The 57,671-nt window shown below is 71.1% G+C and carries 38 protein-coding genes and 1 tRNA gene (2 of these 39 running past the window's edge); 28 read left to right on the top strand and 11 right to left on the bottom strand.

Features of this window, described 5'->3' with window-relative positions; all coding sequences use genetic code 11:
* The 3 genes from BM242_RS13780 to BM242_RS28910 all read left to right on the top strand — a co-directional run.
* A protein-coding gene (locus tag BM242_RS13780; protein ID WP_093839085.1) for a DsbA family protein crosses the window boundary here: on the top strand, positions 1-465 show its 3' portion. The gene continues 282 nt to the left of window position 1, outside the view; the window shows 465 of its 747 coding nt (coding positions 283-747); its start codon lies beyond the left edge, outside the window; its stop codon occupies positions 463-465.
* 289 nt (positions 466-754) lie between these two features.
* A complete protein-coding gene (locus tag BM242_RS30820; protein WP_093839084.1) occupies positions 755-11,308 on the top strand; it encodes a LamG-like jellyroll fold domain-containing protein in 10,554 nt (3,517 codons plus the stop codon).
* Between the two features lie 47 nt (positions 11,309-11,355).
* On the top strand, positions 11,356-11,835 hold the full coding sequence (locus BM242_RS28910; protein WP_139238331.1) for an SMI1/KNR4 family protein: 480 nt from the start codon (positions 11,356-11,358) through the stop codon (positions 11,833-11,835).
* Positions 11,836-11,971: 136 nt separating this feature from the next.
* On the opposite strand, the gene BM242_RS13770 is transcribed toward BM242_RS28910, so the two are convergent.
* Both BM242_RS13770 and BM242_RS13765 read right to left on the bottom strand, forming a co-directional pair.
* Entirely contained in the window at positions 11,972-13,285 is a 1,314-nt protein-coding gene (locus BM242_RS13770) for an ISL3 family transposase (RefSeq protein WP_093839083.1), read from the bottom strand.
* Between the two features lie 101 nt (positions 13,286-13,386).
* On the bottom strand, positions 13,387-14,070 hold the full coding sequence (locus tag BM242_RS13765) for an ATP-binding protein (RefSeq protein WP_093839082.1): 684 nt from the start codon (positions 14,068-14,070) through the stop codon (positions 13,387-13,389).
* A gap of 152 nt (positions 14,071-14,222) precedes the next feature.
* Here BM242_RS13765 and BM242_RS13760 point away from each other — a divergent pair, with 152 nt between their 5' ends.
* The 7 genes from BM242_RS13760 (at position 14,223) to BM242_RS13725 (ending at position 24,024) form a co-directional block, all read left to right on the top strand.
* Positions 14,223-15,113 (top strand): helix-turn-helix domain-containing protein, encoded by an 891-nt coding sequence (locus tag BM242_RS13760; RefSeq protein ID WP_093839081.1) that lies wholly within the window; start codon positions 14,223-14,225, stop codon positions 15,111-15,113.
* Positions 15,110-15,337 (top strand): DUF397 domain-containing protein, encoded by a 228-nt coding sequence (locus tag BM242_RS13755; RefSeq protein ID WP_342746962.1) that lies wholly within the window; start codon positions 15,110-15,112, stop codon positions 15,335-15,337. The genes BM242_RS13760 and BM242_RS13755 overlap by 4 nt, the downstream gene beginning before the upstream one ends.
* Positions 15,330-15,557 (top strand): hypothetical protein, encoded by a 228-nt coding sequence (locus BM242_RS13750; protein ID WP_093839080.1) that lies wholly within the window; start codon positions 15,330-15,332, stop codon positions 15,555-15,557. Before BM242_RS13755 ends, BM242_RS13750 begins: the two co-directional genes overlap by 8 nt.
* A gap of 225 nt (positions 15,558-15,782) precedes the next feature.
* A complete protein-coding gene (gene lgt / locus BM242_RS13740) occupies positions 15,783-16,841 on the top strand; it encodes a prolipoprotein diacylglyceryl transferase (RefSeq protein ID WP_093839079.1) in 1,059 nt (352 codons plus the stop codon).
* Positions 16,842-16,927: 86 nt separating this feature from the next.
* Positions 16,928-17,680 (top strand): VIT1/CCC1 transporter family protein, encoded by a 753-nt coding sequence (locus tag BM242_RS13735; RefSeq protein WP_093839139.1) that lies wholly within the window; start codon positions 16,928-16,930, stop codon positions 17,678-17,680.
* Between the two features lie 349 nt (positions 17,681-18,029).
* Complete coding sequence (gltB, locus tag BM242_RS13730; RefSeq protein ID WP_093839138.1) at positions 18,030-22,571, top strand: glutamate synthase large subunit; 4,542 nt, start codon at positions 18,030-18,032, stop codon at positions 22,569-22,571.
* Entirely contained in the window at positions 22,564-24,024 is a 1,461-nt protein-coding gene (locus BM242_RS13725; protein WP_093839078.1) for a glutamate synthase subunit beta, read from the top strand. Before gltB ends, BM242_RS13725 begins: the two co-directional genes overlap by 8 nt.
* Positions 24,025-24,168: 144 nt before the next feature.
* Here the strand turns inward: BM242_RS13725 and BM242_RS13720 are convergent, their stop codons facing one another.
* Positions 24,169-24,765 (bottom strand): hypothetical protein, encoded by a 597-nt coding sequence (locus BM242_RS13720; RefSeq protein WP_093839077.1) that lies wholly within the window; start codon positions 24,763-24,765, stop codon positions 24,169-24,171.
* Positions 24,766-24,882: 117 nt separating this feature from the next.
* Here BM242_RS13720 and BM242_RS13715 point away from each other — a divergent pair, with 117 nt between their 5' ends.
* The 5 genes from BM242_RS13715 (at position 24,883) to BM242_RS13695 (ending at position 31,884) form a co-directional block, all read left to right on the top strand.
* On the top strand, positions 24,883-25,239 hold the full coding sequence (locus BM242_RS13715; RefSeq protein WP_093839076.1) for a chorismate mutase: 357 nt from the start codon (positions 24,883-24,885) through the stop codon (positions 25,237-25,239).
* Positions 25,240-25,321: 82 nt separating this feature from the next.
* Positions 25,322-28,027, top strand: a complete 2,706-nt coding sequence (pepN, locus tag BM242_RS13710) for an aminopeptidase N (RefSeq protein WP_093839075.1) — start codon at positions 25,322-25,324, stop codon at positions 28,025-28,027.
* Positions 28,028-28,123: 96 nt separating this feature from the next.
* On the top strand, positions 28,124-29,545 hold the full coding sequence (gene pyk, locus BM242_RS13705; protein WP_093839074.1) for a pyruvate kinase: 1,422 nt from the start codon (positions 28,124-28,126) through the stop codon (positions 29,543-29,545).
* Between the two features lie 216 nt (positions 29,546-29,761).
* Positions 29,762-30,925, top strand: a complete 1,164-nt coding sequence (locus BM242_RS13700) for a Gfo/Idh/MocA family protein (protein ID WP_093839073.1) — start codon at positions 29,762-29,764, stop codon at positions 30,923-30,925.
* The gene (locus BM242_RS13695; RefSeq protein WP_093839072.1) at positions 30,922-31,884 is read left to right on the top strand and encodes a DUF6807 domain-containing protein; all 963 of its coding nucleotides are present in this window, start codon (positions 30,922-30,924) and stop codon (positions 31,882-31,884) included. The genes BM242_RS13700 and BM242_RS13695 overlap by 4 nt, the downstream gene beginning before the upstream one ends.
* A gap of 36 nt (positions 31,885-31,920) precedes the next feature.
* Here the strand turns inward: BM242_RS13695 and BM242_RS13690 are convergent, their stop codons facing one another.
* Both BM242_RS13690 and BM242_RS13685 read right to left on the bottom strand, forming a co-directional pair.
* Positions 31,921-32,694, bottom strand: a complete 774-nt coding sequence (locus tag BM242_RS13690; protein WP_093839137.1) for a transcriptional regulator — start codon at positions 32,692-32,694, stop codon at positions 31,921-31,923.
* Positions 32,695-32,814: 120 nt separating this feature from the next.
* Positions 32,815-32,887, bottom strand: a tRNA-Leu gene (locus tag BM242_RS13685).
* Between the two features lie 100 nt (positions 32,888-32,987).
* On the opposite strand from BM242_RS13685, the gene BM242_RS13680 reads away from it, so the two are divergent.
* From BM242_RS13680 to BM242_RS13655, 6 genes are all read left to right on the top strand, one after another.
* Complete coding sequence (locus BM242_RS13680) at positions 32,988-33,656, top strand: ANTAR domain-containing response regulator (protein WP_093839071.1); 669 nt, start codon at positions 32,988-32,990, stop codon at positions 33,654-33,656.
* A 367-nt stretch (positions 33,657-34,023) separates the two neighbouring features.
* Complete coding sequence (locus BM242_RS13675) at positions 34,024-35,184, top strand: branched-chain amino acid ABC transporter substrate-binding protein (RefSeq protein WP_093839070.1); 1,161 nt, start codon at positions 34,024-34,026, stop codon at positions 35,182-35,184.
* A 143-nt stretch (positions 35,185-35,327) separates the two neighbouring features.
* Positions 35,328-36,251 (top strand): branched-chain amino acid ABC transporter permease, encoded by a 924-nt coding sequence (locus tag BM242_RS13670; protein WP_093839069.1) that lies wholly within the window; start codon positions 35,328-35,330, stop codon positions 36,249-36,251.
* Positions 36,248-37,639 (top strand): branched-chain amino acid ABC transporter permease, encoded by a 1,392-nt coding sequence (locus tag BM242_RS13665; protein ID WP_245834048.1) that lies wholly within the window; start codon positions 36,248-36,250, stop codon positions 37,637-37,639. Before BM242_RS13670 ends, BM242_RS13665 begins: the two co-directional genes overlap by 4 nt.
* The gene (locus BM242_RS13660) at positions 37,636-38,535 is read left to right on the top strand and encodes an ABC transporter ATP-binding protein (protein ID WP_093839067.1); all 900 of its coding nucleotides are present in this window, start codon (positions 37,636-37,638) and stop codon (positions 38,533-38,535) included. The genes BM242_RS13665 and BM242_RS13660 overlap by 4 nt, the downstream gene beginning before the upstream one ends.
* Positions 38,532-39,356, top strand: coding sequence for an ABC transporter ATP-binding protein (locus BM242_RS13655; RefSeq protein WP_093839066.1), 825 nt, complete (start codon positions 38,532-38,534; stop codon positions 39,354-39,356). Before BM242_RS13660 ends, BM242_RS13655 begins: the two co-directional genes overlap by 4 nt.
* 61 nt (positions 39,357-39,417) lie before the next feature.
* Here BM242_RS13655 and BM242_RS13650 read toward each other — a convergent pair whose 3' ends face one another.
* Together BM242_RS13650 and BM242_RS13645 are read right to left on the bottom strand one after the other, a co-directional pair.
* Entirely contained in the window at positions 39,418-39,975 is a 558-nt protein-coding gene (locus tag BM242_RS13650; protein WP_093839065.1) for a PaaI family thioesterase, read from the bottom strand.
* A gap of 68 nt (positions 39,976-40,043) precedes the next feature.
* Positions 40,044-42,344 carry an FdhF/YdeP family oxidoreductase gene (locus BM242_RS13645; protein ID WP_093839064.1) on the bottom strand — a complete coding sequence of 767 codons (2,301 nt, stop codon included), beginning with the start codon at positions 42,342-42,344 and terminating at the stop codon, positions 40,044-40,046.
* 258 nt (positions 42,345-42,602) lie between these two features.
* Between BM242_RS13645 and polA the strand changes: the two genes are divergently transcribed.
* A complete protein-coding gene (gene polA / locus BM242_RS13640) occupies positions 42,603-45,278 on the top strand; it encodes a DNA polymerase I (RefSeq protein WP_245834063.1) in 2,676 nt (891 codons plus the stop codon).
* 288 nt (positions 45,279-45,566) lie between these two features.
* Complete coding sequence (locus tag BM242_RS13635) at positions 45,567-47,096, top strand: lytic transglycosylase domain-containing protein (RefSeq protein WP_342746961.1); 1,530 nt, start codon at positions 45,567-45,569, stop codon at positions 47,094-47,096.
* Positions 47,097-47,126: 30 nt separating this feature from the next.
* Here the strand turns inward: BM242_RS13635 and hrpB are convergent, their stop codons facing one another.
* Positions 47,127-49,763, bottom strand: coding sequence for an ATP-dependent helicase HrpB (hrpB, locus tag BM242_RS13630; protein ID WP_093839062.1), 2,637 nt, complete (start codon positions 49,761-49,763; stop codon positions 47,127-47,129).
* 389 nt (positions 49,764-50,152) lie between these two features.
* On the opposite strand from hrpB, the gene rpsA reads away from it, so the two are divergent.
* The 5 genes from rpsA (at position 50,153) to BM242_RS13605 (ending at position 55,763) form a co-directional block, all read left to right on the top strand.
* A complete protein-coding gene (gene rpsA / locus BM242_RS13625) occupies positions 50,153-51,649 on the top strand; it encodes a 30S ribosomal protein S1 (protein ID WP_093839061.1) in 1,497 nt (498 codons plus the stop codon).
* 235 nt (positions 51,650-51,884) lie between these two features.
* Positions 51,885-52,826, top strand: coding sequence for a proteasome assembly chaperone family protein (locus BM242_RS13620; RefSeq protein ID WP_093839060.1), 942 nt, complete (start codon positions 51,885-51,887; stop codon positions 52,824-52,826).
* A gap of 75 nt (positions 52,827-52,901) precedes the next feature.
* The gene (gene coaE / locus BM242_RS13615) at positions 52,902-53,504 is read left to right on the top strand and encodes a dephospho-CoA kinase (protein ID WP_093839059.1); all 603 of its coding nucleotides are present in this window, start codon (positions 52,902-52,904) and stop codon (positions 53,502-53,504) included.
* A 91-nt stretch (positions 53,505-53,595) separates the two neighbouring features.
* The gene (locus tag BM242_RS13610) at positions 53,596-54,843 is read left to right on the top strand and encodes a VWA domain-containing protein (RefSeq protein WP_093839058.1); all 1,248 of its coding nucleotides are present in this window, start codon (positions 53,596-53,598) and stop codon (positions 54,841-54,843) included.
* Positions 54,843-55,763 carry a hypothetical protein gene (locus BM242_RS13605; protein WP_245834047.1) on the top strand — a complete coding sequence of 307 codons (921 nt, stop codon included), beginning with the start codon at positions 54,843-54,845 and terminating at the stop codon, positions 55,761-55,763. Before BM242_RS13610 ends, BM242_RS13605 begins: the two co-directional genes overlap by 1 nt.
* A gap of 84 nt (positions 55,764-55,847) precedes the next feature.
* On the opposite strand, the gene BM242_RS13600 is transcribed toward BM242_RS13605, so the two are convergent.
* The 3 genes from BM242_RS13600 to BM242_RS13585 all read right to left on the bottom strand — a co-directional run.
* Positions 55,848-56,282, bottom strand: coding sequence for a VOC family protein (locus tag BM242_RS13600; protein ID WP_093839057.1), 435 nt, complete (start codon positions 56,280-56,282; stop codon positions 55,848-55,850).
* A gap of 365 nt (positions 56,283-56,647) precedes the next feature.
* Complete coding sequence (locus BM242_RS13590) at positions 56,648-57,193, bottom strand: IS1096 element passenger TnpR family protein (protein WP_175541403.1); 546 nt, start codon at positions 57,191-57,193, stop codon at positions 56,648-56,650.
* Positions 57,194-57,470: 277 nt separating this feature from the next.
* A protein-coding gene (locus BM242_RS13585; RefSeq protein WP_139238330.1) for a hypothetical protein crosses the window boundary here: on the bottom strand, positions 57,471-57,671 show its final stretch. The gene runs 5,682 nt beyond the window's last position; only the last 201 of its 5,883 coding nucleotides appear in the window; its start codon lies off the right edge, out of view; the stop codon is at positions 57,471-57,473.

The following is a 57,671-nucleotide window of genomic DNA, read 5'->3' as shown; positions in this document are numbered from 1 at the left end:
TTCGAGACCAACTTCAGCGACACCGTCCACGCGCTCCAGGAGGAGGGCAAGCTGCGCGCCGAGTACTACCTGGTCACCATCATCGACGACAATCTCGGCGGCGACGGCTCGCTGAACGCGGCCAACGCCGCGCTGTGCGCGGAGGACCAGGGCAAGTTCACCGAATACCACGATGTGCTCTTCGTCAACCAGCCGCCGGAGCAGGACGACGCCTTCGCCGACAAGGACTACCTGATCCAGCTCGCCGGGGAGGTCGAGGGCCTGGGCGGCGAGGCCTTCCAGCAGTGCGTCAGGGACGGCGCCCACGAGGCCGAGGTCGCCCGCATGAACGCCCACTTCGAGAACTCCGACTACAACGCCACGCCCACCCTGCTGCTCAACGGCGAGAACATCTACGGCGACCGCAGCGAACCCCTCACCCCCGACAGCCTCCGCCGCCGCGTCAACGACATCGCCGCCTCCTGACCCACCCCACCCCACCCCGCCCCCCACCGCCGACCGGCACCCGACGCCCCGAAGCACCCCCTTCGGGGCGTCCGCCGTCCCATCCCCGTTCACCCGACAACACACTTCCGCACCCGAGTTGCACCCAATGCCCGGGAAAATCCGGCGCCATTGCTGAGGGTGCCATGTAAAAGTGAAATAAGTCTTGTGTCACTAAGGGCTGTTGGGTAGCTTCATCGCGCATTTGTTGTGGACGCGGGGGGTTCTTGTGCCCATTCGGCGCTCGCTGGTTCTCGTTCTTGCCGTCCTGATGGCGGTCCTGACCGGTACTGAGACGGCCGCGGCGGCAGCCGCCCAGTGGCAGCGGGACCGCTCACCGGCAGCCGCCGACCCGGGCCGTCGTCCGGAGCAGTCCTGGGACGCCGCGGACGGCCGCGGACATCGCGCCCCGTCCGCCGACACCACCGCCACGACCGGGAAGGGCCGCGCACCGGGTACCGCTCCCGGCGAACTCCCGGCGGAGGAAGACCTCTCCGGCCCGCAGGATCTCGGCGACACCCGGCCTCCCCTCGACCCGGCATCGGCCGAATTCCTCGGCACCCGCGGAGTGGGGGAGCCCCCGGGGAACAGCTTCGACGAGCAGGCCAGTGTCGAGGTGGCGGACAAGCGCGACGAGCGTTCCCGCACCTACCTCAACCAGGACGGCACCTTCACCACCCGCTACTTCAACGAGCCGGTCAACTTCCGCAACTCGGACGGCGACTGGCAGGAGATCGACCCCACCCTGCGGCGTGAGATCCCCACCGGGCTCAGCACCCAGTCGGTGGACGGCTGGTCCACCACCTCCACCGAAGTCGGCATCTCCTTCGGCCCGCACGCCGCCGCCGACCCGCTGGCCACCCTGCGGCTGGACGCGCAGCACGCCGTCGGCTTCTCACTCACCGGCGCCCAGCCCTCCCCGGGCAGCGCCGAGGGCGCGCTGATCCGCTACCCCGATGTGCTGGGCACCGCCGACCTGGAATTCATCGCCGGCAGCGAAACGATCAAGGAGACCCTGGTCCTCGACGACCCCGCTGCCCCCACCGAGTGGCACTTCCCGCTCCACCTCGAAGGGCTGACCGCCGCACTGGACGACAGCGGCGGTATCGCCTTCACCGACGCGGCCGGCGTGCGGCGCGCCTGGATGCCGCCCGGCTGGATGCAGGACGCCGATCTCGGCGAACACTCCGGCGAAGGAGCGATCAGCGACGGCGTCGCGTACACACTGAGCGGCGAAAACGGCGGCCAGGTCCTCACGGTCACCCTCGACGCGGAATGGCTTGCCGACCCCGAGCGGGTCTACCCGGTCCGGGTCGACCCGACCATCACCAGCGTCACCGCGATCACCACCTCGTCGGCGACCTACGTGCAGAAGCCCTACAACACCAACTTCAACGACGACACCGTGCTCAAGGTGGGCACCCACGACGGCGGCACCAGCACCGCCGCGGCGTTCATGCGGTTCTCCGGGGTCAACAGCACCCTCAACAACGCCTGGGTCCTCGGAGCCCGGCTTTCCCTGTACAACAACTGGTCCTACTCCTGCAACAGCCGGCCCGTCACCGTCCACACCATCACCCAGAACTGGGACCCCACCACCCTCGCGAACTATCCCGGCCCCAGCACCGGGGCCGCGCTCACCAGCAAGAGCTTCGCCCACGGCTGGCGGCCCGCCGGCACCACGTCCTGGACCTGCGCCCCGGCCTGGGAGTCCATACCCCTGGGCGAGGCGGGGCGCAAACTCGTGGACGACTGGACGCACGGCCGAAGGAACAACTACGGCCTCGCCCTCAAGGCGTCCACCACCGACTCCCTCGGCTGGAAGCAGTTCGGCTCCGACCTCTACCCCAACGGCAAGCCCAGCCTCGACGTCACCTGGACCAAATACGGCGCCACTTACGCACCCGGACAGCTCGTCACGCCGGTGACCGCCACCCAGGACGGCACCATGAAGGTGACCGTCCGCAACCAGGGCACCGAGATGTGGCCCACCGGCGGCGACTACCAGCTCACCTACCACCTCTACAACTCCTCCGGCACCGAGCTGACCAGCTCAGCCCTGCGCCGCTTCACCCTGATGCCGGAGAACGTCTCCCCGGGCGAGGCCGTCACCGTCGATGCCGCCATCGCCGCGCTGCAGCCGGGCACCTACACCCTCGTCTGGACCATGACGGACTACGGGACGGCCCGCTTCACCAACGTCGGTATCCCCGGGGCGGCGGTGAAGATCTCCACGGTCAACATCCCGCCCGCGCTCATCGCGGCGGCACCCGGCAGCGGAGCCGCCTTCGAGACCCTCACCCCCACCCTGTGGGCCAAGGGCAGCGACCCCGACCACTACCCAAGCGCGACCCTCCAGTACACCTTCGAGGTCTGCGAGGCGGACGGCGCCAACACCCGCAAGAACTGCCGCCAGGGGACCCGCTCCACCAGCCCCAACTGGACCGTGCCCGACGGCTGGCTGGCCTGGAACAAGACCTACGCCTGGTACGCCTACGTCTGGGACGGCAGCGCGACCTCCCTGCGGCCCAACCCCTCCCTCTTCTCGGTCAAGGTGCCGCAGCCCGCCGTGACCGGCTACCTCGGCGGGGAGATGGGCCACGACTTCGGCGCCCGCATCGGCAACTACGCCACCTCGGCCACCGACGCCTCCATCGCCGCCGTCGGCCCGGAACTCGCCGTCATCCGCACCTACAACTCCCTGGACCCCCGCACCGACACCGCCTTCGGCCAGGGCTGGACGAGCCGGTGGGACATGCGGGCCGAGGCCGACGCCGCCGGCAACGTCGTCGTCACCCTGGCCAGCGGCCGGCGGGTCCGGTTCGGACTCAACGCCGACGGCAGCTACACCCCGCCGCCCGGCAGCGCGGACACCCTCACCGCCGTACCGGCCACCGGCGGCTGGGTGCTGCGCACCACCGACACCGCCACCCACACCTTCGACGCCGACGGACACCTCACCACCCTCACCGACGGCGCCGGGCGGGAGCAGCTCCTCACCTACACCGCCGGCAGACTCACCAGGGCCACGGACGCGGTCTCCGGCCGCCACCTCGACTTCACCTGGGACGGACCGCACGTCTCGTCGGTCACCACCAGCCCCGCCGAGACCGGCGGCACCGGGCTGACCTGGAGCTACCAGTACACCGACGGACGGCTGACCCAGGTGTGCCCGCCGGACGAACCCACCGCCTGCACCCGCTACCAGTACCAGGACGGCTCCCTCTACCGCTCCGCAGTCCTGGACGAGAGCCCCGTCTCCTACTGGCCGCTGGGCGAGACCGGCGGCGAACTCGCCCACAGCGTCGCCCCGTCCCGCACCGGGTTCAACCACGCCGAGTACTACAACGTCGAGTACGGCGCGCCCGGCGCGCTGGCCGGCAGCGACGACACCGCCGTCACCTTCAACGGCACCGACTCCTCCGTCCGGCTTCCCGACGACACCCTGCGCACCTCGACCTTCCTCACCATCGAGCTGTGGTTCAGGACCACCCAGCCCGGCGTGCTGATCGGCTTCCAGAACAGCCCACTGGAGGACGGCTACCCGAGCCAGAAGAACCCGCCGCTCACCGTCGACGCCGACGGCAGGCTCAGCGGCTTCTTCTACACCGGCCAGGTCGACGCCATCGACCCGATCAAGAGCACCGCGACCGTCACCGACGGCCAGTGGCACCATGCCGTCCTCACCGCCGCCGGCACCAGTCAGACCCTCTACCTCGACGGCCTGCCGCAGGGCAGCCGCACCGGCCCGCTGGGCCACCGGGACCAGTCCTACACCTATCTCGGTGCCGGCTGGTCCGACTCCCGCTGGGACGGCGGCCCCTCAGAAGTCCGCTACTTCACCGGTCAGATGGACGATGTCGCCGTCCATCACCGCCCGCTGGACGCGGCCACCGTCGCCGAACACTACGCCGCCCGCACCGCCCGCGGCCTGATGACCACGGTGACCCTGCCCTCCGGGCGGACCCACGCCACCAACACCTACGACACCACCACCGCCCGTATCACCACCCACACCGACGCAGGCGGCGGCACCTGGCAGATCTCCGCGCCCGGCTACTCGGGCGGCTCCGCCGCCTACACCGACTTCGTGCGGGCCGACAGCCCCACCGGCTACTGGCGGCTGGACGACCCGGCCGGGGCCGTCGCCGCCAGCCCGCTCGGCGACCACCTCAACGGCACCTACCTGGACACTCTCCGGCGCGGCGCCGGACCCTTCGCCGGCGGCGACACCACCGCCCCCCTCTTCGACGGTGACAGCGCGGTCCAGATCCCCGCCGAGGCATGGGGCACCACCGGGCGGCAGACCGTCGAACTGTGGTTCAGAACCGACTCCCACGGCGTGCTGATCGGCATGCAGGACGCGCCCTTCGGCGACGACGCCACCGCCTGGTGGCCCATGCTGCTGGTCGACTCCGACGGCATGCTGCGCGGACGCTTCCGCTTCCCCGGCGACGACACCACCCTGATGTCACAGACGGCCGTCGACGACGACGAGTGGCACCACGCCCTGCTCACCGGCGACTCCTCGGGCCAGGCCCTTTTCCTCGACGGACGGCTTCAGGCGAGCAACACCCACGGCACCGACACCCAGCGCCTGCCCTACGCCTATATCGGCGGCGGCGTCGCCTCACCGAGCTGGGGCGGCGAAACCGGCAACGGGCACTTCAACTTCACCGGCCAGATCGCCGATGTCGCCGTCTACGACGACACCGTGTGGGCCTCCGGCTTCGGCGGCGAGGTCGAATACGACCGGGACCGGATCTGGACCCGGCACCGGCTGCGCCGCTGGCTGATCGCCGGCACCGGCGAGAACTATGAGCACGCGGTGCGCGGCAGCGCCCCGGCCGCCTACTGGAAACTCGACGAACGCACCGGCACCCTGGTCGCCGACGAGATCGCCGGCCGCGACGCCACCCTGACCGGCACCTACCCGACCAGCCTCAACACCGAAGGAGTCTTCGGCCCCGGCAACGGCACCTCGCTGCGGCTGAGCAACCCGGGCGACCATGTGGACTTCCCCGGCACCATCGTCGCCGGCACCGACGAGCTCTCCGCCGAACTCTGGTTCCGCACCCGGGAGACCGGCGGGGTGCTGCTGGCCTGGCAGAACGCGCCGGCCGGCGAAACCCCCAGCCACTGGCACCCGGTACTGAGCGTGGACGGCGCGGGCAAGCTGCGCGGCGAATGGTGGGTCGCCGGACTGGGCGGCGCCGACCCGATCACCAGCCCGCAGGCCGTCAACGACTACGCCTGGCACCATGTGGTGCTCGCCGGCGCCGGGACCACCCAGACCCTCTATCTCGACGGCGAGCAGATCGGCACCTTCGACGGGCAGATATCCGAGCCCGGCCTCAGCCACGGCCTGATCGGCACCGGCTACGCCAGTCCCGACTGGATCGGCCTGCCGGGCGGCACCTACAGCTACGAGGGCGTCATCGACGAGGTGGCGCTCTACCGGCACACGCTCACCGAGGACCAGGTACGGGCCCACTATCTGGCCCAGACCCAGCCCGAGACCCACTCCCTGGGCGCCACCGTCACCGTCACCGACCCGGCCGGCAACACCACCAGCACCAGCTACGACGTGCTGCGCGGCTGGCGCACCACCGCCGCCACCGACGCCGAGGGCGGCGTCACCCGCTACGCCTACGACACCGGCGGCTTCCAGCACACCGTCACCGACCCCAACGGCAATTCGGTCATCACCGGACACGACAAGCACGGCAATGTCGTCTCCACCAGCACCTGCCGGGGGCCGGGCAACTGCCAGACCTCCTTCGCCACCCACTTCCACAACGAGTCCGACCCGCTCGACCCGCGCAACGGCGCCGTGCTGACGATGAGCGACGCCCGCTCCCAGGACCCGGCCGACGAGACATACCGCACCACGACGACCTACACTCCGCTCGGCCTGCCCGCCACCACCACCCTGGCCGACGGCCGCTCCTCGTCCCGCACCTACACCGACGGCACCGAGGCCGCGGCCGACGGGGGCACGGTGCCGGCCGGCCTGGTCAAGTCCATCACCACCACCGGCGGCGCCGTCACTTCCTACGACTACTACGCAGGCGGCGACATCGCCCGCATCACCGCGCCCTCCGGCGCGGTCACCGAGTACGACTATGACGGGCTCGGCCGCCAGACCTCGCAGACCGTCGTCTCCGACGCCCACCCGGACGGCCTCACCACCACCTACGTCTACGACTCCATGTCCCGGATCGTCCGGGAAACCGCGCCCGGCGCGGTCAACGAGATCACCGGCACCACCCACACCCCGGAGATCCGCCGCACCTACGACGACGACGGCAATCTGCTCACCGAGACCGTCGCCGACCTGACCGGCGGCGACCCCGAGCGCACCACCAGCTACCTCTACAACACCCTCGGCCAGAACGAGGCCGTCATCGACGCCGAGGGCAACACCACCACCTACGTCCACGACGACTTCGGCCGCGTCACCCGGGAGACCGACCCGCTGGGCACCGTCTACCGCTACAGCTACACCCCGCGCGGGCAGCTGGCCGAGACCGTCCTGGAGGACTGGACCGGCGACCCGGCCGGCGGCGTTCGCGACCTGGTGCTGGAATCACGCGCCTACGACCCGGCCGGCCGCCTCGCCTCCGTCACCGACGCCATGGGCGCCACCGTCTCCCACACCTATTTCGACGACGGCCTGCTCGCCACCACCACCGCCCACGACGTCACCCAGTCCGACGGCACCACCCGCGACATCGTCCTGGAAAGCAACACCTATGACCCCGCCGGCCACCTGATACGCCAGACCACCGGCAACGGCACCACCACCGTCACCCACGAGTACGACGCCACCGGGCGCACCGCCGCCTCGGTCCTCGATCCCGACGGCCTGGACCGCCGCACCACCTTCGCCTACGACAACGACGACCGCGTCCTGGAAACCCGCCAGACCGGTGGCGGGTCCACCACGCCGTACCTGGCCGCCTCCTACACCTACGACCCGGCCGGCAACGTCCTCACCGAGACCCTCTCCGACGCGGTTTCCTCCTCCACCACCCGCCACCACTACAACCAGCTCGGCCAGGTCACCGCCACCGTCAGCCCGCGCGGCACGGAGACCGGCGCCGACCCGGACGCCCACACCACCGACTTCCGTTACGACACCCACGGCCGCCTTGTCGCCGCGACCTCCCCGCCGGTCATGGTGGAACGCGACGGCGACCCCGCCGTCGCCCACCGCCCCGAAGTCCTCACCGGCTACAACACCTTCGGCGACACCACCGCCGTCCGGGACGCCGAGGGCAACACCACAAGCCACACCCTCGACCTCCTCGGCCGCCCCACCGAGACCCGGCTCCCCGACTACACCCGGCCGGACGGCACCACCCTCACCGCCCTGACCACCACCGTCTACGACCGCCTGGGCAACGTCCTCTCCACCACCGACCCGCTGGGCAACGTCACGGAGTTCGCCTACGACCAGCTCGGCCACCTCACCCAGCGGACCGATCCCCACCCCGACGGCCCCGGCCTGCCTTCCGGCACCTCGCCCACCCCGGACCCGTTCACCACCAACACCACCCCCGACGGCCGCGGCCTGCACACCTACACCTGGACCCCGACCGGCCTCCAGCTCTCCGCCACCGACCCCGCCGGCGCCCGCACCGAGGCCACCTACGATGAACTCGGCCGCCGCCTCACCAGCACCGTCGTCGAGCGGTACCCGACGCCCCAGAACCTGACCACCACCTACACCTGGGACGACGCCGGCCGCCAGACCAGGTCGGTCACCCCGCGCGGCACCTGGACCGAGGCCGCCTACAACGCGGCCGGCGAGCCCCTCACCGTGCGGGATGCCACCGGTCTGCTCACGGCCAACACCTACGACGCCTTCGGCCGCGTCACCGAGACCCGGAACGCCCTGGACCACCGGTCGGTCACCCACTACAACCATCTCGGCCTGCCCGTCCGCGTGGACGACTACGGCACGGCCGCCACCGTCCAGCGCTCCATCCGGGCCGAGTACGACGCCGAGGGGCACCAGACCGCCGACATCTCACCCACCGGCGCCCGCACCACCGCCGTCTTCGACGCCATGGGCCGCGTCACCGAACAGACCGAGCCCATCACCAGCGCCACCTCGCTCGTCACCACCTTCGGCTACGACGCCAACGGCAACCGCACCCGCCTCACCGACCCCCGGGGCAACACCACCCACTACACGTTCAACGCCTGGGGGCTGCCGGAATCCACCATCGAGCCCGCCACCGACGCCCACCCGGCCCTGGCCGACCGCACCTGGACCACCCTCTACGACGCCGCCGCCCGCCCGGTGCAGGACCGTCTCCCCGGCGGCGTCACCCGCACCCGCACCTATGACGCACTCGGCCGGATGATCCACGAAACCGGCACCGCCGCCGAAGCCGCCACCCGGGACCGGCACTTCACCTACGACCTCATCGGCCGCATGATCACCGAGGGCGCCACCAACGCCCTCCTCGCCCCCAACACCTACACCTACAACGACCGCGGCCAGCTCCTCACCGCCGAAGGCCCCGCCGGGAACGTCTCCTACACCTACGACGCGGGCGGCAACATGGCCTCCCGCACCGACGCCCAGGGAACCACCAGCTACACCCACACCGCCCGCGACCAGCTCGCCACCGCCACCCACTCCGTCAACGGCACCGGCGTCTCCTTCACCTATGACGCCGCCGGCCGCCTCACCACCGAAACCAGCGGCAGCGCCCGCCGCAGCTACACCTACGACGACCTGGGCCGTCTCGCCTCCGACACCATCACCGATCCGGCCACCGCAACCGAACTCTCCGCGATCGACTACACCTACGACATCGACAACCGCCTCACCGCCAAGACCACCCGGGGCACGGCCGGAGCGGGCAGCAACACCTACACCTACGACGACGCCGGCCGCCTGACCTCCTGGACCCGCGACGGCACCACCACCGACTACACCTGGGACGCCGCCGGCAACCGCACCAGTGCCGACGGTGTGACCTCCACCTACGACGAACGGAACCGCCTCCTCACCGAAGGCTCCACCCACTACACGCACACCCCGCGCGGCACCCTCTCCACCGTGACCGCCCCCGGCGAGGACCCGCGCACCCTCACCTTCGACGCCTTCGAACGCAAGATCACCGACGGGTCCACCACGTTCACCTACGACTCCCTGGACCGCGTCACCACCCACAACGGCACCCCGTTCCTTTACGACGGCGGCTCCAACAACCTCCTCTCGGACGGCACCACCCACTACACCCGCACCCCCGGCGGCGCCCTCCTCACCTCCACCGACGCCACCTCCGACGCCACCTCCTGGCTGATCACCGACCAGCACACCGATGTCGTCGCAGGCATCGCCACCGACGAGCCCACCCCCGCCCTCACCACCTCCCGGGCCTATGACCCCTTCGGTGAAACCCTCGCCGCCACCGGCCCCGCGCCCTCGCTCGGCTACCAGTCCGGCTGGACCGACCCCGACAGCGGCGACATCAACATGGCCTCCCGCTGGTACCAGCCCGGCACCGGCACCTTCTCCTCCCGCGACACCTGGCTCCTCCCCCCAACCCCCTCCATCGCCGCCAACCGCTACACCTACGCCAACGCCTCCCCCCTCCTCCACACCGACCCCACCGGACATTGGGCACTCGCGGCCGTCGCGGCGGCGGCTGTTGCCGGGGCAGTCGCAGTGGGCATGGCTTACTACGCGAGCCAGAACCCGGCCACCCTCACGCTGCCCAAGCTCGAGCCGATCGGCTACAACTGGCTGAAGAACAGGACGAAGACCAAGTCTGGCTTGGTCGCCGTCGGTACTGGCGCCGGGGCCGCCGCAGTCTCGCCGTGGTCGCCTTCACTCGGCGCGGCTCAGTCTGCTGCCAGAGCCGCTGCCCAGGCTGCGGCCGCTGCCGCAACAGCAGCGTGGGCCGCTGAGCAGGACTTCCTGTGGCGATCCCGATGGAACCGCCCGCCTGCCCGCAACAAGCCGGGCAGCGGTCCCGGCAGCAGCAGCGGCCCCGGCGGCAGCGCGATCCCGGCGGGCGGCGGCTTCGCCCGTGGCACCAGCGGGGGCAGGGGAGCGGGCCCCAGCGGCCGCGGCACTGCTCCGATCCCCTTCATCCCCCAGAACCCCCGCGAGCCCGCCCCCACCCGCCCCGCCCCCCAGCGCGACTGGAACCCTGACAGTGGCCGCTGGCAGCCCGGTATGCCCTGGAGCGACGAGATTACTGAAGAAGAGATTCTCAAATTCTTCTCCAGTGAGGCATTTACTCCCGAACGGGCGGGAAATCAATCCCAACCCTCCCCCGCCGAAGGAGAGCCGGGCGGGCCGGGAGTCAACAACCGCGAGGACCCTTGCTCTAAACCTCGAGAAAGCAGGTATCATTACCAGCCCACGGAAAGTGGAAGGCCGACCGGCGCAACGGCCCTTTATTGCCCCGGAGACGTCAAGCCGAAGGGGGCCGCACGTGACGACAATGGTGAACCTTATGTGGCTGGATTTCCTACTCAAGGGAACGTGGAGAATCGAGTCACGATATATCATCGCACTCATATAATTGCCGACAAATTCTATGGGGAGTGGCGGACCGAAAATCTCTTCACTGGTTATAGTCAGATGAATCAGAGTGGCATGGCGCGATGTGAGTGGAAGATTCGAAAGCAATTGGAGGCACGTAATCCCGTCGTCTATTCTGGTCAACTGATATATGAAGACCCTGGTGATCTCGTGCCGTCAGGGATAAGGATGCAGGCATACACTAAAGAAGGTGAGCTGTTCGATGTCGTTGTTCCCAATCTCCCTCAGAAGAGTAAGCAATGTGGCTAAGTGTTGATGGGCTCGAGCGGATCGTTCCCGAGTTGGTGGAGCATCGAGTGAGCGAATCGAGGGATATTGACTTTTCTGTCATCGAAGAACTGCTCGGGGTGATGCTTCCTAGGGATTATAAGGAGCTTGCGTCCTTTTATCCGGCTCTGGAGTTCGACGGTTTTCTTGTCGTTTCACTTCCGGATCCGGGTGCGGAAACTTCCTTTGTGGCCGGTGTTCAAAGTCGTCTCGACATTTTGGAAGACCTGGTGGAAGCGGGGATGACTGAAGGGTATGTAGGTCATCCTGCGGTGAATGGCCTGTTGCCATGGGCGGAATCTCTTTCCGGTGATGGATTCTACTGGCGGCGTTCCAGCGGTAAGGCAGAAGAATGGCCTGTTGTTGTCGGTACAAGAAACCAGGATTGGTGGGAGTTTCCCGGCGGCGCCTTGGCCTTCCTTGGCGGACTTATCGATGGAAGTATTGAGCGGCTAGGACTTCCGACAAGTGTGCCGAGTCGGCATCCTCGTATCCGTCCCTTCGTCTGAAATTGAGAACATCCGGAGTGAATTCGGGGTCTTGGTTTAGTTATTTTCCGCCTGCGCCACCTGGCTGACCAGGAGCCTTGATCGGTCGTGCGGTGAGTTCTTCGGTGCTGGCTCCGTGAATGTAGGGTCTTCGAATTTAGGCGGGGTGGAGGTGTCCGCGGGCTCGGCGGGTGGTGACGCAGCGTGTGCGTAGGCGTTGGTTGGCCGGGTTGCGGAAGCCGTGGGCGGCCCGTGCGGTGAGCTTGATCATGCGGTTGATGCCTTCGCTTTTGGCGTTGCTGTGGCCGGTGGCGATGAACGCGGCGATCTCGGGCCACCAGCGGTCGACGGTGCGGGCCAGGGTGCGGACTTCGGGGATGTCGGAGTCGGCGCACCAGGTCAGGAACTTGAAGCGCAGGTGGCCGACGCGGTGGCGGTCGGCGCCGGTGCGGGCGCAGGCGAGCAGGTCACGCAGCTTCTCCTTGGCGATCCAGGCGGTCAGCAGCGTCATCCCGATGGTCCCGGCGTCGATCAGCGCGTTCCACATCGTGCTGAACTGGGCGTCGGTGAGGTCCTCGCGGTTGCGCAGGAGCCGGCGCCGGGCCTTCCACTCCGGGTCGCAGGCCCGTCCGCGCCGGCCGCGCAGGGTGGCGGTGGTCCGGCGCCGGACGATGCTGAGCATCTTGTTGGCGAGTTGGACCACGTGGAAGTGGTCGACGACCACGGTGGCATGGGGCAGCCCGGTGCGGATCGCGGCCCGGTAGCCGGGGGACATGTCGATCGCGACGCAGCGGATCTGCCGACGCCACGGCAGCGGCGTCGTGGCGAGCCAGGCCAGGACGTCCGAGGGAGCGCGGCCCTCGACCTGCCCGAGCAGGCCCTGGACGCCGAAGGCGTCGACGAAGCCGGTGTGCCAGCGGTCTGCCACGGGTTCCCACCGGCCGGTTTCCGGGTTCTGGCGCCACTGCATGCGGCCCCGGCGGGTCTCGTCGATGCCGAGCACCTCGACGGGCTGAAGTGCCGCAGCAGTGACTTCGTCTCCGGCGGCGCGGAAGGCGTCCATCACCGTGGGCCAGGACAGGCCCAGGTCCCGGGCCGCCTGGACGACCGTGGAGGCGGCGTCGCGCACCCGTCGCCCGGCCGCGTTCCGCAGCCGGGTGGTGATCCGGGCTCTGGCCGGGACCTGGCGCACCTGCTCGGTGCAGGTCTGGCGCGGGCAGGCCGGCTCGGTGCAGTACCAGCGGCGCTTGCACCACACCAGCTCCAGCTTCCGCTCGCCGTAGGGCAGATCGCGTGGGCGGGTCTGCACGAAACCCTTGACGCGCACGGCGAATACCCCGCAGGAGGGGCAGGCCCGTGCGGCCTCGTCCGCGGTGGTCAGGTGCACCCGCCGGGTGCCGTCCGCGAGCCGCTCGACCTTCGAAACGGCCAGGCCGTCCAGGTCGAGCAGCAACGTCGTATTGTTGTCCAAGCCCGTGTGTCCAGGTGATCAAGCTGCGTAGAGAACAGTCATGATCACCCATGGCCACGGGCTTCCTGCATCCAGGGGGCCGGGCCCGACTCGCCTGACTCTCACCGCCCGTGACGACGCGGCAGGCCACCCACAGTCAGACCCCGCTCAACTTCGAAGACCCTGAATGTAGGTGCGTCTTTATCGGTGGGTTGAGCCAAAGTCTCGTCCAGGGAACAACAAGGGCTCCTCCGGTGCTGGGGGTGGCAGGCGGAAACCTCAGACAGCCGGGCCTGTCCCTCCGAAAGCGGCGTGTCGCGGATGGTTTCGCCGCAGACGTAGTGGCTTCTGTTCGGATGTGCGGCGGTCGACACGCGGGACGTCTCCGGCTGCGATGCAGTGGGGAGGCGGAGAGTGGCCCAGACGGTTTTGCCCGGTCCGTCAGGGTGAGGATGAGCACCCCAGTTGTCGGCGAGAGCGGCGACGAGGGCGAGACCTCGTCCCGATTCGGCGTCCGGTCCGGCCTCGCGTACGACTGGCTGCTGGTCACTGGCATCGTCCACGGCAAGGCGCAGCGCGCTCCCGGCGAGACTGACATGGACCTCGATCGCACTGTCGTAGGAGGCCGGCGCTTGGACGGCGTTCCCGGCGAGTTCGGACATCACGAGTTCCGCGGTGGCAGCGGTGTCGTCGTCGACACCGACTGCGGTGAGCTGCCTGCGGAGCGCCTGCCGGGCGAGCGGCACGCTGCGCGGTGAACGCTCCAGCCGTTGCGCATAGCTGAACGGTCGGGGGGTCGAAGGCATGTGGCGTCCTCCTGGGAGTACGGAGTTCCATAGCGGTGAGTCCTGGAGTCGTTACGGGGAGCTAGAATGCCTGCTGATCGAGTGAGTGGGCAACGTTGCATGATGATTATGTTGACTCGAACGTTCGTCGTCCGGATGACTGAGGAGGGCGTATGACGGCCGCCGACAGGAGCGCGGGGAAGCCGTCGACCGTGCTGGGCCGCCAGCTCGGGGACGAACTGCGCAGGCTCAGGGAGGCGGCCGGGATGACCACGGGGGATGTGGCTGGGGAGCTCGACTGCACCAAGGGCAAGGTCAGCCGGATCGAGAACGGCCGGGTGGCTGTGCGGGCCCCTGATGTGCTGGCGATGCTGCGCTCATACGGCGTCGACGCCGACAGCGACAAGGCCCGGCAGTTGGTCACCCTGGCCCGGCAGGCGAACCGGCGTCGCCGATCGGGCTGGTGGAACAAGTTCGGGCCGGTGCTGATCGACACCTACCGGGACTACATCGAACTGGAGGCGATGGCCGAGGGCGTGCGGACCTTCCAGGCCCAGTTGGTGCCCGGCCTGTTGCAGACGGCCGAGTACAGCCGAGCCGTCACGGTCGCGTCCAAGGCGTGGCAGACGCCCGACGAGATTGAGCGGTTTGTGCAGGTGAGGATGGCCCGGCAGAAGCGACTGCGCGCGGAGACCCCACTGAGCGTGTGGGCGGTGCTCGCCGAAGGTGTACTGCACCAGCGGGTGGGCGGCCCGGCAGTGATGCGCGGCCAACTGGAACACCTGCTGGATCTGGCTCAACTGCCGCACATCACCGTCCAGGTACTGCCGTTCACGAGGGGAGCGCACTCCGGTATGTTCGGCCCGTACGTGGTGCTGAGCTTTCCGCAGGCAGCGGCGATGGACGTCGTGCTGACCGAAACCCCCATCGGCCAGTTCTGGCAGGAGCGGGAACCCGAAGTGGCGCGGTATCAGGCGCTTTTCGACGACGCACGCACGAGCGCGCTGCCTCCCACGGAATCGCTCGCACTCATCAGTCGGGTGGCAAGGGAGAATGCCGAGTGAACGATCGCGGGCTGACATCCGTGGCACCGATAGCCGGGAGCGCTGCGGCGTGGCGCACCAGCAGCCACAGCGGCGGCCAAGGGGAGTGTGTCGAGGTACGCGGCGGTGTGGCGCCTGACGCGGTCGGAGTACGCGACAGCAAGGCCGCAGGCGGTCCCATACTCACCGTCGCGACGCAGGAGTGGAAAACCTTCGTGAACTGGTTGGGACGCCCAGGTGGGTGAACACCACCCGCCACCGGCCCCTGAGGACGGCGTCACGCTGTCCCGGCTCGTTGCCGGAGCGGTGGAGCGGGAGCTGCGGCTGCGGGCCGGCCGGGCGGTGATCCGGGAGTGGCAGGCCGAACACGGTGCTTTCACCCCGGAGGAGCTCGCCGTCGGGCGTGCCGACATGGCTGCCGCCGATGCCGAGTACCTCAGCGAACCTGGGGGAACCGTTGCGTGAATGTCCGGTACTCGTCATGGCGGCGAGTCCTGGCGCCATCATCTGGACCTCCGACCCGGACGACGTCTGGGCCTTGACCGACGCCTTGGACATCGAACCCGCACCGTCTGATCCCCGACTGCGTCGGAGGAAGCGAAGCGAAGGGCGGTTTCCGGCGGTGTGGGAGGGGCGTTTGGGAACCGGGTGGGACGGGTGGGCGGAGGAGGGGGTAGCCTCGGCGGCATCATGGACATCCTTGCGTCGATCCCCAGCCCGGGCACGAGCGAGATCAATCTCGGACCGTTCCCGCTCCGCGGCTACGCCGTGTGCATCATCATCGGTGTCTTTGTCGCCATCTGGTACGGCGGGCGGCGTTGGGTCGCCCGCGGCGGGCGGCCCGGGACCGTGGCCGACGTGGCCATCTGGGCGGTGCCCTTCGGCCTGATCGGCGCCCGGATCTACCACGTGGCCACCGACTACCAGCTCTACTTCGGCGAGGGCAAGGATCCCGTCGACGCCTTCAAGATCTGGGACGGCGGCATCGGCATCTGGGGCGCGATCGCGGGTGGCGCGTTCGGCGCCTGGATCGTGTGCAAGCGGCGCGGCATCCCGCTGCCCGCCTTCGCCGACGCCGTGGCGCCGGGCATCGCCCTGGCCCAGGCCATCGGCCGCTGGGGCAACTGGTTCAACCAGGAGCTGTACGGGCGGGCCACCGATGTGCCGTGGGCGCTGGAGATCGACAACGGCCGGGACGAGGGCACCTTCCACCCGACCTTTCTCTACGAGTCGCTGTGGAGCATCGGCGTCGCGCTGCTGGTGATCTTCGCCGACCGCCGCTGGAAGCTGGGCCACGGCCGGGCCTTCGCGCTGTATGTGGCCGCCTACACCGCCGGGCGTTTCTGGGTGGAGTATCTGCGGATCGACGAGGCGCACGAGGTCCTGGGCCTGCGGCTGAACAACTGGACCTCGCTGCTGGTCTTCGCCGCGGCGGTCGCCTACATCGTGATCTCGGCGCGCAGGCGCCCGGGCCGGGAGGACCCGGCCACGATCGAGCCGCTGCCGGCCGATGCCGGTGACGGGGCCGCGGCGGGCGGGGACGAGGACGACGGGGAGGCCGAGGTGGACGCCGGCACCGATGCAGGCGCCGACAGCGACGCCGAGGAGCCGGAGCAGGCGGAGAAGGCCGGGGGGAAGGCACCGGCGGCGGAGGGCGCCGCCGAGGGGGAGAGCGGCGAGGGTGACGAGGGTGACGAGGACGGCGGGGCCGAGCGGGCGGGCAAGCGGTCCGCGGCGGAGTCACGGTAGTCCGGTCAGGTCGGGCCGCGCCGCGGCAGACCCGGTAAGGGGCGCCTGACCTGCGGTTCGGCGGCTGGGCGGAGTAGGTTGTGGCCATGACTGCCGCAGGTGGAGAGTCCAGCAGGCCGGGCCGCCCCCGCCCCGTCGCCGTGGTCCCCGAGGCGCATCACACGCACCGGGATGTCAGCGGCGGCTGGCTGCGGCCGGCCGTGTTCGGGGCGATGGACGGGCTGGTGTCCAACCTCGGGCTGATCAGCGGGGTGGCCGGCAGCGACGCCCGGGCCGCCACGGTGGCGATCGCCGGGCTGGCGGGGCTGGCGGCCGGGGCGTTCTCCATGGCGGCGGGGGAGTACACCTCGGTGGCCTCGCAGCGCGAGATGGCGCTGGCCGAGATCGATGTGGAGCGCCGCGAGCTGCGCCGCCACCCGGAGGACGAGCTGGCCGAGCTGACCGCCGTCTACATCGGCCGCGGGGTGGAGCCGGAGCTGGCGCGGCGGGTGGCCGAGCAGCTCTCCGCCGATCCGGACCAGGCGCTGGAGATCCACACCCGCGAGGAGCTGGGGGTCACGGCCGACGGGCTGCCGTCACCCACCGTGGCCGCGGTGTCCTCGTTCCTGGCCTTCGGAATGGGCGCGCTCGTTCCGGTGTTGCCGTATCTGCTGGGAGCGACGGCGCTCTGGCCGGCCGCCGTGCTCGCCCTCACGGGACTTTTCCTCTGCGGGGCGGTTGTCTCCAAGGTGACAACTCGGTCATGGTGGTACACGGGACTGCGGCAACTGGCGCTCGGCGCCACCGCCGCGGCCCTCACCTACGGCCTGGGAGCGGCCCTGGGCGTGGCACTCGACTAGCCGACGGCGACGAGCGCCGCGCTGGTCCGCGGCGAAGCCCATGCCGTAAGGTGATTCGTGTTACCTGGTGGTTTCGTCCACGTCACCCGAGGGCATATGCTCCCTCACCCGCGGGCATAGACGCCCGCACCCCCACCCTTCCCGGGTCTCACGCCCACCGTCTTCCGGCGTGCGCGCGAACCCAAGTCCGTATGGCGGACATGGGTATCCACTTCTCGGGATGCGGGGCCATTGTGTAACCTGCACGAAAATTTTTCATGCCAGGGCCAGCGTCGTCCCTTGCTCAGCACATGCCTTTGAGACGACGGGAGAGCCGATGCGTTCTGCGTCCCACCCGGCCAAGCAGGGGATGTACGACCCGGCCAACGAGCACGACGCCTGCGGTGTCGGCTTTGTCGCCACCCTGACCGGTGAGGCGAGCCACGAACTCGTGGACCAGGCGCTCACCGTCCTGCGCAACCTCGAACACCGGGGCGCGACCGGCAGCGACCCGGACACCGGGGACGGCGCGGGCATCCTGTTCCAGATGCCGGACGCGTTCCTGCGGGAAACGGTCGCCTTCGACCTGCCCGAGGCCGGGGGATACGCCGCCGGCCTGGCCTTCCTGCCCGCCGACGGCGACGGAACCGGCGCCGCCGAGCAGGCCGCCGCCCGCATCGAGGCGATCGCCGCCGAGGAGAAGCTGCGCGTGCTGGGCTGGCGCGAGGTGCCGGTCACCCCGGATCTGCTCGGCGCCGCCGCCCGCGCCGCCATGCCGGTCTTCCGCCAGCTCTTCGTCGCCGACGCCGACGGCGAGCGCACCGGCCTGGAACTGGAGCGCCGCGCCTTTGTGCTGCGCAAACGCGCCGAGCACGAGACCGGCGTCTACTTCGCCTCGCTCTCCGCCCGCACCCTGGTCTACAAGGGCATGCTCACCACCGGGCAGCTGGAGCCGTTCTTCCCGGACCTCTCCGACCGCCGGCTGGCCTCCGCCATCGCGCTGGTGCATTCGCGCTTCTCGACGAACACCTTCCCGTCCTGGCCGCTGGCCCACCCCTACCGGTTCATCGCGCACAACGGCGAGATCAACACCGTCAAGGGCAACCGCAACTGGATGCGGGCCCGGGAGTCGCAGCTCGCCAGCGAGCTGTTCGGCGACGCGCAGGCGCTGGAGCGGGCCTTCCCCATCTGCACCCCCGACGCCTCCGACTCCGCCACCTTCGACGAGGTGCTGGAACTGCTGCACCTGGGCGGACGCCCGCTGCCGCACGCGGTGCTGATGATGGTCCCCGAGGCCTGGGAGAACCACACCTCCATGGACCCGGCCCGCCGCGCCTTCTACCAGTTCCACTCCACCATGATGGAGCCCTGGGACGGCCCGGCCTGCGTCACCTTCACCGACGGCACCCAGGTCGGCGCGGTGCTGGACCGCAACGGCCTGCGCCCCTCCCGCTACTGGGTGACCGACGACGGCCTGGTGGTGCTGTCCTCCGAGGTCGGCGTGCTGGACATCCCGCCGCACAAGGTGGTCCGCAAGGGACGCCTCCAGCCCGGCCGGATGTTCCTGGTCGACACCGCCGAGCACCGCATCATCGAGGACGACGAGATCAAGGCCGGCCTGGCCGCCGAGCACCCCTACCAGGAGTGGCTGGACGCCGGCCTGATCGCCCTGGACGACCTGCCCGAGCGCGAGCACGTGGTGCACACCCACGCCTCGGTCACCCGCCGCCAGCAGACCTTCGGCTACACCGAGGAAGAGCTGCGGGTACTGGTCACCCCCATGGCCCGCACCGGCGCGGAGCCCATCGGCTCGATGGGCACCGACACCCCGATCGCCGCCCTCTCCGACCGGCCCCGGCTGATCTTCGACTACTTCACCCAGCTCTTCGCGCAGGTCACCAACCCCCCGCTGGACGCCATCCGGGAGGAACTGGTCACCTCCCTGCACTCCGCGCTCGGCCCCCAGGGCAACCTGCTGGAGCCCGGCCCGGCGTCCTGCCGCAGCGTCACCCTGCCCTTCCCGGTGATCGACAACGACGAACTGGCCCGCCTGATCCACATCAACGCCGACGGCAACCTGCCCGGCTTCGAATCCGCCATCTTCTCCGGCCTCTACCGGGTGCACGGCGGCGGCGCCGCACTCGCCGCCCGGCTGGACGAGATCTGCGCCGAGGTGGATCGCGCCATCGCCGACGGTGCCCGGATACTGGTCCTCTCCGACCGCCACTCGGACGCCGAGCACGCCCCGATCCCGTCCCTGCTGCTGACCTCCGCCGTCCACCACCACCTGATCCGCACCAAGCAGCGCACCCGGGTCGGGCTGCTGGTCGAGGCCGGCGACGTCCGCGAGGTGCACCACGTCGCGCTGCTCATCGGCTACGGCGCCGCCGCGGTCAACCCCTACCTGGCCATGGAATCCGTGGAGGACCTGGTCCGGGCCGGCACCTACCTGCCGGACATCGACGCCCAGACCGCCATCCGCAACCTGATCAAGGCACTGGGCAAGGGCGTGCTCAAGGTGATGTCCAAAATGGGCATCTCCACCGTCGCCTCCTACCGCGGCGCCCAGGTCTTCGAGGCCGTCGGCCTGGACCAGGACTTCACCGACCGCTACTTCCACGGCACCGCCTCCAAGATCGGCGGCGTCGGCATCGACGTCATCGCCGAGGAGACCGCCCGCCGGCACGCCAAGGCCTACCCGGCCTCCGGCGTGGCCCCGGCCCACCGCGACCTGGAGATCGGCGGCGAATACCAGTGGCGCCGCGAGGGCGAGCCGCACCTGTTCGACCCGGACACCGTCTTCCGGCTCCAGCACTCCACCCGGCAGCGCCGCTACGACATCTTCAAGCAGTACACCGAGCGGGTGAACCAGCAGTCCGAGCGGCTGATGACGCTGCGCGGACTGTTCGGCCTCACCAGCGACCGGCCGGCCATCCCCCTCGAAGAGGTCGAGCCGGCCTCCGAGATCGTCAAGCGGTTCTCCACCGGAGCCATGTCCTACGGCTCCATCTCCCGCGAGGCCCACGAGACCCTGGCCATCGCCATGAACCGGCTGGGCGCCAAGTCCAACACCGGCGAGGGCGGCGAGGACCCGGACCGCCTCTACGACCCCGAGCGGCGCTCCGCCATCAAGCAGGTCGCCTCCGGCCGCTTCGGCGTGACCAGCGAATACCTGGTCAACTCCGACGACATCCAGATCAAGATGGCGCAGGGCGCCAAGCCCGGCGAGGGCGGCCAGCTCCCCGGCCCCAAGGTCTACCCCTGGGTGGCGAAAACCCGGCACTCCACCCCCGGCGTCGGCCTGATCTCCCCGCCCCCGCACCACGACATCTACTCCATCGAGGACCTCGCCCAGCTCATCCACGACCTGAAGAACGCCAACCCCCGGGCCCGCATCCACGTCAAACTGGTCTCCGAGGTGGGCGTCGGCACCGTGGCGGCCGGCGTGTCCAAGGCCCACGCCGACGTGGTGCTGATCTCCGGCCACGACGGCGGCACCGGCGCCTCCCCGCTCACCTCCCTCAAGCACGCCGGCGCCCCCTGGGAGCTCGGCCTGGCCGAAACCCAGCAGACCCTGCTGCTCAACGGCCTGCGGGACCGGATCGTGGTGCAGACCGACGGCCAGCTCAAGACCGGCCGGGACGTCATCATCGCCGCCCTCCTCGGCGCCGAGGAATACGGCTTCGCCACCGCCCCCCTGGTGGTCTCCGGCTGCGTCATGATGCGGGTGTGCCACCTGGACACCTGCCCGGTCGGCATCGCCACCCAGAACCCGGTACTGCGGGAACGCTTCAGCGGCAAACCCGAGTTCGTGGTCAACTTCTTCGAGTTCATCGCCGAGGAGGTCCGCGAACTCCTCGCCGAGCTGGGCTTCCGCACCCTCGACGAGGCCATCGGCCGCGCCGACCTGATCGACATCGGCCGCGCCGTGGAGCACTGGAAGGCGGAAGGGCTGGACCTGGCCCCGCTGCTGCACATGCCGGAGCTCACCACCGACACCGCCCGCCACTGCGTCACCGGCCAGGACCACGGCCTGGAGAAGGCGCTGGACAACGAGCTGATCCGGCTCGCCGCCGACGCCCTCACCGCCGAGACCGCCGAGGCCGCCCAGCCGGTGCGCGCCCAGGTCGCCATCCGCAACATCAACCGCACCGTCGGCACCATGCTGGGCCACGAGGTGACCAAGAAGTTCGGCGGCGCCGGCCTGCCCGACGACACCATCGACATCACCTTCACCGGCTCGGCCGGCCAGTCCTTCGGCGCCTTCCTGCCCCGCGGCGTCACCCTGCGGCTGGAGGGCGACGCCAACGACTACGTCGGCAAGGGCCTGTCCGGCGGCCGGATCATCGTCCGCCCGGACCGCGACGCCGACCACCTGGCCGAGGACTCCGTCATCGCCGGCAACACCCTCGCCTACGGCGCCACCGGCGGCGAACTGTTCCTGCGCGGCCGGACCGGCGAACGCTTCTGCGTGCGCAACTCCGGCGCCACCGTGATCGCCGAAGGCGTCGGCGACCACGGCTGCGAGTACATGACCGGCGGCCGGGCAGTGGTGCTCGGCGAGACCGGCCGCAACTTCGGCGCCGGCATGTCCGGCGGCGTCGCCTACGTCCTCGACCTGGACCGGGACAACGTCAACACCGGCAACCTGGACGCCGTCGAGGAACTCGACGACGCCGACCGCGAGTGGCTGCACGACGCCGTGCGCCGCCACCGCGAGGAAACCGGCTCCACCGTCGCGGACAAGCTGCTCGCCGACTGGGACGGCGCAAACGGCGCGGCCCGGCGCTTCAGCAAGATCATGCCCACCACCTACAAGGCCGTGCTCGCCGCCAAGGACGCCGCCGAGCGGGCCGGACTGAGCCAGTCCGAGGTCCACGAGAAGATGATGGAGGCGGCGACCCATGGCTGATCCGAAGGGCTTTCTCACCACCGGCCGCGAGGTCGCCCGGACACGGCCCGTCGCCGAACGGGTCAAGGACTGGAACGAGGTCTACGTCCCCGGCTCCCTGCTGCCCATCATCAGCAAGCAGGCCGGCCGCTGCATGGACTGCGGCATCCCGTTCTGCCACAACGGCTGCCCGCTGGGGAACCTCATCCCCGAGTGGAACGACTACGCCTACCGGGGCGACTGGGCGGCGGCCAGCGAGCGGCTGCACGCCACCAACAACTTCCCCGAGTTCACCGGCCGGCTCTGCCCGGCGCCGTGCGAGTCCGCCTGCGTGCTCGGCATCAACCAGCCCGCGGTCACCATCAAGAACGTCGAGGTCACCATCATCGACAAGGCGTGGGAGGCCGGGCACGTCACCCCGCAGCCGCCGGAGCGGCTGTCCGGCAAGACCGTGGCCGTCATCGGCTCCGGCCCCGCCGGACTGGCCGCCGCCCAGCAGCTCACCCGCGCCGGGCACACCGTGGCCGTCTACGAGCGGGCCGACCGCATCGGCGGGCTGCTGCGCTACGGCATCCCCGAGTTCAAGATGGAGAAGCGGCACATCAACCGGCGCATCGAGCAGATGCGGGCCGAGGGCACCAAGTTCCGCACCGGGGTCGAGATCGGCCGCGACCTCGACGCCCGCGACCTGCGCCGCCGCTACGACGCCGTGGTCATCGCGGCCGGCGCCACCACCGCCCGTGACCTGCCCGTCCCCGGACGGGAACTCAACGGCATCCACCAGGCCATGGAATATCTGCCGCTGGCCAACAAGGTGCAGGAAGGCGACTACGTCACCGCCCCGGTCACCGCCGAGGGCAAGCATGTGGTCGTCATCGGCGGCGGCGACACCGGAGCCGACTGCGTGGGCACCGCCCACCGGCAGGGCGCCGCCTCCGTCACCCAGCTGGAGATCATGCCCCGGCCGGGCGAGGAACGCCCCGAGAACCAGCCCTGGCCGACCTTCCCCATGCTGTACAAGGTCACCAGCGCCCACGAGGAGGGCGGCGAGCGGATCTACTCCGTCTCCACCACCCGCTTCGAGGGCGACCAGGACGGCAACGTCCAGTGGCTGCACCTGGTGGAGGTGGAGTTCAAGGACGGCAGATTCGAGCAGAAGCCCGGCACCGAGCGCAGGATCCCGGCCCAGCTCGTCACCCTGGCCATGGGCTTCACCGGAGTCGACCAGACCAACGGCCTGGTCGAGCAGTTCGGCGTCGGACTCGACGCCCGCGGCAACGTCGCCCGCGACGGCTCCTACGCCACCAACGTGGACGGCGTGTTCGTGGCCGGCGACGCCGGGCGCGGCCAGTCGCTGATCGTATGGGCCATCGCCGAGGGCCGGGCCGCCGCCGCCGCGGTGGACCGCTACCTCACCGGCGCCACCGACCTGCCCGCCCCGGTCCGCCCCACCGACCGCGCCCTCGCGGTCTGACCGGCCGGCCCCCCCGGGGCCGCCGGCACCCGGACGTGCCCGTACAACGGAGTACGGCACCCGCCGCGGCGCCCGCCCGCTCTTCCCGACCGGGGCGGGCGCCGCGGCACACCCCGCCCGCCCCGCCCGGCCGGGGCGGCCCGGTCAGTACCCGCCGGTGAACTCGCCGGAGCGCACATCCATGCCGGTGGCGGCGTCCACGACGGTGCGCTCGCCCAGCGGCGCCGCCAGTTCCACCGTCATCTCCACCACATGCAGCATGTCGTCGCAGGCCACCACCTCGGCGTCCCGCTGGAACGTCCAGTTGCCCACGATCACCAGCGCGTCCGTCTCATGAACCTGGGCGCCCCAGCCGTGATCGCAACTGCCGTGACCGACCTGCACGGCCAGTTCCGTGTCCGAGGGCCCGGCCTCCCGCACGCCCTGCACCCGCCAGATGTCCGGATCGAACTCCGCCAGCGGCGCGACATCGGGCCACTCGGCGGCCACCTGCTCCGCCCGCCGCCGGAACGCCGCCGGATCGGGCGGCTCGGTCACCTCCGGCCCCGGCCCGGTGCCCGGGCCGGAACCGGGATCCGTCCCCGCACCGTCGCCGTCCGACACGGGGCTGTCGCCGCCCCCCGGCCCGCCGTCGCCGGGCAGCCCGCCGGCCGGGGTGTCACCGCAACCCGCCAGCCCCACCGCCAGTGCTGCCGCCACCGCCACCAGCAGCCCGTTCTTCCTCCGGGAAGTCCCGTACACAGCGCGCCTCCTCAATCGTCCCCGGTGGGACGGAGCGGCACGGAATACGGTTCCGGCGCTGCCCGCGCTGCGGACGGCCCGGCCGGGCGCGCCGCCCAAGCCCATACCCTCGGAAACGTGACCAACCGTGAAACCGCCCCGGCCCCGGAGGGCGTCGACGAGGCCGTCCGGGACGAGCTGACCCGGCTGCGCGAATCCATCGACAACATCGACGCCGCCCTGGTGCACATGCTCGCCGAACGCTTCAAATGCACCCAGCAGGTCGGCCGCCTCAAAGCCGCCCACCGGCTGCCGCCCGCCGACCCGGCCCGCGAGGCCCGCCAGATCACCCGGCTGCGGCAACTGGCCGAAAGCGCCCGGCTCGACCCCGGCTTCGCGGAAAAACTGCTGAACTTCATCATCGCCGAGGTCATCCGGCACCACGAAACCCTCGCCCAGGGCGGCAACGCGACCCCCGGCCCCCCGGCCCGCTGACCGCCCCCCGGCCCGCCCGGCCGCCCACCGGCCGGGCAAATCCCGGGTGCCGACCGCCCCGCCCGTGCGGCAGCATGGGGCCATGGCCACACTGACGCGCGACGAGGCGCAGACCCGCGCCCGCCTCCTGGACGTCCACCGGTACACCATCGACCTCGACCTGAGCGACGCCGCGGCCCCGGCCGGCAGCGGCACCTTCCGGTCCCGTACCACCGTGGAATTCACCGCGCGCCAGACCGGCGACACCTTCGCCGAACTCCTCCCCGCCCGCCTGCACCACGCCGAACTCGACGGCACCCCCCTCGACCCCGCCGCCCTGCACGACGGACGGCTCCCGCTCACCGCCCTCACCCCCGGCCCCCACCGGCTCACCGTCGACGCCGACATGGCCTACTCCAACACCGGCGAAGGCATGCACCGCTTCACCGACCCCGAGGACGGCCGCACCTACCTCTACTCCATGTGCTGCATGTCCGAGGCGCCCCGCGTCTACGCCGCCTTCGACCAGCCCGACCTCAAGGCCGTCTTCGACCTCACCGTCACCGCCCCGCCCGGCTGGACCGTACTCGGCAACGGCACCGCCACCCGCGAGGCGGGCCCGCCCACCGCCACCGGCGAGCGCTGGCGCTGCGCCACCACCCCGCCCATCAGCACCTACCTGATGGCCGTCGCCGCCGGCCCCTGGCACACCGTGCGCACCCGGCACGCCGGACTCCCCTTCGCCCTGCACGTGCGCCAGTCCCTGGCCGAACACCTGGACAAGGACGCCGAGGAAATCCTCGACCTCACCCGCCGCGCCTACGACCGCTACCACACCCTGTTCACCGAGCCCTACCCCTTCGACTCCTACGACCAGGCCTTCGTACCGGAATTCAACGCCGGCGCCATGGAGAACCCCGGACTGGTCCTGTTCCGCGACGAATTCATCCACCGCTCCGCCGTCACCGACACCCAGCGCCAGACCCGCGGCGTGGTCATCGCCCACGAAATGGCCCACATGTGGTTCGGCAACCTCGTCACCCTCCGCTGGTGGGACGACATCTGGCTCAACGAGTCCTTCGCCGAGTACATGGGCTACCAGGTCCTGGACGACACCACCGCCTTCCGCCCCTGGACCGAGTTCTCCGTCTCCCGCAAATCCTGGGGCTACGACGCCGACCAGCGCCCCTCCACCCACCCCGTCGCCCCCGAACCGGACGCCGTGCCCGACACCGCCTCCGCCTGGCTCAACTTCGACGGCATCTCCTACGCCAAGGGCGCCTCCGCCCTGCGCCAGCTCGTCACCTGGCTCGGCCAGGACGCCTTCCTGGCCGGCATCAACGGCCACTTCACCCGCCACCGCTTCGGCAACGCCACCCTCGCCGACTTCCTGGACTCCCTCGCCCGGGCCACCGAGCGCGACGTGCACGACTGGGCCGACCGCTGGCTGCGCACCACCGGACCCGACACCCTCACCCCGCTGGACGACGAGGCCCACCCCGCCGGCGGCGGACCCGGCACCGAACCGGGCCGGCCCGGCGGCTGGCTGCTGCACATCCGGCACACCGGCAGCCGCCCGCACCGCATCGCCGTCGGCGGCTACGACACCACCGGCCGCCCCGTCGGCGAACCCTTCCTCCTCGACCTCGACACCCCCGACGGCGGCTCCCCCGAACCGGTCACCGTCCCCCGGCCCGGACCCCGCCCCGACCTGCTGGTCCTCAACGACGGCGACCTGAGCTACACCAAGGTCCGGCTCGACCCGCACTCCTGGCACACCGCCCGGCACACCCTGGCCGCCCTCCCCGACCCGCTCACCCGCGCCGTGGTGTGGACCGCCGCCCGCGACATGGTCCGCGACGCCGAACTCGCACCCGCCGCCTTCCTCGACGCGGTGCGCGCCCAGCTCCCCGCCGAGACCGACACCGCCCTCGCCGAAGGCGTCCTCGCCTTCGCCCGCACCCAGATCGCCGACCGCTACCTGGACGACACGGACACCCCGGACGCCCCGGACGCCCCGGGCACCCCGGGCACCCCGGGCACCCCGGGCACCCCGGGCGCCGGCCAGGCCGGCCACGCCCCGCCCGGCCCCGACGGCTCCCGCCGCACCGCCGCCCTGCGCACCCTGCACGCCACCGCACAGGAACTCCTCGACCGCGCCGCCGCCCACCCCGGCGGCCCCGCCCTGCGACTGGCCGCCGCCCGCACCCTGATCGCCACCGCCACCGCCGCCGAAACCGGCACCCTGCGCCGCTGGTGGCACGCCGGCACCGTCCCCGGCGGCCCCGAACTCGACCCCGAACTGCGCTGGCAGCTCCTGCACCGGCTCGCCGTGCTCGGCGCCACCGACGCCGACGAGATCCGGGCCGAGGAGGACCGCGACCCCGGAGCCACCGGCAAGGAAGGCGCCGCCCGCTGCCGCGCCGCCCTCCCCGACCCCGCGGCCAAGGCCGCCGCCTTCGACGCCATGTTCTCCCCCGAGGACCGGCTCTCCGCCTACCTGTTCACCGCCACCGCCCAGGGCTTCTGGCACCCGGAACAGCGCCGCCTGCTCCAGCCCTATCTGCCCCGCTACTTCGCCCACCTGCCGGAACTCGCCGCCCGCCGCGGCCACGCCCTGACCGAGGCCGCCTGCCGGCACGCCTTCCCCCGCGGCTTCACCGACCACCGCACCCTGCGGCTCGGCGAGGAGTGCCTGGCCGGCGAGGACCGCACCCCGACCCTGCGCCGCCACCTCGGGGACCAGCTCGACGACCTGCGCCGCGCCCTGCGAGTGCGCTCATCCGAGCGCGCCGCCGCGCATTCATGAAATGGCGACGAAATGTCAACGGGACGTCGGCCAAAAGACGTTGAATTGATGCCCGGGAGCCGCTCCGTACTCGCTGGTAATGAATAGAGTCAGGATATGCGCCGAGCGAAGATTGTCTGCACACTTGGGCCGGCTACTGACTCATATGAGCAGATCGCGGGGCTGGTTGACGCCGGCATGGACATCGCCCGCCTCAATCTCAGCCATGGCACCCACGCCGAACACGAGGAACGCTTCCACCGTGTCCGGCGCGCGGCAACAGAACGCGGACGCGCCGTCGGAATCCTCGCCGATCTTCAAGGCCCGAAGATCCGCCTCGGCCGGTTCAGCGAAGGCCCGGTACTCCTCGAAACCGGCGACACCTTCACCATCACCACCGAAGACATCCCCGGCACCCAGCAGATCTGCGGCACCACCTACCCCGGCCTGGCCGGCGACGTCAGCACCGGCGACCGCGTCCTCATCGACGACGGCCGGGTCGCCCTCCAGGTCACCGCCGTCGACGGACCCCGCATCAGCACCCTGGTCACCGAAGGCGGCATGGTCTCCGACCACAAGGGCCTCAACCTGCCCGGCGCCGCCGTCTCCGTGCCCGCCATGTCCCGCAAGGACACCGAAGACCTGCGCTGGGCCCTGCGCACCGGCGCCGACATCATCGCCCTCTCCTTCGTGCGCAACGGCGACGACATCAAAGACGTCCACCGCATCATGGCCGAAGAAGGCAAGTTCCGCCCGGTCATCGCCAAGATCGAAAAACCCCAGGCCGAGGAGAACCTCCAGGACATCGTGGACGCCTTCGACGGCATCATGGTCGCCCGCGGCGACCTCGGCGTCGAACTCCCCCTGGAAACCGTCCCCATGGTGCAGAAGCGGGCCATCAAGCTTGCCCGGCGCAACGCCAAACCGGTCATCGTCGCCACCCAGATGCTGGACTCCATGATCGACGCCTCCCGCCCCACCCGCGCCGAGGCCTCCGACGTCGCCAACGCCGTCATGGACGGCACCGACGCGGTCATGCTCTCCGGCGAGACCAGCGTCGGCCGCTACCCGCTGGAAACCGTCCGCACCATGGCCCGCATCGTCGAAGCCGCCGAGGAAGACATGCTCTCCGCCGGCCTCACCCCCCTCACCACCGCCACCAAACCCCACACCCAGGCCGGAGCCGTGGCCCGCGCCGCCGCCGAAATCGGCGACTTCCAGAACGCCCGGCTGCTGGTCGCCTTCACCCTCTCCGGGGACACCGTGCGGCGGCTCTCCCGCTACCGCTCACCCATCCCCGTCATCGCCTTCACCCCGCGCCGCTCCACCCGCAACCAGCTCGCCCTCACCTGGGGCGTGGAAACCCACCTGGTGCCCTGCGTGGACACCACCGACGCCATGATCGCCATGGTCGACGAACGGCTCACCCGCATGGGCCGCTGCCGCCCCGGCGACGTGGTCGTCGTCACCGCCGGCTCCCCGCCCATGATCCCCGGCGCCACCAACATGGTCCAGGTCCTCCGCATCGGCGAACGCTGACCCGACCGCCGCCCCCACCGCGGCTCCACCGCCCCGCCCCTCGCCGGCCGCCCCGAGCGGCCGGCGTTCCCGTTCCCGTCCGCACCGCCACGGCCTTGCGCTGCGCCGGGCCTCATGATGGGGTGTGGTAAGCGCTTGCTACACCTTGCTGCCCCCCTGCCACCGCGCTCGCCACAGCGCCCGCCCGCCGCCACCGCCCAGGAGCCGCACACCCCCATGGCCGCACCACCCGAACGCATCCGCGCCGCCGTCGTCGGCACCGGAGCCATCGTCACCGGCGCCCATCTGCCCGCCCTGGCCGCCCACGCCGCCGACGTCGAACTCGTCGCCGCCGTCGACATCGACCCCGACCGCCTCGACGCCTTCACCGCCGCAGCCGCCGCCGACCACCCCGCCCTCGGAACCCCCACCGGCTACACCGACCTCGCCGCCATGCTGGAGCAGCAACGCCCCGGCCTCGTCCTCCTCGGCACACCCCCCGCCCTCCACCACCGCCAGGCCCGCGCCGCACTCAAGGCCGGCGCCTGGGTCTGGTGCGAAAAACCACTCTGCCTCTCCCTCGCCGAATTCGACGACATCACCGCGGCCGAAACCGAAGGCGGCCCCTACACCGCCGTCGTCGCCCAGCACCGCTACGGCTCCGGCGCCGTCCACGCCCGCCACCTGCTCCACACCGGAGAACTCGGCAGACCCCTCCTCGCCCACTGCCAGACCACCTGGCACCGCGACGCCGACTACTACGCCGTCGACTGGCGCGGCCGATGGAACAGCGAAGGCGGCGGCCCCACCATGGGCCACGGCATCCACCAGACCGACCTCCTGCTCCACCTCCTCGGCGACTGGACCGAGATCCGCGCCATGGCCGGCCGCCTGGTCCACCACGGCATCGAAAGCGAAGACGTCTCCACCGCACTCGTCCGCTTCGACAGCGGCGCCCTGGCCACCGTCGTCAACAGCGTGCTCTCCCCGGACGAAGTCAGCCGCATCCGCATCGACTGCACCGAAGCCACCGTCGAACTCACCCACCTCTACGGCCACACCAACGACGACTGGACCTACACCCCGCGCCCCGGCCTGGACGACCCCGCCCGGCTCACCCGCTGGCGCACCCCCGACGGCGACACCCCCAGCTCACACACCGCCCAGCTCGCCGGCATCCTCACCGCCCTGCGCACCGGCACCCGCCCGCCCGGCAGCGGCCACGACGCCCGCCGCACCCTCGAATTCAACGCCGCCCTCTACAAGGCCGCCTTCACCGGAGCCCCCGTACGGGCCGGCGACATCACCCCCGAAGACCCCTACTACCACGCCATGCACGGCAACCACCCCGACTGGGCGCCGGGCCGGGCGCCGGAGCCGAAGGAGACCACGACACCGTGACCGCACAGCTCACCGCCACCCACATCCACGGCGAACGCGTCACCGTCCAGGCCACCGCCCCCGACCGCACCGGGCAGCCGGCCGAGATCCTCTCCTACGTCTACCGCCCCGACCCCGAGCCCTACGAATCCCGCAAGCCCTACGCCCACCCCGTCCGCACCCTCTCCGGCCACACCGTCACCGGCTACCGCCCCAACGACCACCGCTGGCACAAGGGCATCCAGATGACCGCCAGCCACCTGTCGGAACAGAACTTCTGGGGCGGCAACTCCTACATCCACCCCGGCGGCTACCAGCGCATCCCGGAACGCGTCGGCTGGATGCGGCACAACGCCTTCACCGCCCTCGACACCCGCCCCGACCGGGTCCACCTCGCCGAATCCCTCACCTGGATCAACCACGGCGGCCAGGAATGGGCCCAGGAACAGCGCACCCTCGTCGTGCACTCCGCCGACCCCGCCCAAGGCGCCTGGATCCTGGAATGGGGCATCGCGCTGACCAACGTGCGCGCCGACGCCCAGCCCCTCCACTTCGGCAGCCCCACCACCGCCGGCCGGCACATGGCCGGCTACACCGGCCTCCAGTGGCGCGGGCCCCGCGACTTCACCGGCGGCTGGGTCCTCACCCCCAAGGGAGCCGCCACCGACCAGGACACCATGGGCACCCCCGCCGCCGACGCACCCTGGATCGCCTTCACCGCCGAACACGACGAGACGGACGGCCACTCCACCCTCGTCTTCGCCCACCACCCGGACAACGAGGGCTCCATCCACCCCTCCCACTGGTTCGTGCGCTCCACCCCCTGGCCCACCGTCGCCTTCTCCTGGGCCTTCTTCGACGAATTCGCCCTCGCCCCCGGCGACACCTTCACCTACCGCTACCGCATCGTCGTCGCCGACGGCACCTGGGACGTCCCGCACACCGAGACCTACCTCGCCGCCCACCCCTGGGAACTCTGACCCCGGCGCCCCCGCGGCACCTGGCGCTCAGAACGATCAGAACTTCGCCCCCACATGCGCATCCATCAGCGCCACGGATCCGCGCCGGGCGATGGACAGGGTCTGTGCCCTGCGGCTCTGCCGCAGACTGCGCCACTCCACGCCCAGACCGTCCAGGGCGCGGGTGAACAGCCCCCGGATGTCGTCCGAGGCATTGGTGAAGAAGTACCGCGGGTACTCGTAGCGCCTGGGTTCGCCGCCGACCGTGCGTGTGGTCCAGTTGGTCACCCGGCAGCCGTCGGAGTGGATCAGCCCGCGGACGAACTCCCAGGGCTGCCCGTCAACGATCTCCCGCTGCCAGTCCTCCAGCACGATCCGGCGTTCGTGCTTGCGGCCCGGGCCGTGCTGCGGGAACAGACACGGCCAGTGATTGCTGTGCGAGGTGACCATCGTGCAGCCCTGCCGCCGCACGCGGTTGACGCGGTTGTCCGGCCGCACGGCAGTCATGGCCGCCTCGCAGGCGTCGATCAGACCTGGCCAGGCATCGGCGCAGGCGATCCGCAGACTGTAGGTCCTGGCAAGCCGACTGATGCACCCGTCGCCCAGATAGAGCCCGAGGAGATAGGCGTAGGCGGTGCGGTCCTCCGGCCCTCTGCGAGGCCGGGTGCAGCGCGGACAGAGCGACCGCTGCCCGGTCTTCGGCTCCGGGCCGGCGTCACGCCAGGCGCGGATGGCAGACCTGGAAATCCCCGTCTGCTTGCTCACCGTATTGAGGCTGTACCCCTGGCCGAGAAGTGACAGTACCCGCTTGCGTGTTGTGAGGTCATACACACCCAGGAGCGTGGTTCGCCGGAAGGTCACATGCGGCGATACCGGCGGTTTTCACTCGAACGTGTAAGCGCTCGTGTTGCCCGCCCCAACGGAGGCCCAACCTTCGAAATGAAGGTGAGGTACCCCGGGTGGGATTCGAACCCACGCTGTCGGTGGTTTGAGCACCGTCTCTCTACCGCTGGAGTACCGGGGCTTACCTTGCAATTCAAGGCTAGCGGAAACCCGCCGTACCTCAAACATACAGGAGGTGGGTACAGTCTTTCATGCCCGGTTGGCATGAGCTGAGGAGCATTGTGAGCACCGCCGACGTCCCTGAGCCTTCCGTTGAGGCGGTTGAGGCAGAAGAGTCCAGCGAGCACGTACCGCCGCAGACCACTCGTGTGGTCATCGCCGAGGACGAAGCGCTGATCAGGCTCGACCTGAAAGAGATGCTCGAAGAAGAGGGCTACACCGTGGTGGGCGAGGCGGGGGACGGTCAGACGGCCGTGGACCTGGCTCGGGAGCACAAGCCGGATCTGGTCATTCTGGACGTGAAGATGCCGGTGATGGACGGCATCTCGGCGGCCGAGAAGATCGCCGGTGAGAACATCGCGCCGGTGCTGATGCTGACCGCGTTCTCGCAGCGGGAGCTGGTCGAGCGGGCCCGGGACGCGGGGGCCATGGCGTATCTGGTGAAGCCGTTCTCCAAGAGTGATGTGGTGCCCGCGATCGAGATCGCGGTGTCCCGGTTCACGGAGCTGCGGGCGCTCTCCTCGGAGGTGCACGATCTCACTCAGCGGCTGGAGACCCGGAAGCTGGTGGACCGGGCCAAGAGTGTGCTGCAGACGCAGTACGGGCTGACCGAGCCGGCCGCGTTCCGCTGGATTCAGAAGACCTCGATGGACCGGCGGCTGTCCATGAAGCAGGTGGCGGAGGCCATTCTCGCCGATGCCGAGGAGCGGCGTCAGCAGCAAAAGAAGTGAACGCACCTTAGTCACAGACGCAAATCGCTGTTCTGATCACGACAAGCGGGGGCGTGTCCGGATGGGGAATCCGGGGGCGTCCCCGTTTGCCGTCCCTGGCCCCTGGGCAGGTCTTCAACTTGGGGTCTGATCAGCGGTTTTGGTGGTGCGGGGGGCCTGTGGCGCGGTTGTCGCGGATGTCCGCTCAGCGGTGTGTCGCGTTCTGTTTCCGGCACATGGCGGAGGTCACGAGGCGATCACATCTGGTTCGGCCGTCTATGTGTGATCTGTGTGAAGGCAATAGATTCCGCTGCACGCCGCACCAGTGTGCGCCTGAGCACGGGTCCCGTGCGGTGACGTCTGATCTGGACTCGTCCAGGGGGTTTGCATGCTCACCAAGAGGCTCGTGAAATTCGCGATACCTTTCGCGGTCGGTGCCCTCGCCCTCACTGCCTGCAGTGATGACGGCGACGGCGGCGGAGGGGACGGCTCGACTTTCAAGATCGCCTATCAGGGTCCGCTGTCGGGGGACAACGTCCAGCTCGGCGTCAACATGGTGAACGGCGTCAAGCTGGCCATCCAGGAGGCCAACGAGTCCGGCGACTACGACGTCGAGTTCGAGCTGGTCGAGGCGGATGACGGGGGTGAGCCGGGCAAGGCGACCGCCGCCGCCCAGTCGGCCATCGACGCCGGTGTGATCGCCGTGGTGGGCCCGGCGTTCTCGGGCGCCGCGGAGGTCGCGGCGCCGAACTACGCCGAGGCCGGTATCGCGGCGCTGACCCCGTCGGCGACGCGCCCCGATCTGACCGAGAAGGGCTTCGCGACGTTCCTGCGGGGCGTGCCGAACGATGCCGAGCAGGGCAAGGCGATTTCGGACTTCTTTGTGTCGGAGGGTGTCACCAAGGCTGTGGTGATCGATGACACCGGTGACTATGCGGCGGGTCTGGCGGATGTGGCGCAGTCGCATCTGGAGGAGGCCGGTGTCGAGGTGGTGCGGGAGAGCGTGCCGGACGACACGGTGGACCACAGCGGTATCGCGCGCACGGTGACGGAGTCGGGTGCGGAGGCGGTGGCCTACACGGGCTACTACGCGCAGGCGGGTCCGCTGGCGGTGAAGCTGAAGGAGGCCGGTTACGAGGGCCTGGCGCTGGGCGGTGACGGGGTGAAGGACCCGCAGTTCCTGTCGCTGGCGGGGGATGCGGCGGAGGGCTGGTATTTCTCCTGCCCGTGCCGTGATCTGTCCACGGATGAGAAGGGGCAGGACTTCATCGACCGGTACACGGCGGAGTTCGATGCCGAGCCGGGCACGTATTCGCCGGAGGCGTACGACGCCACGCAGATGATCATCGAGGCGGTGGCGGAGCTGGGTGACGGTGCGGACGCCAAGTCGGTGTACGAGGCGCTGGCGGCCGGTACGCATGAGGGTGTGGCGAAGACGCTGAGCTTCACCGAGACCGGTGAGTACAACGGTTCGGGGATCTATCTGTACCAGGCGACCGGTGGGGCGATCACCGCGCTGGGGAACGTCACGGACGTGGTCGGCGGCTGACGGCGGCGACGCCGTTCTCCCCGACCGGACACAACGCGTGCTGAGGCGGGGCGTGGCCGATCCCACGCCCCGCCGCTCCGCCTGCCACTGTCGTCCCCGGCCGAGCCGGCCCGGCGGCGGTGCCTCACAAGGATGTGCCCTCGATGACCATCAACGACATCTGGGATGTTTTTGTCCTGGGTATGGTGCTCGGCTCGCTTTATGCCGTGATCGCCATCGGTTACACGCTTGTTTACGGTGTTCTGCAATTGCTCAACTTCGCGCACAGCGAGGTTTTCATGGCGGGCGGCTTCGGTGGCCTGATTGTGCTGACTCTGGTGGAGCCGGTCGCGGCTCCGTCCGGGGTGCAGTCGGTCGGCTATGTGCTGCTGGGCATGGCGGGCGGTGCGGCGCTGGGCGGTACGGTGGCGTATTTCTTGGAGAAGGTCGCCTACCGGCCGTTGCGCAGACGCCGGGCGCCGCGTCTGGTTTTTCTGATCACGGCGATCGGTGCTTCGTTCTTTCTTTACAACCTGGCGGGCAAGATTTTTGGCCGGAACGCGGTGCCGATGCCTTCCGCCTATGAGAACAAGCGGGTGCTGACTGTTTTCGGTACTTCGCTCAATATCACGCAGCTTCTCATTCTGGGCTCGGCGGTGGTGATGCTGCTGGGTGTGGATTATGTGGTGAACCGCACCAAGCTGGGATCCGGTATCCGGGCGGTGGCCCAGGATCCCGAGGTGGCCTCGTTGATGGGCGTGGACATCGACAAGGTGGTTTCCCGCACCTTTGTGCTGGGGGGCCTGATGGGCGGTGTGGCCGGTTTCTTGTTCGGCACGAATGTGCAGGTGTTTCCCACCATGGGCTTTCTGCCGGGTGTCACGGCGTTCGCCGCGGCGGTGCTGGGCGGGATCGGCAATGTGCGCGGCGCGATGCTGGGCGGTCTGCTGCTCGGTGTGGTGGAGGCGTTCACGGTCGATCTGGTGGGTGACGAGTGGCGGTACGTGGGCGCGTTCGCGGTGCTGGTGCTGGTGCTGATGTTCCGGCCGACGGGCATTCTCGGCGAGCGGGTTGCGAGGGCGGCATGAAGGCGACAACGGTTTCCCGGGGCAAGGGCGGCGGCCCGGACATGTCGGCGGCGGCGCGGCTGCGTGCGACCCGCTGGTATCAGCAGCCGCGCTGGAGGCGGCTGGCCGCTCTGCTGGGCACGGCTCTGCTGGGCGCGCAGGTCACCGGCCGGGAGGGCAGCAGCTCGGATATTTTCCTGGCGCTGAAGGAGAACACCACCGGTACCGGGATGTGGATCTGGCTGGGCGGTGCCCTGCTGGTGTGGGTGCTGCGGGAGTTTGTGAGTGAGCAGCTCGCCGCGGGCTGGGCGGGTGTGCGGGAGGGGGCCCGTGCCGGGGCGTCGGGTCCGCTGGGCCGGGGCCGGGAGTTGTGGCGGTCGCTGCCGTGGGTGCGGGTGGCGGCGCTGACCGCGCTGGCGGTGTTCCTGGTGCTGCTGCCGTTGCTGGTGACCCGGCACTGGCAGCAGGTGCTGGTGGACCAGATCGGTATTTATGTGCTGCTGGTGATCGGCCTGAATGTGGTGGTGGGCTGGGCCGGCATGCTGGATTTGGGGTTTATCGCGTTTTTTGCGATCGGTGCGTACAGTGCGGCGTACTGGACGGGTTCGCTTCCGGTGGAGCCGCCGGTGGTGCTGAACAATTTCCTGGTGATTCCGGTTGCGGTGGTGACGTGTCTGGTCGCGGGGGTGCTGCTGGGTGCGCCGACGTTGCGGTTGCGCGGTGACTATCTGGCGATTGTGACGCTGGGTTTTCATGAGATGGTGTATCTGGCGGCGCGGAACTGGCGGGACACGACTGGCGGTACTTCGGGTGCGTCGGTGGACCGGTTCGAGATCGATCTGGGTTTCTGGAGTTATCGCTGGGGTCTGGATCCGGTGCCGTACTACTGGCTGCTGCTGGTGGTGATTGCGCTGCTGATTTTCCTTTTCCTGCGGTTGGAGCATTCGCGGGTGGGCCGGGCGTGGACGGCGATCCGGGAGGATGAGGTGGCGGCTGCCGCGACCGGGGTGGACACGGTGCGGTTCAAGCTGCTGGCGTTTGCCATCGGGGCGTCGACGTCGGGTGTGGCCGGGGTGATTTATGCCAGCAAGCTGGGGTTCATCAATTCCGAGTTGTTTGTGCTGCTGTTCTCCATTCTGGTGCTGTCGTATGTGATTTTCGGCGGGATGGGTTCGATTCCGGGTGTGCTGCTGGGTGCGGCGATTCTGATCTGGCTGCCGGAGGCGATGCGGGACCAGGTGCCGGCCCAGGACCGTTTTATGTATCTGGGGGCGCTGCTGGTGGTGATGATGATCTACCGGCCGCAGGGTCTGCTGCCCTCCAGGCGGCGCAGGCGTGAGCTGGAGATGGCCGAGGAGGGTGCCGGCGGAGCGGACTCGCTGGGCACGTCGGAGGGCAGGCGGGTATGACGACGGAGATGGCGGGGCGGGCGGTGGCCGTGGACGGTCATGTGCTGGAGGTGTCCGGGGTGACGCTGCGGTTCGGCGGTCTGACGTCGCTGGACCGGGTGGATCTGCGGATGCGCCGGGGCGAGGTGCTGGCGGTGATCGGCCCGAACGGGGCTGGTAAGACGTCGCTGTTCAATTCGCTGACCGGGGCTTATGTGCCGCAGGAGGGGCGTATCCGGTTCCGGCCGGGGCGGGGTGGTGAGCATGAGCTGCGCGGGCGGAAGCCGTTCCGGGTGAGCCGGCTGGGGCTGGCCCGTACGTTCCAGAACATCCGGTTGTTCGGCGCGCTGACGGCGCTGGAGAATGTGAAGATCGCGGTGGAGACGCGGCAGAAGACGGATCCGGTGTCGATCATGCTGGGGTTGCCGCATGCCCGGCGGGCGGAGCGGGAGAGCGACCGCAGGGCGCATGAGGTGATGCGGTTCGTGGGGCTGGGGCACCGGCTGAACGAGCTGGCCTCTTCGCTGAGCTATGGGGAGCAGCGGCGGCTGGAGATTGCGCGGGCGCTGGCGACGGAGCCGGAGCTGCTGCTGCTGGATGAGCCGGCGGCGGGTACGAATCCGACGGAGAAGCGGGATCTGGAGGAGTTGATCCGCCGGATCAATGCGGAGCTGTCGGTGAGTGTGCTGCTGATCGAGCATGACATGCGGCTGGTGATGTCGGTGGCGGACCGGGTGATGGTGCTGAATTTCGGCCGGAAGATCGCCGAGGGCACGCCGGGTGAGGTGCAGCGGGATCCGGCGGTGATCGAGGCGTATCTGGGTTCGTCCTCGGCGGAGGACACCGCGGTGGTGACCGGGATGCTGTCCGGGCGCGGGGGAGCCGGGGCCGGGGACGAGGGCGAGGAGCGGGCATGAGTGCGAAGCCGTCGCTGGAGAAGCGGCCGGAGCCGGGTCCGGGTCCTGGTTCCGGGCCGGGGCCGGATGGGCCGCCGTTGCTGGAGCTGCGTGATCTGCATGTTGGCTATGGCGCGATCGAGGCTTTGAAGGGTGTCGATCTGGAGGTGCGCCGTGGTGAGGTGGTGGCTCTGCTGGGTGCCAATGGGGCGGGCAAGTCCACCACGCTGAAGACGGTTTCCGGCATGCTGGCGCCGCGCTCGGGCGAGGTGCTGCTGCATGGCGAGCGGATCGACGGCATCACGTCGCATCAGCTGGTGCGGTTCGGTCTGGGGCATGTGCCGGAGGGGCGGCGGGTGTTCGGCCGGATGACGGTGCTGGAGAACCTGCATATGGGTGCCTACCGGCTGCGGCGTCCGGATCCGGCGGATCTGGAGCGGGTGTTCGCGCTGTTTCCGCGGCTGCACGAGCGGCGCAGGCAGGTGGCGGGGACGCTTTCCGGTGGTGAGCAGCAGATGCTGGCGATCGGGCGGGCGTTGATGGGCAAGCCGGAGCTGTTGCTGCTGGACGAGCCGTCGATGGGGCTGGCGCCGTTGATCGTGCAGCAGATTTTCGGGATTCTGCGGGAGATCAACGAGCAGGGCACCACGCTGCTGCTGGTGGAGCAGAACGCCACGCAGGCGTTGCAGCTCGCGGACCGGGGTTATGTGCTGGAGACGGGTGAGCTGGTGATGTCGGGGCCGGCCGGTGAGCTGTTGTCGGATCCGCGGATCCGGGCGGCGTATCTGGGCGAGCATGTGGAGGCCGAGGCCGAGGCCGAGGCGGAGGCCGGGCGGGGCTGAGGGCTGCCGGGCCGGGACGTGCGGCGGGCGTCCCGGCCCGGGCTCGTCGGGCCCGGTGGTGTCAGTTCCGGGGCAGGTCGGGGTTGTCGCGGAGCGCGCAGGTGAGGCGGGCGGTGCAGATCCGCCGCCCGTGGTCGTCGGTGATGACGATCTCGTAGGTGGCCGAGGTGCGTCCGGTGTGCGCGGGGGTGGCGGTGCCGGTGATGGTGCCGGTGCGCACGGCGCGGTGGTGGGTGCAGTTGAGGTCCACGCCGACGGCCAGTTTGTGCGGCCCGCCGTGCAGCATGGCGCCGACCGAACCGAGGGTCTCGGCCAGTACGGCGGAGGCGCCGCCGTGCAGCAGTCCGTAGGGCTGGGTGTTGCCGGTCACCGGCAGCGTGCCGATGACTTTGCCGGGGGATGCTTCCAGGACCTTCAGTCCCATCCGGCTGCCCAGTGCGCCGGCGGAGAACAGGGCGGGCAGGTCGATGCCGAGTCCGGCCCATTCGCGCAGGATTTCCTGCGGGAAGACGGGCGGGCCGGCGGCGTCCGTGTCCCGGTCGGTGTCCTGGCCCGTGTCCTGGTCCGGGGCGGGGCCCGGGGTGTGCCGTGCGGCTGCCGGGGGATGGTGCTGGCCCATGGTTCTGGCTCCGATCGCCTGGTGCGTCCGTGATCTGTGCGCAGCCTAAGCCAGCGCTCAGGAGCGGCTCAGCCGGCGGCCGGTGTGAGCCGCACCACCAGGGATTTGCCGGCCGGGGTGTTGCTGATGTCGGCGGTGGCGTCCAGGGGGACCAGCACATTGGTCTCGGGGTAGTAGGCGGCGGCGCAGCCGCGGGCGGTGGGGTAGTGGATGACCCGGAAGCCGGGGGCGGTGCGTTCCCGGCCGTCGTCCCATTCGCTGGTGATGTCGGCGTAGGAGCCGTCGGGCAGGCCGAGTTGCGCGGCGTCCTCGGGGTGCACGAACACCACGCGGCGTCCGCCCTTGACGCCCCGGTAGTGGTCGTCCAGGCCGTAGATGGTGGTGTTGAACTGGTCGTGCGAGCGGAGGGTCTGGAGCAGCAGCCGGCCTTCGGGCAGTGCGGGGTGTTCCACCGGGGCGGCGGTGAAGTTGGCCCGGCCGGTGGCGGTGGGGAAGCGGCGTTCGTCGCGCGGGGCGTGCGGCAGGGCGAAGCCGCCGGGCCGGGTGATCCGCTCGTTGAAGTTCTCGAAGCCGGGTACGACCCGGGCGATGCGGTCGCGTACGGCCGCGTAGTCGCGGGCGAATTCCTCCCAGGGCAGGGGGTGGTCCGGGCCGAGTACCCGGCGGGCCAGCCGGCAGACGATTTCCGTTTCGGACAGCAGGGCCGGGGAGGCGGGGGCGAGCCGGCCGCGGGAGGCGTGCACCATGCCCATGGAGTCCTCCACGGTGACGAACCGCTCGGTGCCGTCGGGTGCGGTGTCGCGTTCGGTGCGGCCGAGGGTGGGCAGGATCAGTGCCCGGGCGCCGGGCACCACATGGGAGCGGTTGAGCTTGGTGGACACGTGCACGGTCAGCCGGGCGCGGCGCATGGCGTCCTCGGTGACCGAGGTGTCGGGGGCGGCGGAGACGAAGTTGCCGCCGAGGGCGAAGAACACCTCGGCGCGGCCGTCCCGCAGGGCGCGGATGGCTTCGACGGTGTCCAGGCCGGGCCGGCGTGGGGGCGGGAAGCCGAATTCCTTCTCCAGCGCGTCGAGGAAGGCGGCGGTGGGACGTTCGGTGATGCCCATGGTGCGGTCGCCCTGCACATTGCTGTGTCCGCGGACGGGGCAGACGCCGGCGCCGGGGCGGCCGACGTTGCCGCGCAGCAGCAGGAAGTTGACCACTTCGCGGATGGTGGGCACGGAGTGCTTGTGCTGGGTGAGGCCCATGGCCCAGCAGACGATGACCGAGCGGGCGTCCAGCACCATGCGCAGCGCGGTCTCGATGTCCTCGCGGGGCAGGCCGGTGGCGGCCAGGGTGTCGTCCCAGGTGGTGGCGCGGGCGGCGGTGGCGTAGTCCTCGAAGCCGTGGGTGTGGCGGGCGATGAAGGCGTGGTCGACGGCGTCGGGCCGGCCGTCCTGTTCGGCAGCGCGCAGCAGCAGTGCGCCGAGCATCCGGAACAGTGCCTGGTCGCCGCCGAGGCGGATCTGGAGGAAGAGGTCGGTGAGTTCGGGGCCGCGTCCGGTGAGGCCGCGGGGGGTCTGGGGGTTGTTGAAGCGGCGCAGTCCGGCCTCGGGCAGCGGGTTGACGGTGATGATCCGGGCGCCGGCCGCCTTGGCCTGTTCCAGGGCGGTGAGCATGCGGGGGTGGTTGGTGCCCGGGTTCTGCCCGGCGACGATGATCAGGCCGGCGCGGTGGAGGTCCTTGAGCAGCACGCTGCCCTTGCCCACGCCGAGGGTCTCGGTGAGGGCGGAGCCGGAGGATTCGTGGCACATGTTGGAGCAGTCGGGCAGGTTGTTGGTGCCGAAGCTGCGGGCGAAGAGCTGGTAGAGGAAGGCGGCTTCGTTGCCGGTGCGGCCGGAGGTGTAGAAGACGGCCCGGTCGGGGGAGTCCAGGGCGGTCAGTTCCCGGGCGATCAGGGAGAAGGCGCTGTCCCAGGAGACCGGGGTGTAGTGCTCGGCGCCTTCGGCGAGGTACATGGGCCGGGTGAGCCGGCCCTGCTGGCCCAGCCAGTAGCCGGAGCGGCGGGCGAGCAGGGCCACGGGGTGGCGGGCGAAGAAGTCCGGGCCGACGCGGCGCACGGTGGCCTCTTCGGCGACGGCCTTGGCGCCGTTCTCGCAGAATTCGGCGGTGTGCGGCCGGTCCGGCTCGGGCCAGGCGCAGCCGGGGCAGTCGAAGCCGCCGTGCTGGTTGACCCGGAGCAGGGTGAGCGCGGTGCGCCGGACGCCCATCTGGCCGTGGGCCAGGCGCAGGCTGCGGGTGACGGCCGGCAGGCCGGCCGCGGCGGCGGGCGGGGTGGTGACCTCCGGGGCGTCCTGGACGGGGTCCTCGGCGGGCGGCTTGGCCGGCATGTGTGCTCCTTCCCGCGGGTGTGTGCGGTGTTCGGGGCCGGCCGGCGGGCGGGAGCGGGCCGGGCGGGCCGGGGGGACAGGCGATGCCCGATGGTCGCATGCCGCCGGCCGGGCGGGGACCCGCACGGCCGCCGGGGCGGGCTGTCAGTGGTCCGTGGCAGGATGCCTTGCGTGGCTGAGAACGTGCGCACGACCGCATCCGAGACCGCTCCGCAGGCCGCCGACCGGGCATCCGGGCCCAAGAGGCGGCCCCGTCTGATGCTGCTGGACGGGCACTCCCTGGCGTACCGGGCGTTCTTTGCGCTGCCCGCGGAGAATTTCACCACTGCGGTGGGCCAGCCGACCAATGCGATCTACGGCTTCACCTCCATGCTGGCCAATACCCTGCGTGACGAGGAGCCGACGCATCTGGCGGTGGCGTTCGACGTCTCCCGCAAGACCTGGCGGTCGGAGCGGTTCGAGGAGTACAAGGCCACCCGCACCACCACGCCGGACGAGTTCCGCGGCCAGGTGGAGCTGATCGGCGAGCTGCTGGACACCATGCGGGTGCCGCGGTTCGCCGAGGCGGGTTTCGAGGCGGACGATGTGATCGCCACCCTGGCCTCGCGCGCGGCGGGCGAGGGGTTCGAGGTGCTGATCGTGACGGGCGACCGGGACTGCCTGCAGCTGGTCAGCGAGCGGATCACGGTGCTCTATCCCACCAAGGGGGTCTCCGAGCTGACCCGGTTCACCCCCGAGCGGGTGAGCGAGAAGTACGGTCTGCCGCCCGAGCGGTATCCGGATTTCGCCGCCCTGCGGGGCGACCCGTCGGACAACCTGCCGGGGATCCCCGGGGTGGGGGAGAAGACGGCCGCCAAGTGGATCACCCAGTTCGGCTCCCTGGAGGCGCTGCTGGAGCGGGCCGGGGAGGTCAAGGGCAAGGCGGGGGAGAATCTCCGTGCCCGGCTGGAGTCGGTGCGGCTCAACCGGGAGCTGACGGAGCTGGTGCGGGATGTGGAGCTGCCCTCGGGCCCGGCGGAGCTGGTCCGCGCGCCGTATGACCGCGAGGCGCTGACGGTCCTGCTGGACGCCCTGGAGTTCCGCAATCCCAATCTGCGGGAGCGGCTGTTCGCGGTGGATCCGGGTGCGGCGGAGGGCCGGGCCGGTGCCGGGCCGGCCGGCGGGGTGGCGGTGGACGGCCGGGTGCTGGAGCACCCCGGGGAGCTGGCGGACTGGCTGGCCGGGCCGGAGGCGGCCGGCCCGCTGGGCATGGTCGGCTCCGACGAGTGGAGGCTGGGCTCCGGCACGGTCCACGCGGTCGCGCTGGCCGCGGCGGACGGCCCGGCCGTCTGGTTCGACCCGTCCCGGATCGGCGCGGACGACGAGCGGGCCTTCGCCGCCTGGGCCGCCGACGCGTCCCGGCCCAAGGCGCTGCATCTGGCCAAGCAGGTGCACCGGGTGTTCGGCGAGCACGGCTGGGCCGTCGAGGGCGTCACCATGGACACCGCGCTGGCCGCCTATCTGGTCCAGCCCGGCCGCCGCAGCTTCGCCCTGGAGGAGCTGAGCCTGGAGTTCCTGGGCCGGGAGCTGGCCCCGGCCGCGGACACCGGCAGCGGCCAGCTCGCCCTGGGGGCGGACGAGACGGCCGAGGCCGATGCCCTGATGCGGCAGGCCCGCACCGTGCTGGATCTGGCCGGGGTGCTCCAGGAGCGGCTGGCCGATGTGGGCGCCCGTGATCTGCTGTACGAGGTGGAGCTGCCGGTGTCCGGGCTGCTGGCCCGGATGGAGCGGGCCGGTATCGCCGCCGACCGGTCCTGGCTGGAGCGGCTGGAGCAGCAGTTCGCCGCCGCCGTCCAGCAGGCCGTGCGGGAGGCGCACGCCTCGGTGGGGCGCGAGTTCAATCTGGGCTCGCCCAAGCAGTTGCAGGAGGTGCTGTTCGGCGAGCTGGCCCTGCCCAGGACGAAGAAGACCAAGACCGGCTACACCACCGATGCCGACGCCCTGGCCTGGCTGGCCACCCAGACCGAGCACGAGCTGCCGGTGCTGATGCTGCGTCACCGGGAGCAGGCCCGGCTGCGGTCCACGGTGGAGGGCCTGATCAAGACGATCGCCCCGGGCGGGCGCATCCACACCACCTTCCAGCAGACGGTGGCCGCCACCGGTCGGCTGGCCTCCACCGACCCCAATCTGCAGAACGTCCCGGTCCGCACCGACGAGGGCCGCGCGATCCGCCGGGCCTTTGTGGTCGGCGAGGGCTATGAGGCCCTGCTCACCGCCGACTACAGCCAGATCGAGCTGCGGGTGATGGCTCATCTGTCGGAGGACGAGGACCTGATCCGGGCCTTCACCTCCGGTGAGGATCTGCACGACACGGTCGCCTCCCAGGTGTTCGGGGTCGGCCGGGAGCAGGTCGACGCCGAGATGCGGCGCAAGATCAAGGCGATGAGCTACGGCCTGGCCTACGGCCTGTCCGCGTTCGGCCTCTCGCAGCAGCTCTCCATCAGCCCGGAGGAGGCCCGCGGCCTGATGGACACCTACTTCGAGCGCTTCGGCGGCGTGCGGGACTACCTCCAGCGGGTGGTGACGCACGCGCGCGCCACCGGATACACCGAGACCATGCTGGGCCGCCGCCGCTATCTGCCGGACCTCAACAGTTCCAACCGGCAGCGGCGGGAGATGGCCGAGCGGATGGCGCTCAACGCCCCGATCCAGGGCACCGCCGCCGACATCGTGAAGATCGCCATGCTGCGGGTGGACGAGGCGCTGCGCAAGGAGAGCCTGCGCAGCCGGATGCTGCTCCAGGTGCACGACGAGATCGTGCTGGAGGTGGCGCCCGGAGAGCGCGAGACGGTCGAGGAGCTGGTGCGGCGGGAGATGGCCGGGGCGGTGGAACTGCGCGCGCCGCTGGCCGTGTCCGTGGGATCGGGCCCCGACTGGGAGGCCGCCGCCCACTGATGCCGAGGCCGGCGCCCCGCGGGGCCGTGGGGCGGCCGCCGGCTGTGCCGCACCCGTGCGCCGCTGGGATTGCCCGAAGTTCGCGCCCCCGTCATGGCGCCGCTACGGCAAGTCCTGGCAGGGAACCGGGTGGTGCCGTAATGTCGTCCGAGCCGTCGGAAACGATCAGATTTTCCGGTTGGTTCGGGCATGGCTCGGCACTTCACGGAGGAAAACAGGGTGGCAGGGCGAGGCATCCGGGGTATCCGGAGCATCCGGGGCGTCCGCAGGGGTATTTCCGGTTCGGCGGTGGCGGCGGCGGCCATGGCGGCCCTCACCGCCTCCCAGGCAGGAGATCTCGCGGAGGAGCTGAGCGGCTCGCTGCGCGGGGCGGAGGATCCGTCCGGGGAGGATGCGGCGCAGGAGATCTTCGAGCGCCCGTATCACACCGATCTGCCGCCGGGGGACGGCGAGCCGGCGGAGGAGGACACCGGGGCCGCGGAGGAGCCGGAGGCGGCCCGGGAGGACGCCGCGGCGGAGGCGGACACCGGCCCGGTGGTCACCGGCCCCGCCGAGGCGGGCATCCCGGCCACCGTGCTGGACGCCTATCGCAAGGCCGAGGCCACCCTGGCCGAGACCCGGGCCCAGTGCAATCTGGACTGGGAACTCCTGGCCGCCATCGGCAAGGTGGAGTCCGGGCACGCGCGCGGCGGCTCGGTGGACGGGGCGGGCACCGCCACCCCGGCCATCCTCGGCCCGGTGCTCAACGGCAACGGCTTCGCCCATATCTCGGACACCGACGGCGGGCGCTGGGACGGCGACCCGGTCTACGACCGGGCGGTGGGGCCCATGCAGTTCATCCCCTCCACCTGGGCGAACTGGGGGACGGACGCCAGCGGTGACGGTTTCCGGGACCCCAACAACATCTACGACGCGGCGCTGGCCGCCGGGCAGTATCTGTGTGCGGGCGGCCGGGACCTCTCCGACGCGGGAGATCTGGACCGGGCGATCCTCAGCTACAACTACTCGCGCGACTATGTCAATACGGTGATGTCCTGGCTGGACTACTACTACCGCCAGGGCGGTCACGAGGTGCCGGACGGCACCGGCGCGCTGCCCGCCAGCCCCGGCCCGGGCAACCCCGGCTCCGGCAGCGGGAACGGCAGCGGGAACGGAGGCACGGGCGGCGGGAACGGCGGGGGCGGGAAGACCGGCTCGGCCGCCGAGAAGCCCGGCGGCGCCACCCCGTCCACGGCCGGTCCGAAGCCGGGCGGCACCGGCGCCGAGCCGGAGCCGGACCCGGAGCCCGACACCGAGGGACGGCCGGAGCCCCGGCCGGACCCGAAGCCCGAACCGCCGCCCACCGGCCCGGAGAAGTCACCCGACCCGGACCAGCCGTCGCCCCCCGAGGACCCGGACGAGCCCGACCCGGACGAGCCCGACCCCGAGGACCCCGGCGAGTGCCCCACCGACCCCGACCCGGCGGACCCCGCGGACCCGGCCGATCCGGCCGATCCCGCGGACCCGGCGGATCCGGCCGACCCGGCGGACCCGGATCCGGACGAGCCCCTGCCCACCGACCCGGCCGGGGGCGAGCCCGGTGAGCCCGGGGAAGAGGAAGAAGCGGGCGAAGAGAACGGCGAGGAAGAGAACGGCGAAGAAGACGGCGAGGACCCGGCCGAGGGCTGCGACCCGCCGGAGGACGAGGAGCCCGAGGGCGAGAATCCGGACGACTCCGGCGGTGAGGACGGTCAGTCCTCCGGCGGCGGGCAGGACACCGGGGACGGCACCGCCGCCGTGCCCGGCGAGGAAGCCGCCGTCACCCGCACCGCGCCCTGACCCGCGCCCACACCCGCCGCCGCCCCGCGCTCAGCGCGCGGGGCGGCGCGGCTTCGCCCGCCGGGTGGCCTCGGCCGTCAGCGGATCCTCCGGCCACGGATGCCGGGGATAGCGCCCGCGCAGCTCCGCCCGCACCGAGCGATAGCCGTCCCGCCAGAATGACGCCAGATCCGAGGTGACCGCGGCCGGCCGCCCGGCCGGTGAAAGAAGCTGCACCAGCAGCGGCACCCGCCCGTCGGCGAGCCGCGGCGCCTCCTGCCAGCCGAACAGCTCCTGGAGCCGGACCGCCAGCACCGGCCGCTCCCCGCCGTAGTCCACCCGGATCCGGGAGCCGGAGGGCACCTCGATCCGCTCCGGCGCCCACTCCTCCAGCCGGGCCGCGGAGCCGTCGGCCCACGGCAGCAGCGCCGTCAGCAGCCGGTGCACATCCACTCCCCGCCGCAGCTCCGCGCGGTCGCGGGCACCGGCCGGCCAGTGCTCCTGCGCCAGTGCCGTCAGCAGTGCCGCGTCCCCCACATCCGGCCAGGGGGCGCCCAGTTCCCGGTGCAGGAACGCCATCCGCCGGCGCAGCCCGCACGCCGCCGGGGTCCAGTCCAGCAGCCGCTCCACGCCCTCCCGGCGCAGGCCCTCCAGCAGCGCCGCCCGCACCAGACCCGGGTCCGGGGCGTCCAGCCTCCGCTCGCGCAGCGTGATGGCGCCCAGCCGCTCCACGTGCCGGGCCGTCACATCCCGCCGCCCGGAATCCCAGACCACCTCCTCGGCGGACCCGTACAGGGCCCCCGCGGCCTCCCGGGCGGTGTCCTCGTCCACCGGCGCGGCCAGCAGCACCCGGGCGCCGGCCGCGCCCACCGGCCGGTCGGCCACGGCCACCGCCAGCCAGCGGGCCGCCCGCAGCGGCGAGCCCTCCGGCACCTCGGCCCTGGTGCCGGAGGCCATCAGACAGGAGCCCGGTCCGCTTTCCCTGGCCACCCGCTCCGGATGGGCCAGCGCCGCCACGATCGCCGCCGCCCCGTCGTCCGGCGGCGCGTCCGGGGCCGCGTCCGGTGGTGCGGTACCGTCCGCCTCCGCCGCCGCGGCCCGCAGGCGCCGGGTCTCCCGGCGCCAGCGGACCGCGTACGGGTGGTCGCCGGAGCGGCGCACCGTCCGCCACAGGGCGGCCAGGTCCTCGCCCCAGGCACGCGGCGGCTCCTCGCTCAGCAGGGCCACCACCTCGGCGGCCCGTCCGGCGCCCACCCGGGCGGCACCGTCCAGCAGCGCCCGGGCCAGCCGCGGATGCAGGCCCATCCGGACCATCCGCCGGCCGCGCCCGGTGGGCCGTCCGGCCCCGTCCAGCGCGCCGATCGCGTGCAGCACCCGCCGCGCCGCGGCCAGCGCCCCGGGCGGCGGCGGGTCCAGCAGGGCCAGGCCCGGATCGCCCTGCGGCGGCGCTCCCCAGCACGCCGCCCGGAGCGCGAACGCGGTCAGGTCCGCCACCGCGATCTCGGGGGACGGGAACCGCGGCAGCCTGGCGTGCTCGCCCTCCGCCCAGCAGCGGTAGACGGTGCCCGGCGCCTCCCGCCCGGCTCGTCCGGCGCGCTGCCCGGCCGTGGCCCGGGAGGCCCGCACGGTGGTCAGGGCGGACAGCCCGCGGGCGTGGTCGGTGCGCGGCTCCCGGGCCAGGCCCGCGTCCACCACCACCCGCACGCCGGGCACGGTCAGGCTGGACTCGGCCACCGCGGTGGCCAGCACCACCCGCCGCCGGCCGCCGCCCTGGCCGCCGGCCAGCACCGTGTCCTGGACCTCGGCCGGGGCCCGGCCGTGCACCGCCAGCACCTCCACGGGCCGGCCGTTCCCGGCGTCCCCGGCCTCCCCGGTGTCCGCCAGCAGGCCCGCCACCCGGGCGATCTCCCCGGCGCCGGGCAGGAAACACAGCACGTCGCCGTCCCGCTCGCGCAGGGCCCGCCGCACCACGGACGCCGTATGGGCCAGCAGGGCCGGGTCCACGGCCATGCCGTGCGGGGGACGCACCGGGCGCGGCGGCGGGGCCCAGACCACCTCCACCGGGTGCGCGCCGCCCCCGGCGCTGATCACCGGGGCATTGCCGAGCAGCGCCGACCAGCCGGCGGTGTCGGTGGTCGCCGAGGCGGCCACCAGCCGCAGCCCGGGCCGCAGCGTCTCCCGGACCTCCAGCAGGAAGGCCGCGGCGGTGTCCGCGTCGAGATGGCGCTCATGGCACTCGTCCAGCAGGACCGTGTCCACGCCCGGCAGTTCCGGGTCGCGCTGGAGGCGCTGGAGCAGCACACCGGTGGTGACCACCTCCACCACCGTCCGCGGTCCGGCCCGCCGGTCGCCGCGCACCGTGTAGCCCACCAGGCCGCCGGCTCCGCCCGCTCCGCCCGTTTCCCCCGTCCCGCCGGGCCCGCCCGGCCCGCCGGTCTGGCCGCCGAGCAGCCAGGCCATCCGCCGGGCCGCCGCCCGGGCCGCGATCCGGCGCGGCTCGGCGACCAGGACACGCCGGAGCGGGGACCCCGGACGGGTGAGTCCGGCCAGGTCCAGCGGGACGAGGGTGGTCTTGCCGGTGCCGGGCGGGGCGGCCAGTACCGCGGCCCCGTGCCGGTCCAGTCCGTCACGCAGCGCGGGCAGCGCCGTACGCACCGCGAGTTGGCGCAATGCCTGCTCAGGAGTCACGGGAGTCACTCTGCCGTCCTGACGGGGACGGGCGCACGCCGGTGCCCGCGCGGGCAGGGGCGGAGCATCTCACCGGCGCACGGCCTGGCCGGTGCGCCCCCTGATGGCACCGTGTCGCAGGGGTGCGCCCCGGCATGGTCGCGTTGACCAGGTCCGAATGCCCCCGTATGCTATAAGACGCGCTGCGGGCTTGCGCGCCTCGGACGGAGCAGGTCGCGCTCGCATCTGTTGTATGTCCCCTCGGTTGTCGAGGCGCTTGCGATTCTCTGGAGATTCACGGGAGATCCGCGCAGGAGCGTCTCTCAGGCTGTCCGGCTTCGGCGGTGCGAACAAGGGCCTCGGCGTAAGCAGTACCTACGACTTATGTCCGTACCGGAGCCCTTTACCACATGACGAGCAGCACCGAGAGCGCCGTAGCTACCCCGCAGGTTGCGGTCAACGACATCGGCTCCGAGGAAGCCTTCCTCGCCGCGGTCGACGAGACCATCAAGTACTTCAACGACGGCGACATCGTCGACGGCGTCATCGTGAAGGTCGACCGGGACGAGGTCCTGCTCGACATCGGTTACAAGACCGAGGGTGTGATTCCCTCTCGCGAGCTGTCGATCAAGCACGATGTCGACCCGCACGAGGTCGTGGCCGTCGGTGACGAGATCGAGGCCCTTGTTCTCCAGAAGGAGGACAAGGAGGGCCGGCTGATCCTGTCGAAGAAGCGCGCCCAGTACGAGCGCGCCTGGGGCACGATCGAGAAGATCAAGGAAGAGGACGGCATCGTCACCGGTACCGTCATCGAGGTGGTCAAGGGCGGTCTGATCCTCGACATCGGCCTCCGCGGCTTCCTTCCCGCCTCCCTGGTCGAGATGCGCCGGGTCCGCGACCTCCAGCCCTACGTGGGCAAGGAGCTCGAAGCCAAGATCATCGAGCTCGACAAGAACCGGAACAACGTGGTCCTCTCCCGCCGCGCCTGGCTGGAGCAGACCCAGAGCGAGGTCCGCCAGACCTTCCTCACCACCCTGCAGAAGGGCCAGGTGCGGTCGGGCGTCGTGTCCTCCATCGTCAACTTCGGCGCCTTCGTGGACCTCGGCGGTGTGGACGGCCTGGTGCACGTCTCCGAGCTGTCCTGGAAGCACATCGACCACCCCTCCGAGGTGGTCGAGGTCGGCCAGGAGGTCACGGTCGAGGTCCTGGACGTCGACATGGACCGCGAGCGCGTCTCGCTGTCGCTGAAGGCGACCCAGGAAGACCCGTGGCAGCAGTTCGCCCGCACCCACCAGATCGGCCAGGTGGTCCCGGGCAAGGTCACCAAGCTGGTGCCGTTCGGCGCCTTCGTCCGGGTGGACGAGGGCATCGAGGGCCTGGTCCACATCTCCGAGCTGGCCGAGCGCCACGTGGAGATCCCGGAGCAGGTCGTCCAGGTCAACGACGAGATCTTCGTCAAGGTCATCGACATCGACCTGGAGCGCCGCCGGATCAGCCTGTCCCTCAAGCAGGCCAACGAGGCCTTCGGCCCCGACCCGCTGGCGACCGAGTTCGACCCCACGCTGTACGGCATGGCGGCGTCCTACGACGACCAGGGCAACTACATCTACCCCGAGGGCTTCGACCCGGAGACCAACGAGTGGCTGCCCGGCTACGAGAAGCAGCGCGAGGAGTGGGAGCGGCAGTACGCCGAGGCCCAGGCGCGCTTCGAGCAGCACCAGGCGCAGGTCATCAAGTCCCGCGAGGCCGAGGCCCAGGCCGCGGCCGAGGCGGGCGGCGGCAGCACGGCGGACGTTGCGGGCGGCGGCGGCTCGTACTCCTCCGACTCGGGCGACGACTCCGGTGCGCTGGCCTCCGACGAGGCGCTGGCCGCGCTTCGCGAGAAGCTGGCCGGCGGCCAGAGCTGACCGAACGGCTTGCCAGGACCCGCCCTCCCCTCCCGGGGGGGGGCGGGTCCTTCCGTGTCCCGGCCCGGCGGATTCATTGCGCCGCCTTCCCGCACCAGTCCCGCACCACCTCCGCACACAGTCCGCATAACGCCTTGGTGTCGGCGCGCCTCCGTGCTGTGACGCCAGGGAATGCTCACGCCAGGTGGTGTGTTGATCCGGATGCGAGAAAAAGACCAGAAGGGGTGCGGTGACAGTGCACGATCCGCAGGACTTGTACACGTGGGACCCCCAGGGCCTTCGGCGGGCCGAGGCGCTCGCCGCCGATTCGGACACCGCCGGACCGGTGCTGCTCTACCACTTCGAGGGATTCATCGACGCCGGCGAGGCCGGCGCGCAACTGGTCGAGCGGCTGCTGGAGGGGCCCCGGCCGGGCACCCTGGTGGCCCGGTTCGACCACGACCGGCTGGTCGACTACCGGGCGCGGCGCCCGACCATGACCTTCCGCAAGGACCGCTGGACGGCGTACGAGACGCCCCGGCTGGAACTGCGGCTGCTGCATGACGCCACCCGGCAGCCGTTCCTGCTGCTCTCCGGCCCGGAACCGGATGTGGAGTGGGACCGCTTCTCCTTCGCCGTGCTGCAGATCGTGGAGCGGCTCAAGGCGCGGCTGGCGGTGAACTTCCACGGGATCCCGATGGGCGTCCCGCACACCCGCCCGGTGGGGCTGACCCCGCACGGCAACCGCGCCGAGCTGGTGCCCGGCCAGCGCGGCCTGTTCGACGAGGCCCAGGTGCCGGGCAGCGCCGCGGCACTGGTGGAGATGCGGCTGATCGAGGCGGGGCACGATGTCGTCGGCATGGCGGCCCATGTGCCGCACTATGTGGCCCGTTCCCGCTATCCGGACGCGACGCTGGCCGTGCTGGAGGCGATCACCGGCGCCACCGGCCTGGTGCTGCCGGAGGCCGCGCATGTGCTGCGCAACCGGGCGCTGAAGACCCAGAACGAGATCGAGCGGGAGCTCGCCGAGGGCGACTCCGAGCTGGTCGCGGTGGTGCGGGGCCTGGAGCAGCAGTACGACGCGATGGCCGGGGCGGCCGGCCGGGGCAGTCTGATGGCGGAATCGCAGGATCTGCCGTCCGCCGAAGAGCTGGGCGAGGTCTTCGAACGTTTCCTGGCCGACCGCGAGGACGGCTGACCGGCGGGCGGCAGGCGCGGCGGGCGCGGCCGGCGCGGCCGGGCCGGCCGCGCAGCGGCCCGGTAGCCTGCCGCCATGCTGAATGTGGGACTGACCGGCGGCATCGGCGCCGGCAAGAGCGAGGTGGTCCGGCTGCTGGCCCGGCGCGGCGCGGTGATCATCGATTCCGACCGGATCGCGCGTGAGGTGGTCGAACCGGGCACCGAGGGCCTGGCCGCCGTCGCCGCCGAGTTCGGACCGGGCGTGCTGACCCCCGGGGGCGCACTGGACCGCGGGCGCCTCGCCTCCGTGGTCTTCGCCGACCCGGAGAAGCTGGCGGTGCTCAACGGCATCGTGCATCCGCTGGTGCGCCGCCGCTCGGCCGAACTCCAGGCCGCCGCCCCGCCCGGTGCCATTGTGGTGCACGATGTGCCGCTGCTGGTGGAGAACGACCTGGTGCGGCACTTCGACGTGGTCGTGGTGGTGGACGCGCCGGACGAGGTGCGGGTGGCGCGGCTGACGGCCTCCCGGGGCATGGCCGAGGCGGACGCCCGATCCCGGATGGCGGCCCAGGCCGGCCGGGAACAGCGGCTGGCCGCGGCTGACTTCACCGTGGACAACGGCGGCACCCTGGAGGAGCTGGACGCCCGGGTGGAGGCGCTCTGGCAGCGGCTGACCAAGCTCGCCGCCGACCGCTGAGGCGTCCCGGGGCGCACCCCGGCCGGGGCGTCAACTCCGCGCGGGCGACGGCGTTTTGGAGCTGGTGCCGCCGGGGCCTATCATCCGCCCAATGATCATAGGAAGAAGGTTCGCGACCGCCCTGCCGGCGGCGTTCGTGGCCGTGCTGACCTGCACCTTTCCCGCATATGCGGACGAACACGCCGGTGCGTCCGGCGAAACCGAAGCGCCCCCGCCCCAGGTGAATCTGGTGCTGGACGTCAGCGGCTCCATGCGGGAGAAGGACATCGACGGCGGCACCCGGATGGCCGCCGCCCAGCAGGCGTTCAACGAGGTGATCGACGCCGTACCGGAAGAGGTGCACCTGGGCATCCGCACCCTGGGCGCCGACTACCCCGGCGACGACATCGCCAAGGGCTGCGTGGACAGCGCTCAGCTCTATCCCGTCGGCCCGGTGGACCGCACCGAGGCCAAGACCGCGGTGGCCACCCTGCGCCCCACCGGCTGGACCCCGATCGGCTACGCCCTGCGGGGCGCGGTGGAGGACTTCGGCGACCACGAGGGCACCCGCCGCATCGTACTGATCACCGACGGCGAGGACTCCTGCGGCGAGCCCGACCCCTGCGACGTGGCGCGCGAACTCGCCGCCTCCGGAACCCATCTGACCGTGGACACGCTCGGTCTGACCCCGGCCGACGACAAGGTGCGCGAGCAGCTGAGCTGCATCGCGGAAGCCACCGGCGGCACGTACACTGCCGTGCAGGACACCGGTCAACTGACCGAGCGTCTCAAACAGATCGTCGATCAGACGGCCGACAATGTCGTCATCGAGAACCCCACCATCATCGAGGGCTCGGGCGACTGCGCGGATGCCCCGCTCCTGACCGCCGGCGTCTACCACGACCGTGAGGAGTTCGGCGAGCACCGCTTCTACCGGGTGCAACTCGCCCCGGGGCGTGAACTGCGCGCCTCGGTGAGCGTGGCCGCCGACCGGGCGGTCGATCCCGACTACGGCGTGCTGCTGCGGGCCCTGGACGACACCGGCCGGGAACTCGCCCGCGGCAGTGAGGCCGGCCACGGCCGCACCGACGTCATCTCCACCGGTTTGCGTTACCCCGCCACCGAGGATGCCGAGGCCACCGTCTGCCTCGAAGTCTCCACGTCCTTCTCCGCTCCCGAATCCGTACAGCGCGCCCCCGGCCTCCCGGTGGAACTGACCGTCGACCTCGCCGCCGCACCGGACGCGCCCTCCGACGTGGCCGCCCACGGGCTGGCCCGCGGCTGGGTGCCGCTGGTACTGCTGACCGTCACCGGCCTGCTCGCCGGTCTGCTCTGGGGCGCCCTCCGGAGGATCTTCTGATGCCGACTCCCCTTCCGCTTCTTCCGTTCCCCGCCCCCGGGCCGGCCACCACCACCACCGCCCGCCGCCACCGCCGGCGGCGGCCGGCCCTCCTGGCTCTGCTGACGGCGGCCCTGCTGCTGCCCGGCGCCGCTCCCGCCCTGGCCGACAGCCATGAGGAGGACTCCGGGTCCGCGACGGACACCACCGACACCACGCCCGCCGCGGCCGGCACCGACTTCCGCAGCGCCGGAGTCATCGGTGAGGACCGGACCGGCTCGGCCGTCGCCGTCTCCGGCGACTACCTGTACTGGACCTTCCCGGCCGGCGCCGGCCGGCAGATCACCGCGGAGGTCTCGGTCACCCTGCCCGACCCGGCGCTGCGCGGCGGCGCCGCCACCTGGCAGGTGGACCTCTACGACGGCCTGCGGCGCCGGCAGCCCTGCGTCGGGGGCGAGCCCGCCGCCACCGCCGATCCCTCGGCCGCCACCCTGGAGCTGAGCTGCACCCTGCCGGTCATCCGGCCCTGGGCCGACTCCTGGGAGAACGACCCGCTGCCGGGCGCCTACTACCTCCGGCTCACCGCCACCGAGCTGCCGGAGGAGGAACTCGGTCTGCCCTTCGAGGCCGAGGCGGCCGTCAGCAGCCGTGCCGCGGGCGGCTCCGCCGACATCGGCGGCCGGCTGGGCGCGCCGCTGGTCCTCACCTCCCGGGCCGGCTCCCTCGACACCGGCTCCACCGACGAGTCCTCCGGCAGCGAGGAGAACAACGGCGCGGAGGACGAGCAGGGTGAGGAGGCCGTACCCGCCACCGTGCCGGAGCCGGAGGACGGCTGGTTCGCCGGCTGGTGGACCGACCGCTGGGCCTGGACCGCGGCCGGCGGCCTGCTGGCCGCCGCCGCCGCGATAGCCGGCTTCCGCCTGGTGCGCCGCCGCTCCTGAGCGTGGGCGCGCGGACGGCCTCCGGGACCCGGGCGGGCGGGTGCCCGGGGGCCGTCCCGGTCCTCTCCCGCGCGGCGGGCGGTCTCAGAAGCCGGGAATGGTCAGCGAGCCGTCCTCGGCGAGCGGGAAGCCGGGGTTGTACGCGATCTCCCAGGCATGGCCGTCCGGGTCCAGGAAGACCCCGGCGTAGCCGCCGTAGAACGTCTCGGCCGCGGGCCTGCTGACCAGCGCCCCGGCCCGCTCCGCCGTCGCCAGCAGGGCGTCCACCTCCTGGCGGGAGCGCACATTGTGCGCCAGGGCGATCCCGCCGAAGGCGGCGGTCTCGCCGGGCGGATCCGCCTCGATGCCGCAGTCGCGGGCCAGCTTCTCCCGGTCCCACAGCACCAGGCCCAGGCCACCGGCCTGGAAGAACACCGTCTCCTCGACTTCCTGCCCGGTCCAGCCCAGGCTCCGGTAGAACTCCCGGGCCCGCCCGACATCCGCCACGCCCAGCGTGACCAGACTGATGCGCTGCTCCATACCGCCACCTTAGCCACCGGGGGCGGTCGGTCCCGGCCGACTGGTCCGGCGGCAGGCCGCCGCTCCACGCGCCGGAGACATGGTCCCGCCAGTACCGGCGCGCCACCCCGGCCCAGCCCCACCCGTCCGCAGCAGCGGATGGCCTGCTCGTTCCCGGCGTCCGGGTCGATGACCAGACGGTGACGGCCGTGCTCCGCGATCAGCCAGCGGGCCATCGTCCGTACCGTGTCGGTGCCCAGCCCGCGCTCGTGCCAGGCCGGGTGTGTCAGTGGCCAGTTAGATTTCCCCGCTCGTGGCCACTTCGGCTCCCCACCGCGGCCACTTCGATTCCCCACTGGCGGCCACTTCGTGTATGCAGCGTAATGTCATCTCCGGCGGTGCTCGCCCCACCACGGCAGGATCGGAGGCAGGTCGCTGAGCCCGCGGGCTGGGCGCTTCGGCATCGGCGACTCCCCGTCGTCCCCGTCCCAGCGGCGTGCGTGTTGGTCCGGGAGGCTGCCCCAGCCCCAGTAGGGAACCGGGCGGTCCGGGGCCTCGCCGAGTTCGTCGAGGGGATCGATGCGCCTTTCTGCCACCGTGCACAGGTGCGCCCAGTCATCGCCCATGTCGAAGACGTAGGCGAACTGCTCGCCGGGCTGGAGCCGGCTCAGCTTGGTGGCGTGGCCATCCACGGTGCCTTCCGGGGTTTCGTCGCCCCACCAGGCCAGAGGGCTGACCCGGGTGTTGCCGGACAACGTGAACAGGTGCAGGTGGGCCAGGTCCCAGCGACCGAAGGCGAGATCGATGGCGGTGGCGAACTGAGCGAAGGAGTGCGAGCGCGCGGCGGCGAAGACCCGGCCGGGGCGAGGCCACAGGTCTGCACCGTGCCCGGAGACCAACTCCACCCGAATGGACAGCCAGGTACGTGCCACGATCACAACCCCTTCATGCGCCAGGTCTCCGAGCCAGCACCGAGGCTACTGAGTGTGACTGTCACGTGGGGAATCGAGCTGGCCGTACGTGGGGAATTTCTACTGGCCCCCGACACGGGTGCAGGAACAAGTCCATCCCGGCGTGGCGGTACTCCGGCTCGGTCTCCTCCTGGTCGAGGGTGATGCTGCCGAGCAGACATAAGGGCGTGCCAGAGTGCTCATGCCCGGGCCGAAGAAGGTCCGGCGGCAGTCGGCCCGGGCGTTTGCCAGCGGGCGGTCAGAGCATGGAGTTCCGCCAACAGGACAGCACGACAGGATCGATGATGTACTGGCCTCTACCGCGGCTGTCGGCTTCGTCCCGACGGAAAAGGCCCATGGACTGCAGCATCTGCACGATCTGTGGTGCCGTTGTCCTCTCCGGAGCTGCGCCGTCCTCCTCGACGAGTTCGGCGAGGTCGACGAATGACAGGCTGCCTTC

Source organism: Streptomyces aidingensis (assembly GCF_900112355.1).
Taxonomy (GTDB): domain Bacteria; phylum Actinomycetota; class Actinomycetes; order Streptomycetales; family Streptomycetaceae; genus Streptomyces; species Streptomyces aidingensis.
The sequence above is the reverse complement of the archived record's forward strand: the minus strand, read 5'-3'. Positions and strand labels throughout refer to the sequence as shown.

What these genes read in the sequence shown, in the direction of transcription:
- BM242_RS13645 (WP_093839064.1), bottom strand. Translation starts at nt 42,344, where the DNA reads ATGCCGGCCAAGCCGCCCGCCGAGGACCCCGTCCAGGACGCCCCGGAG.
- pyk (WP_093839074.1), top strand. Translation starts at nt 28,124, where the DNA reads ATGCGCCGAGCGAAGATTGTCTGCACACTTGGGCCGGCTACTGACTCA.
- BM242_RS13760 (WP_093839081.1), top strand. Translation starts at nt 14,223, where the DNA reads ATGACGGCCGCCGACAGGAGCGCGGGGAAGCCGTCGACCGTGCTGGGC.
- BM242_RS13725 (WP_093839078.1), top strand. Translation starts at nt 22,564, where the DNA reads ATGGCTGATCCGAAGGGCTTTCTCACCACCGGCCGCGAGGTCGCCCGG.
- BM242_RS13675 (WP_093839070.1), top strand. Translation starts at nt 34,024, where the DNA reads ATGCTCACCAAGAGGCTCGTGAAATTCGCGATACCTTTCGCGGTCGGT.
- gltB (WP_093839138.1), top strand. Translation starts at nt 18,030, where the DNA reads ATGTACGACCCGGCCAACGAGCACGACGCCTGCGGTGTCGGCTTTGTC.
- BM242_RS13605 (WP_245834047.1), top strand. Translation starts at nt 54,843, where the DNA reads ATGCCGACTCCCCTTCCGCTTCTTCCGTTCCCCGCCCCCGGGCCGGCC.
- lgt (WP_093839079.1), top strand. Translation starts at nt 15,783, where the DNA reads ATGGACATCCTTGCGTCGATCCCCAGCCCGGGCACGAGCGAGATCAAT.
- BM242_RS13735 (WP_093839139.1), top strand. Translation starts at nt 16,928, where the DNA reads ATGACTGCCGCAGGTGGAGAGTCCAGCAGGCCGGGCCGCCCCCGCCCC.
- BM242_RS13765 (WP_093839082.1), bottom strand. Translation starts at nt 14,070, where the DNA reads ATGCCTTCGACCCCCCGACCGTTCAGCTATGCGCAACGGCTGGAGCGT.
- BM242_RS13650 (WP_093839065.1), bottom strand. Translation starts at nt 39,975, where the DNA reads ATGGGCCAGCACCATCCCCCGGCAGCCGCACGGCACACCCCGGGCCCC.
- BM242_RS13610 (WP_093839058.1), top strand. Translation starts at nt 53,596, where the DNA reads ATGATCATAGGAAGAAGGTTCGCGACCGCCCTGCCGGCGGCGTTCGTG.
- pepN (WP_093839075.1), top strand. Translation starts at nt 25,322, where the DNA reads ATGGCCACACTGACGCGCGACGAGGCGCAGACCCGCGCCCGCCTCCTG.
- BM242_RS13660 (WP_093839067.1), top strand. Translation starts at nt 37,636, where the DNA reads ATGACGACGGAGATGGCGGGGCGGGCGGTGGCCGTGGACGGTCATGTG.
- BM242_RS13665 (WP_245834048.1), top strand. Translation starts at nt 36,248, where the DNA reads ATGAAGGCGACAACGGTTTCCCGGGGCAAGGGCGGCGGCCCGGACATG.
- BM242_RS13655 (WP_093839066.1), top strand. Translation starts at nt 38,532, where the DNA reads ATGAGTGCGAAGCCGTCGCTGGAGAAGCGGCCGGAGCCGGGTCCGGGT.
- polA (WP_245834063.1), top strand. Translation starts at nt 42,603, where the DNA reads ATGCTGCTGGACGGGCACTCCCTGGCGTACCGGGCGTTCTTTGCGCTG.
- BM242_RS13600 (WP_093839057.1), bottom strand. Translation starts at nt 56,282, where the DNA reads ATGGAGCAGCGCATCAGTCTGGTCACGCTGGGCGTGGCGGATGTCGGG.
- BM242_RS13700 (WP_093839073.1), top strand. Translation starts at nt 29,762, where the DNA reads ATGGCCGCACCACCCGAACGCATCCGCGCCGCCGTCGTCGGCACCGGA.
- coaE (WP_093839059.1), top strand. Translation starts at nt 52,902, where the DNA reads ATGCTGAATGTGGGACTGACCGGCGGCATCGGCGCCGGCAAGAGCGAG.
- BM242_RS13670 (WP_093839069.1), top strand. Translation starts at nt 35,328, where the DNA reads ATGACCATCAACGACATCTGGGATGTTTTTGTCCTGGGTATGGTGCTC.
- BM242_RS30820 (WP_093839084.1), top strand. Translation starts at nt 755, where the DNA reads ATGGCGGTCCTGACCGGTACTGAGACGGCCGCGGCGGCAGCCGCCCAG.
- rpsA (WP_093839061.1), top strand. Translation starts at nt 50,153, where the DNA reads ATGACGAGCAGCACCGAGAGCGCCGTAGCTACCCCGCAGGTTGCGGTC.